The organism is Nocardiopsis yanglingensis (genome assembly GCF_045809185.1).
Taxonomy (GTDB): domain Bacteria; phylum Pseudomonadota; class Gammaproteobacteria; order Xanthomonadales; family Xanthomonadaceae; genus Stenotrophomonas; species Stenotrophomonas yanglingensis.
The window spans coordinates 1-55,843 of the sequence record NZ_JBJNRH010000017.1 but is presented as its reverse complement, the minus strand read 5'-3'; the positions used below and the strand labels follow the sequence as shown (position 1 = coordinate 55,843).

Below are 55,843 nucleotides of genomic sequence, written 5' to 3'. Positions count from 1 at the left end.
GCAGGATCTCTTCGGCCGCGTCCATGCTACCCTTGCGGCGCGCGTGGATCGGGTAGTCCTGGCCGGTCTCGAAGCGGCTGTAGTACCAGTAGCCGCGCTCACGCGCCGGCACGCTGGAATCGTCCTGCTTGATGCGGCCGACGATCTCCTTGTACAGGGTGTCTTCCAGCGGCTTCAGCGGTGCCAGCAGCTGGTCGGCGTAGGCATTCTCGGCCTGCAGGTAGGCCAGCATGTCCTTGTTCTCGCGCTTGTCGTCGCGCAGCCAGTAGTAGTCATCGTTACGGGTCGCGCCGAACGGCGCCTTGACCACATGCGGGTGCTTGGCGGCATCCGGCGGAACAGGCGGCGTGGCGGCGGTAGCGGTCGTGGTCATCAGGCTCGCAAGCAACAGGCAGAGAGTGGATTTCATGAGATAAGGCTCCAGGCGCATCAATGCAATGGTCTTCGGCGGGGTCAGATCCCTTTTCCCGACAAGGGATCTGACCCCAATCCCGGCAATGCGGCAACCCTGCGGATCGTCATGGGTCGTGCCGGCCGGCGTACCATGGGCACATGAGTACCCTGCCCCACACGCCGGGCTACAGCCGGCGCAGCCATGAAATTGCCCCGTTCCACGTGATGTCCCTGCTGGCCCGTGCGCAGGCGCTGGAGCAGGCCGGCCACGATGTGATCCATCTGGAGATCGGTGAGCCGGACTTCACCACGGCCGAACCGGTCGTGCGTGCCGGCCAGGCTGCATTGGCCGCCGGCCATACCCGCTACACTGCCGCACGTGGCCTGCCGGCCCTGCGCCAGGCGATCAGCGGGTTCTATCGCAGCCACTACGGGCTGGACATCGACCCCGAACGCATCCTGGTCACCCCCGGCGGCTCCGGCGCGCTGCTGCTGGCCAGCAGCCTGCTGGTCGATCCCGGTCGCCACTGGCTGCTGGCCGACCCCGGTTATCCATGCAACCGCCATTTCCTGCGCCTGGTGGAAGGCGGCGCACAGCTGGTGCCGGTCGGGCCGGACACTGCCTATCAATTGACCCCGTCGCTGGTGGAACAGCACTGGAATGCCGACAGCGTGGGCGCACTGGTTGCATCGCCGGCCAACCCGACCGGTACCGTGCTCTCCGCCGACGAGCTGGCCGCCCTGTCGCAGACCCTGCACGCGCGCGGCGGCCACCTGGTGGTGGACGAGATCTACCACGGACTGACCTACGGCCTGGATGCACCCAGCGTGCTGCAGGTGGATGACAGCGCGTTCGTGCTGAACAGCTTCTCCAAATACTTCGGCATGACCGGTTGGCGGCTGGGCTGGCTGGTGGCACCGCCAGCAGCCGTGCCGGACCTGGAGAAGCTGGCCCAGAACCTGTACATCAGCGCGTCGAGCATCGCCCAGCATGCCGCACTGGCCTGTTTCAGCGAGGAGTCGATGGCAATCTTCGAGCAGCGTCGAGAAGCCTTCCGGCAGCGCCGCGACTTCCTGTTGCCGGCATTGCGTGAACTGGGCTTCCGCATCGAAGTCGAGCCGCAGGGCGCCTTCTACCTGTACGCCGATGTCAGCGCATTCACCGATGACGCGCAGGCGTTCTGCACCCACTTCCTGGAAACCGAGCACGTGGCGTTCACCCCGGGGCTGGATTTCGGTTTCCATCGCGCCAACCAGCATGTGCGCCTGGCCTATACCCAGGAAGTGCCGCGGCTGCAGGAGGCGGTGGCGCGGATCGCGCGCGGGTTGAAAAGCTGGGGCGCCTGACCGCCCGCGCGAACAGCATCCACGCATGGCGTGGATCTACTGGTCCGGCGCACGGTACATGGGTAGATCCACGCCATGCGTGGATGCGTGGACCCAACGAAAAACGCCGCCCGAGGGCGGCGTTTTTCATTCCATCACTTGCCGCCCAACCGCTCCCACAGGAAGCTGTAGGCCAGCGCCGACATGTGCGCGGCCTGCGCGTTGTTGGCTGCACCGCCGTGGCCACCTTCGATGTTCTCGTAGTAGGTCACGTCCTTGCCGGCGTCGATCATCTTCGCCGCCATCTTGCGGGCATGGCCCGGGTGCACGCGGTCATCGCGGGTGGAGGTGGTGAACAGCACCGGCGGGTAGTTCTTCTTCGCGTCGAACAGGTGGTACGGCGAGAAGGTCTTGATGAAGTCCCAGTCGCTGGTGTCCGGGTTGCCGTACTCGGCCATCCACGAAGCACCGGCCAGCAGATGGCTGTAGCGCTTCATGTCCAGCAGCGGCACCTGCACGACCACTGCACCGAACAGTTCCGGGTACTGGGTCAGCATGTTGCCGGTCAGCAGGCCACCGTTGCTGCCGCCCTGCACGCCCAGGTGCTTGGCGGTGGTGATCTTGCGCTTGACCAGATCGCGCGCCACCGCGGCCATGTCTTCATAGGCCTTGTGGCGGTTCTGCTTCAGCGCGGCCTGGTGCCAGCGCGGACCGTACTCGCCGCCGCCACGGATGTTGGCGACCACGTACACGCCGCCCTTCTCCAGCCAGGCGCGACCCATGCCACCGGAATAGTTCGGGGTCAGCGAGATCTCGAAGCCACCATAGCCGTACAGCAGGGTCGGGTTGGAGCCGTCCAGCTTCATTGCCTTGTCGTGCACCACGAAGTACGGCACGCGGGTGCCGTCCTTGCTGGTGGCGAAGTGCTGCTCGATCACCTTGCCCTTGGCATCGAAGAAGGCCGGCATGGTCTTCAGCGTTTCCGGCGCCTGGCCGATCTCGGCCAGTGCCAGCGTGGTCGGGGTCAGGTAGTCGGTGGCGGTCAGCCACACTGCGTCGCTGTCGTTGCTGTCCACCGCAGCCACCCCCAGCGTGCCGAAGGCCGGCGCGCCGACGAAGCGACTGGTCTGCCAGCCATCGGCGCCCGGGGTCAGCACCGACAGGCGGTTCTTGACGTCGTCCAGCACGTTCAGCACCAGATGGCTCTTGGTCCAGGTGGCGCTGGCCAGCGAGGTGGTCGCGGTCGGGGTGAACAGCACCTCGAAGTCGCGCTTGCCGGCCAGGAAGTCATCCAGCTTGGTGGCCAGCAGCGAACCGGAGGCATAGGTCTTGCCGCCCACGGTCCACGGGTCGCGCAGTTCCAGGGTCAGCCACTGCTTGTGCAGGCCCTTCTCGGCCGAGTTCGGCGCATCGATCTTGGTCAGCGTGCCGTCGTCGCCGCGCAGGTAGATCTCGTTGTTGTAGAAAGCCAGGGTGCGGCTGACCAGGTTGCGCTCGAAGCCCGGGGTGTCATCGTGCATCGCCGCGATGTACATGTCTTCCGGCTTGCCTTCATACACCACGGTGGCCGAGGCCATCGGCGTGCCGCGCTTCCACAGCTTGGCCACGCGCGGGTAGCCCGACGTGGTCATCGTGCCGGCACCGAAGTCGGTGTAGACGAACACGGTGTCGCGATCGATCCAGTTGAGGCCACCCTTCGACTCGGGACGGAAGAAGCCGTCCTTGATCCAGGTCTTGTTGGACAGATCGAATTCGCGGGTGACGTCGGCATCCGCACCGCCACGCGACAGCGCGATCAGGCAGCGGCTGTAGTCCGGGCGCAGGCAGTCGGCACCGTGCCAGACCCAGTTCTCACCCTCGGCCTTGTTCAGCGCATCCAGATCGAGCACGGTCTCCCACTGCGGCGAGGCCTTGCGGTATTCGGCCAGCGTGGTGCGGCGCCACAGGCCGCGCTCATGCTGCTGGTCCTTCCAGAAGTTGTAGTAGTAGTCGCCGATCTTCTGCACGGCGGGAATCTTTGCATCGGAGTCGAGCACCTCGCGGATGCTGGCCTCCATCTGCTTGAAGGCCGGGCTCTGCGCCAGGCGCGCCTCGGACTTGGCGTTCTGTTCCTTGACCCAGGTCAGCGGCTTGTCGCCGGTGACGTCTTCGAGCCAGGCGTAACGGTCGGTGTCTTCAGCGGCCACGGCGGTCCCCACCGAGGCAGCGGTCATCATGCCAGCCAGCAGGCAGGCGGAAGCGAGTCGTGACATTGCAGCTCCAGGCAGTCATAAGCCGTGGAACGCTAGCACGGAATGTCGCGGCCGCCCCCGTGTCGAAGGTCAGGCCGTGGCCGCGGGGCTGCGCCGGCTACGGGTCGTGCCGCCGGCGCGACGACGGGCCTGTCCACCGGTACGCCGGGCCAGCCGCAGCCACGACAGTCCAGGCAGCGGGAAGCGCAGCAGCGCCCACCAGGCCACCAGTGGCATGCCGACCAGCCACATCGGCAGCCAGCCCAGCCAGGCGTTGCTGCCCCGCGCAGCTGGCCAGACCAGCACCAATGCCACACCGGCCAGCGCCACCTGTCGCACGCTGCGCAGCAGGCGTGGATCGGCGCGTTCAATGATGACGCGTTCAGTTGCAGGGCGGCGGACGGAACGTGCGTTCATGGGGCTTCTCCGGTGGACAATGCAACACAGCTTGGGCAAGGCCCTTCTCACAGGGTGCGACACCATTGACGGATCGCGTGCACACAGTCGACCATGCGCGTGCAAGCCCACTGGAGCCCGCTCCCGCATGACTTCGATCCGCCCGCTCTGCGCCGTGCTGCTGGCTCTGTCCCTGGCGGGCCCCGCCGTGGCCGCCAGTGAGCCGCCGTCGCCCCGTGCCAGCGCTCCGCGCGCCGCCGACCCGGATGCGCCGATCGACCTGAAGCGTTTCATGGGCACCTGGTACGTGATCGGCCGCGTGCCGAACTTCATCGAACGGGGCCATGTGGCCAGCGTCAACGAGTATGAGCTCCGCGACGCGCACAAGGTCGGCATCACCTACCGCTACCGCGATGGCTTCGGCGAACCGCTGCAGGAAGTCCGCGCGCGCGCCAGCGTCGATCCGGACAGCGGCAACCACGGCTGGCGCACCTGGTTCTACCGCGTGGTGCCCACCCATTCGCGGGTACTGGAAGTGGCCCCGGACTATTCGTGGGCGCTGATCGGCTATCCCGGCCGTGAAATGGCCTGGATCTTCTCGCGTACGCCGGACATGGACAAAGCCCTGTACAAGGAGCTCGCAGAGCGACTGCGCGACGAGTACGGCGTGAACACCGACAAGCTCAAGCGCGTGCCGCAGCACCCGGAGCAGGTCGGCAAGCTGGGCTACGAAGTACCGAACGTGCGTTGACTGGATTGTGGCCGCGGACCTCGGTCCGTGCGCCCCGAATTCACGCTGCCCGCGGCTGCACCCGTCGCTCGATCTCGCTGCGCGTTGGCAATGTCTTGAGGTCGTAGGCCGCCTGCATCGCAAGCCAGGACGCGGCATCCCCACCAAAATGTCGCGCCAGCCGTGCCGCGGTATCGGCCGAAATACTGCGCTCCCCGTGCACGATGGCGTGCAGCCGTGTTGCGGGAACATCCAAGGCCCTTGCCAGCGCGTTCACGCTCAACGCCAGAGGCATCAGGAACTCTTCGCGCAGGATCTCGCCAGGATGGATGGCGCGCATGCCGTTGTGGGGACGCTTCATGGCGGGCACCTCAGTGATAGTCAACAATTTCCACGGCATCGGCGCCGTTGTCGGTCCAGGTAAAGCACAGCCGCCACTGGTCATTGATACGCAAGCTGTACTGCCCTCTCCGATCACCTGACAGCGCCTCGAGTCGGTTCCCGGGCGGGCTGCGCAGGAATGCCAACGTCTGTGCCGAGTCGAGCAGTTGGAGTTTGCGCTCGGCAGCCTGCCGGATCGAAAGCCAGGCACGTGGACAGGTTCCTTCAAACAGGGCACGGGTCTGCTTGCAGCGGAATGAACGGATCATTCCGTAAAACGTATTACGTTGAACGGAACATACCAAGGAACGGGGTGTGCTGCCAGTCCCAGTCTGGCGATATTGATTCCTGATGGGTGTGGCGGCTTCCAGAGCCTGGCGCTATGACAGGCACACTGTCGAAGTTCTGCAGGCTCTGCCGGCCAGCGGCCGGCACTACCGTTTCCAGGCGATGAGGTAGAACCGGCCGCTGGCCGGCTACCACGATCATGCCGGGCATGGCACGGCGGACGAACCGATTATTTGCGGCTGTAATGCGCGACCAGGCGGTCGCCGAGCATCTGCAGCAGCTGCACAAGGACCAGCAGCAGGACCACGGTGACCAGGGCCACGTCGGTGTGCGAGCGCTGGTAGCCGTCGCGGAAGGCCAGGTCGCCGAGGCCACCGGAACCGATCGCACCGCCCATCGCGGTGAAGCCGATCAGCGCCACGGTAGTGACCGTTGCGCCAGCGATCAGCCCCGGACGCGCCTCCGGCAGCAGCACGCGGGTGACGAGCTGCCAGGTGGTGGCACCCATCGACTGGGTCGCTTCGATCACGCCACGGTCCACTTCGCGCAGCGCGGTCTCGACCAGGCGCGCGTAGAACGGCGCGGCACCGATCACCAACGGCACGATCGCACCGCGTACACCCAGCGACGTCCCCATCAGGAACAGCGTGACCGGGATCAGCACGATCATCAGGATGATGAAAGGCACCGAGCGCAGCAGGTTCACCACCAGCGCCAGCACGCCGTAGGCGAACGGCCGGCGCTTCATCTGCGGCGCGCCGAACAGGTACAGCAGCACGCCCAGGGGCAGGCCGATGGCCAGGGTCAGCGGCAGCGAACCGAGCAGCATCAGCAGGGTGTCGATGGTGGCCTGGCCGATGTCGGCCCACTTGCCCGCATCCAGGTGGCGGAAGAAGCCGCCGGCAGTGGCGATGATCATCGACGCAGTTCCTCAACGTGCACGCCGGCGGCCACGAACGCGGCCTGCGCGGCGGACTGGTCACCGCCCACCAGGGCGACCACCAGCTGGCCATACGGGGTGTCCTTGATCCGGTCGATACGGCCGGACAGGATGTTGTAATCGACACCGGTCTCCCGCGCGACACTGCCGAGCAGGGGTTCGTAGGTATCTCCGCCAAGGAAGGTCAGCCGCACGATGCGGCCACCGACGGCATCGAAATCGCGGTGCAACGCCCCTTCGTCCACGTGCTCCGATTCGCTGACGAACCGGCGCGTGGTCGGGTGCTGCGGATGCAGGAACACCCGGGTAACCGGTCCGGTCTCGACCATCTGCCCGGCATCGAGCACAGCAACGCGGTCGCAGACACGGCGGATCACGTCCATCTCGTGGGTGATCAACACGATGGTCAGGCCCAGCTCGCGGTTGATCTTCGACAGCAGCGACAGCACCGAGGCCGTGGTCTGCGGATCCAGCGCACTGGTGGCCTCGTCGCACAGCAGGATCTGCGGGCGGGTCGCCAGCGCGCGGGCGATGCCGACGCGCTGCTTCTGGCCACCGGACAGCTGCGCCGGATACTTCTGCGCATGCGCTTCCAGGCCCACGGTCTGCAGCAGCTCGGCCACGCGCGCGTCGATCTCCGCCTTCGGCGTGCCAGCCAACTCCAGCGGGAAGGCGACATTGCCAGCCACCGTGCGTGACGACAGCAGGTTGAAGTGCTGGAAGATCATGCCGATGCGCCGACGCAGCGTGCGCAGGCCATCCGCGTCCAACGCGGTGACATCCTCGCCACCGATCAGCAAACGGCCACCGCTGGGTTCTTCCAGGCGGTTGATCATGCGGATCAGGGTCGATTTGCCGGCACCGGAATGGCCGATGATGCCGAATACTTCACCGGCCTCGATGGTCAGGTCCAGCGGTTGCAGCGCGCTGACTGCGCGGCCGGCAACGGCATAGGATTTGTGCAGGCGCTGGAACTCGATCACGGGCGTGGCTCACCGGCTGGGTGACGGAAGGGGGCGTGCAGCCTACCAGCGCAGGCGGTCGCGCGCCCGCGCCATGGGCCAGAATGTTATTCCTTTTGGTTCTAAGGCGCCCACGCCGGCGCGTTGGCTGGGGTCAGAGCCCCGCAGGGGCTCTGACCCCATTCCCCGGCCCAACCGACTCAGGGATGGTCCAGCGGCTTCGGCGGTTCCTGCCGGTTCACCCGCTCACGGTGCAGCAGGTACAGGCCCGAGGCGACGATGATTGCCGCACCCACCCAGGTATAGCTGTCCGGCAGCTCGCCCCAGAAGGCCAGATCCCAGCCGATCACCCAGACCAGGCCGCTGTACTCCAGCGGCGCGATCATCGAGGCCTCGCCCAGCTGGAAGGCCTTGGTCAGGGCGATCTGACCGAGCGCCCCGGCCAGACCCATGCCGGCGATAAGCGGTGCGTGTGCCAGCTGCAGCGGTACCCAGCCGGGCATGGCCAGCAGGCCGGCGCCGATGGCCATGATCACCAGGAACCAGACCACCATCGACTGCGAGGTATCGGTGCGGGTCAGCAGGCTGACCGTGATCGCCGCCACGGCATAGGCCGTTGCCGCCGCCAGCACCATCAGGCCGGGCACCGAAATGAAGCCGTCCACACCCGGCCGCAGCACCACCAGCACGCCCACCAGGCCGATGCCGATGGCGACCCAGCGCCGCGGCCCGACGCGCTCGCCCAGCAACGGCACCGACAGCGCGGCGATCAGCAGCGGGGCAACGAAATAGATGGTGTAGGCGGTGGACAGCGGCAGGTCGCGCAGGGCGAACACGAAGCAGCCGATCATCGCCATGCCCAGCCCGCCACGCAGCAGGTGCAGGCCCCAGCGGCGCGGGATCAGCGAGCGCGGGCCGGCGCTGACCAGCACCCAGACCAGCACGAACGGCAACGAGGCCGCGCCACGCAGGAAAGTCACTTCCAGCGTGGGATAGCTGGCCGACAGCTGCTTCATGCCGGCGTCCATCAGCGAGAAACAGGCCACCGCAGCGACCATCCAGGCCACCGCGCGCGAAGGGGAGCGTTGCAGGTTCATGGCTCATTATCGCCGACCGCACCGGATTGTAGAGTCCAGCCATGCTCGACTGCTCTTCACAAAGCAGCCGAGCATGGCTCGACTCTACAGAACGCGGGCATGCGGGCCGGCGCGATAGAATGAGCGCCACTGAATTCTGCGGAGCACCGCCCATGCCTTCCTTCGACGTCGTGTCCGAAGTCGACACCCACGAGCTGACCAACGCCATCGACCAGGCCAACCGCGAACTGGCCACCCGCTTCGACTTCAAGGGCGTGGACGCCAAGTTCGAGCGAGATGGCGATGTCATCAACCAGACGGCGCCGACCGAGTTCCAGCTCAAGCAGATGAACGACATCCTGCGTGCCCGCCTGGCCGCGCGCGGCATCGACGTGCTCAGCCTGGAGTTCGGCGACATCGAGACCAACCTGGCCCAGGCCCGGCAGAAGATCACCGTCAAGCAGGGCATCGAGCAGAAGATTGCCAAGAAGATCGCGGCGGCACTGAAGGACGCCAAGCTGAAGGTGGAAAGCCAGATCAACGGCGACAAGCTGCGCGTGCAGGGCAAGAAGCGCGACGACCTGCAGGACGCCATTGCCGTACTCAAGGCCGGCAAGTTCGAGCTGCCGCTGCAGTTCAACAACTTCCGCGACTGAGGCATCCGCCGGGCCATGCCCGGTGGACTACGCGGTCAATCGCGCAGCAGCTTGTACAGCGTGGTGCGCGAGATTCCCAACTGGCGTGCGGCCAGGCTGAGGTTGCCGTCAGCGGCCTGTGCCGCACGGCGTGCCGCCTCGCGCTGCTGTTCACGCAGCTGCGGCGCACCCGGGTTTATCGGCGCAATCTGCTGCGCGCCGCGCCGCAATGCACCTCGCGGTGCCTGCAGATGCTGCAGGTAGACCGCGCTGCCCTCGCCCAGCCGGACCCGATGCGCTGCGCCCGGTTGCAGCAGGCGACGCCGTTGCGCCGCACTGGCGCCAGCAAACAGCGCCTCAAGATCCAGCAGCGGCAATGGCCCCCGCCGTGGCAGGCCCAGCAGGCGCCGTGCAACACGGTTGGCTGCACGCAGCTGGCCATCCTCCTGCACCGCCAGCAGTCCCTGCAGCGGTGACGCCAGCCAGCGCGGATCATGTTGCACGGCGAGCAGGTGCACGTCGGTGAGGCTGTGGAACAAGCGATTTTCGCTGGCCAGCGCAGCCTGCCGGAAATAGCCCTGCAGCAGGACGGGATCGCGCTCGCCAAGACCGGTGATATCGATCACCCCGCAGACCCGACCGTCGAGGTCGTGCAGTGGCTCGCTCAGGCAGAACACCGGCGCGAACCGCTGCAGGTAATGTTCATTGCCGCGCACCAGTGCCGGCACATCGTCGGCCAGACTGACCGCTGGCGCGGTGGTGCCGATCTCCGTCTCGCCCAGCTGTCGCCCGACCTGGATCGGCCGCAGCAAGGGAGCATCTTCCAGGCCATGGGCCTGCTGCGCGATCACCATGCCGTCGCGGTTGGCGCAGAACATCGTCCAGCCACGCCCACCGAACGCCGCCCAGAGCTGTTCCAGCTCCGGCTTCACGCAGCGCGCCAGGCGTCGGTCATCGGGATGGGACAGATGGCGGCCATCGCCCAGCAGCGGCCGATAGTCCGGCTCCTGCCCCGGCTGCAGGCCCGCCGCGCGCGAACGCAGCCATGACTGCTGCAGCGGCAGCGGCAACACGCCCAATGAGCGCGCATCGCCCTCGGCGAAAGCGGCACGTGCCGCCACCAGTTGTTGCTGCCCGACTGTCGTGGCCATCATGGACGCAGCGTACACCCGTCGGCGGCAACGCCCCGTTACGTTCCGACAACGGAATGTTCCCGCCAGCGGTTCAAACAAGCGGTCAGAGCCGTTTTACTTTGGAGAACGGCTCCGACCCCGTGCCGACCAACGGTCGGCACCCACCAACAGCAACCGGACCCACCCCGCCAAGCTCAGGAATCCAGCTTCTGCTGTTGCTCTGGCGGTTGCCATTGCTTCGGCGGGTGCAGGGCGCAGCCCTGCAAACCCACCCCACCCTTACGCCGCGATCCGCAGGACCGGCTTGAGCGTGATTCCCTTCGTGCTGTCTTCGGCCGCCTGGTTGATCTGTTCCAACGGATAGAACTTCACCAGCTTGTCGAACGGAAAGCGCCCCTGCTGGAACAGGGTCACCAGCTGCGGAATGAACACCTGCGGCACGCTGTCACCCTCGACGATGCCGCGGATGCTGCGACCACCCAGCAGCAGGTTGTTCACATCGAAACTGGCGGTGGTGCCCAGCTTCGGCGCACCGACCACGCCCATCATGCCCAGCCCACCCAGCGCCTCGATGCCGGCGGACAACACGTCCGGACGGCCGGTCGATTCCAGCGCGAAGTCAGCACCACCACCGGTGATCGCGCGCACCGCCTCGATCACATCAGTCTCCCGGCTGTTGACCACGTGGGTGGCTCCCAGCTCCAGCGCAAGCTGCAGGCGCGAAGGCACCACGTCGATGGCGATGATGGTGGTGGCGCCGGCCACCTTGGCCGCCATCACTGCACTCAGGCCCACCGCACCGGCACCATAGCTTGCAAAGCTGCTGCCGGACCGCACCTGCAGCGAGTTGAGCACCGCACCGGCACCGGTCTGGATGCCGCACCCCAGCGGGCCCAGCAATTCCAGTGGTGCGTCATCAGGCACCTTGATCGCATTGATCTCGCGGGCCAGCGCGTAGGTGGCAAACGAGGACTGGGCGAAGAAGTGATCGTGCAGCGGCTGGCCCTGCGCATCGGTGATGGCGGTATGGCCGTGGCCATCGTCGCCGCCGAAGTTGAGCCCGAAGAAATCCCTGCAATAGGCACCGTGTCCGCCCCGGCAGGGATTGCAGTGACCACAGGCGCCATAGGTCAGTACCACGTGATCCCCCGCCTTGAGGTCGCGCACGTTCGGGCCAACCGCTTCGACGATGCCGGCACCCTCATGGCCGAGCACCGCCGGCAGCGGCACTGGATAGTACTGATCGCGCACGATCAGGTCGGTGTGGCACAGGCCGGTGGCCACCACCTTCACCAGCACCTCGTCGTCCTGCGGGCCGCGCAGCGTCGCCTGCTCGATGACGAAGGGCTGCTCCTTGCCGCGTACCACGGCGGCGGTGATCTCACGCGTTGCGTTGTTGTCGTTCATCGTGATGGCTCCTTCGATCAGATCGGGTAAGCGGGCGCTTCGCCCTTGACGGTCAACCACTGCCACTGGGTGAACTCCTCGCCGTTGGCGGGGCCACCGATGCTGGTGCCGTTGCCGGATGCACCGACGCCGCCGAAGGGATTGATCACTTCGTCGTTCACCGTCTGGTCGTTGATGTGCAGCAGGCCGGTGCGCAGGCGCTCGCCGATCTTCAGCGCGCGGCCGACATTGCTGGACACGATCGCCATCGACAGCCCGTACTCGCTGTCGTTGGCCAGACGCACGGCTTCGTCGTCATCATCGAACGGCACCACCACCGCCACCGGCGCGAATATCTCCTCGCTGAAGGCCGGATTGTCGGCCGCAACATTGCCGAGCACGGTGGGTGCGAAGAACAGGTCCCGATGCGTGCCTCCCGCTTCCAGCGTGGCACCGGCCTGCACGGCCTGCTCGACCAGGCGTGCGGCATGGTCGCGCTGGCCGGCATTGATCAGCGGGCCGATCGCCACATCCTCACGTGCCGGGTCGCCCACCTTCAGCGCGTTGGCCTTGGCCACCAGTTTCTGCAGGAACGTGTCGTGGATCTTCCGGTGCACCAGCACGCGGCCGGTCGCCATGCAGATCTGGCCCTGGTGCAGGTAGACGCCCCACGCGGTGTTGGCCACCGCCAGGTCCAGGTCTGCATCATCCAGGATGATCAACGAATTCTTGCCGCCCAGTTCCAGCGAGACCTTCTTCAGATGCCTGCCGGCCGCCTCGCCGACCTTGCGCCCGGCCGCCGTGGAGCCAGTGAACTGGATCATCGCCACGTGCGAATCACTGGTCAGTGCGGCCCCGGCCGCGCCATCGCCGGGCAGCATGTGCAGCACGCCTGCCGGCAGGCCCGCCTGCTCGAACAAGCGTGCGATCACCGCGCCGCCACATACCGCCGTACGCGGGTCCGGCTTGAGGACCACGGCGTTGCCCAGCGCAATCGCCGGGGCCACCGCGCGCATCGCCAGGTAGAGCGGGAAATTGAACGGCGAGATGACCCCGACCACGCCCAGCGGGCGGCGCCGCGCCAGGTTCAGCTTGCCCGGTTCGGATGGCAGAATCTCACCCGTGCTGCGCGACGGCAACGCCGCAGCTTCATGCAGTGCCTTGATGGTCACCTTGGCTTCGAAGCCGGCCTTCAGGCGGGTCGAACCGCTTTCGCGCACCAGCCACTCGACCAGGGTGTCGATGTTTTCTTCGGCCAGACGCGCAGCCTTGCGCAGCACGTCGGCACGCTGTTCATAGGGCGCCGCCGCCCACGCCTGCTGGGCCTGCGCGGCGGCGGCGGACGAACGCGCGACCTGCGCCGGGTCGGCCAGGCCGATCTCGCCGAGCTGCTGGCCGGTGGCCGGTTCAATCACCGGGTGCCGTTGTGGGGCAGCCTGCCAGTGGCCATCAAAGAAGGCGCCGGCCCAGAGGGCGTCCGGCAGCCACGGGGAAGATGCAGTCATGGGTGTCCTCCTGTGTCGTGCATCCATTCCACGCCCGTCGCCCCGGGCTGGCAATCGGCCATCCATCGGTAGCGCGCAACGGATTGAATCATCAGGGATTTCCCGCTTCGCCACTGTCCAGTTCCTGCACAGTGGACAGCGCAGCACCGGCACACTGCCTACAATGGCGGCCCCGCCAGCCGACGTGCCCGCCATGACCGATTCCCACCTGCCCACCGATGACCCGATCGCCGCCACCCGCCTGTGGCTGGAGCGCATCGTCATCGGCCTGAACCTGTGCCCGTTCGCCAAGGCGGTGTACGTGAAGGACCAGGTCCGCATCGTGCTCAGCGATGCGACCACGCCGGAAGCGCTGGTTGAACAGCTGGCCGAGGAGCTGGTGCTGCTGCGCGATACGCCGGCCGAGCAGATCGACACCACGCTGATCGTGCATCCGCAGGTGCTGACCGATTTCCTCGACTACAACGATTTCCTCGACAACGCCGACGCGGCCATCGAAGCGCTGGACCTGCAGGGCATCCTGCAGGTGGCCAGCTTCCACCCGGACTACCAGTTCGATGGCGTGGCCGCAGACGATGCCAGCAACTACACCAATCGCGCGCCCTTCCCCACCCTGCACCTGCTGCGCGAAGACAGCGTGGCGCGCGCGGTGGATGTCTATCCGGACCCGGACGTGATCGTCGAGCGCAACATCCAGACCCTGGACCGCATCGGTGTGGACGGCTGGCACCGTCGCCTGCGCGGCGAAGACCTGACGTGAGCACGGTGCCGCCGATTGCCGCATGGCCGGCCGCGCCGCTGTCGGGCAAGGTCGTGCTGGTCACCGGCGGTGCCAACGGCATCGGCCGCGGTATTGCCCAGGCCGTACTTGGTGCCGGTGGACGCGTGCTGATCGGCGATCTGGACGTCGAAGCCGGCCAGGCCTGTCTGGACGAATGGCAGCGCAGTGAGGATGCCGCGTTCCAGCGGCTGGACATCATCGAGGAAGCCAGCGTACGCGACTTCATCAGCACGGCCCAGCAGCGTTTCGGCCGCATCGACGGGCTGGTCAACAACGCGGGGATCGCCGGCCCGCACGGCACGCTGCTGCAGGACATGGACTGGGACGAGTGGCAGCGCCGGCTGTCCTCGCTGCACGGCGCCTTCCTGTGCAGCAAGCACGCGCTGCCAGCGCTGACCGCCAGCACTGCGGGCGCGATCATCAACATCGCCTCCACCCGCGCCTGGCAATCCGAAGCGCACAGCGAGGCCTATGCAGCGGCCAAGGGTGGGCTGGTGGCCTTCACCCATGCGCTGGCGATCAGCAGCGGCCCGGCGGTGCGGGTGAACAGCATCAGTCCCGGCTGGATCGGCACCACTGCGTGGCAGGCACCCTCACGGCGCCATGAGCCGGAATACTCGACCATCGACCACGCACAGCATCCGGTCGGCCGGGTCGGCCGCCCCGAAGACATCGGTGCACTGGCGGTGTACCTGCTGTCGTCGCTGTCCGGTTTCACCACCGGCCAGGATTTCATCGTGGACGGCGGCATGGCCCGGAAGATGATCTACGTCGAATGACCCGTCTTCGGTAGTGCCGGCCGCTGGCCGGCATGTGCGTGGATGGCGGCGACGTGCCAACCAAGGTTGGCACCTACCAGGGCATGTTCCGGTAGATCCACGCCATGCGTGGATGGCGGTGAAGTGCCAACCAAGGTTGGCACCTACCAAACACCTTACGCCATGCCCGAGTGGCGCAGCAGCGCATCGATCTGCGGTGCGCGCCCGCGGAAGGCCCTGAAGTTCTCCGCCGCCGGACGGCTGCCACCACGCGACAGGATCTCATCACGGAAGCGTGCACCGGTTTCAGCCAGTGCCTGCGGTGCTTCCTCGAAGGCGGCGTAGGCATCGGCGCTCAGCACCTCGGCCCACTTGTAGCTGTAGTAGCCGGCCGCGTAACCGCCGGCGAAGATGTGGCTGAACTGGTGCGGGAAGCGGTTCCAGACCGGCGGGTGGTTCACCGCCACTTCCGCGCGCACGCGATCGAGCAGTGCCAGAACGCTGTCCTGCGCCGGCTCGAACTGGCTGTGCAGCAGCATGTCGAACAGACCGAACTCCAGCTGGCGAACGGTGGCCATGCCGCTATGGAAGTTGCGTGCGGCCAGCATGCGCTCGTACAGCGCGCGCGGCAGCGGCTCACCCGTTTCCACATGCGCGGTCATGCCCTGCAAGTGGTCCCATTCCCAGCAGAAGTTCTCCATGAACTGGCTGGGCAGCTCCACCGCGTCCCATTCGACGCCGTTGATGCCGGCCACGCCCAGTTCGCCGATGCGGGTCAGCAGCTGATGCAGGCCGTGGCCCATTTCATGGAACAGGGTGGTCACTTCATTGTGGCTGAAGGTCGCCGGCTTGCCATTGGCACCACGACCGAAGTTGCACACCAGGTAGACCAGCGGCGTCTGCACGCTGCCGTCGGCACGTTCGCGACGGTTGCGGCAATCATCCATCCACGCGCCACCGCGCTTGCCTTCGCGCGCATACAGATCGAGGTAGAACTGGCCAACCAGCGCGCCCTGCGCATCGACCAGCCGGAAGAAGCGCACGTCCTCGTGCCAGACCGGAGCGCTGTCCTCCTGCACGCGCAGGCCGTACAGCTGCTCGATCACCGAGAACAGACCGCCCAGCACCTTCGGTTCGGTGAAGTACTGCTTCACCTCCTGCTCGGAGTAGCTGTAGCGCACCTGCTTGAGGCGGTCGGCGGCGAATGCCAGGTCCCAGGCCTGCAGGCTGTCGATGCCGAGCTGTTCGCGTGCGAACTGCTCCAGCTCGGCGCGATCCTTGGCGGCGAACGGCTTGGCGCGCGCGGCCAGGTCACGCAGGAAACCGAGCACTTCGCCCGGGTCCTGCGCCATCTTGGTCGCCACCGAGTAATCACCATACGAACCGAAGCCGAGCAGCGCGGCCAGTTCGGCGCGCAGGGCCAGGATGCGGTCGATGTTGCCGCTGTTGTCCAGCGCGTCGTCGCCAAACTCGGACGCACGCTGTGCACTGGCGCGATACAGGATCTCGCGCAGATCGCGGTCCTCGCCCCAGGTCTGCACCGGCAGGTAGCACGGCATCTGCAGGGTCAGTTTCCAGCCGGCCTTGCCGTCCTTCTGTGCTGCGACATGCGCAGCGGCCTTCACATCCTCCGGCAGGCCCTTCAGTCGCGCTTCGTCCTCGATGATCAGCGACCACGCGTCGGTGGCATCGAGCACGTTCTGCGAGAACTTCGCCGACAGCGCCGACAGTTCTTCCTTGATCACAGCAAAGCGCTGCTGCGACTCTGGCGCCAGCTCGGCACCCCCCAGGCGGAAATCGCGCAGGGTGTTGTCCAGCACCTTGCGCCGGGCCTCGTCGAAGCGTGCCGCCTCGGCGCTTGTGGCCAGTGCCTGGTACTGCCGGTACAACGCCAGGTTCTGGCTGAGCGCGCTAGCGAAGCGGGTCACCCGCGGCAGGTTGCTGTTGTAGGCCTCACGCAGTTCCGGGGTGTTGACCACGCCCTGCAGGTGGCCGACCAGGCCCCAGGCGCGCCACAGCCGCTCGGTGGCATCGTCCAGCGGGGCAACGAAGGTCTCCCAGCGCACCGGCTGCACCTGCTCGGCCGCGCTGACGGCGGCTTCGGCCTCGGCCAGCAGCACGTCCAACGCCGGTGCCACGTGCTCGGGGCGGATCGCCTCGAAGCGCGGCAGGCCGGAAAAATCGAGCAGGGGGTTGGCAACGGTCACGGCAGATCTCCAGGGAACGGGCCCGGCGGGCGGGCAGCCCAGTAGATATGGCGCTGGCAGGCGGGGCTGACAAGGGGGCGCGGCCCGGCATTCACGTCGGCCTTACGGTCGCGGTTCGAAGCTCTGCCTGCGGGGGAGTCCGCAGCGGTACGCACCGAACGAGGCCCTACATGGAAGGTCTGGCTGCAGTTGCATCCGCCTCACCGGCCCGGTCACTGGCATTGTCCGCCAGTCCGGCCGAACTGACCTGGATCGCCGCATTGTGCGATGCCGGCGACGACGCCCCGCGCCACCTGCAGCAACTGCAGGCCGTGCTTCAGCAGGGCGGCACCTTCAACGATGCCCAGGAGTGGTACCCGTTCGAGGTGATCGAACGCGGCGCCAGCCAGCTGCGGCTGGGCCATGAGCGCGAGTTCGTGATCTGTGTGCTGCTGTGGCTGCAGGCACTGGCCCAGGGACGCGCCAGCATCCTGGACCCGAGCCTGCATCTGGATGATCGCGCGATGGATATCGAGGCATTGCCCGATGCGCTGCGCGATGCGGTGCTGGACGCGTTCACCGCAGCGGGATACTGAATCTGCGGCGTCGAGCATGGCTCGACGCTACAAGAGCGTTACAGCGCTTCCAGGCTGCACCACGGCAGTTCCGGCAGCCCCTGCCCGGCCACTGCCGCCGCCAGCTGCGCATCGGCGCCGTCGACATCGATGCCCTGGCGCGCATACCACGCCGGGTCGTAATAGCTCTGCGCGTAGCGTTCGCCGCTGTCGCACAGGATGCTGACGATGCTGCCCTGGTGGCCGGCCTCGCGCATCCACTGCGCGGCCTGCAGCACGCCGATGAAATTGGTGCCGGTGGAGCCACCGACACGACGGCCGAGCTGGCGGCTGACATGGCGCATCGCGGCCAGGCTCAGCGCGTCGGGCACCTTCACCATCGCATCGACGCTGGTCGGGATGAAACTCGGCTCCACCCGCGGCCGGCCGATGCCTTCCACGCGCGAACCGCCGCTGCAGGTCAGGCCACGCCAGTCGGGCTCACCCGCCACCGCGGCCCGGTAGCCGTCGAAGAACACCGACACTTCCGGGTCCGCGCAGAGAATGCGGGTGTCATGCCGGCGGTAGCTGACATAACGGCCCAGCGTGGCCGCCGTACCGCCGGTGCCGGGGCTGCACACGATCCATTCCGGGATCGGGCTCGGCTCTTCGGCCATCTGCTTGAAGATGGATTCGGCGATGTTGTTGTTGGCGCGCCAGTCGGTCGCGCGCTCAGCGTAGGTGAACTGGTCCATGAAGTGGCCGCCGGTTTCGCGGGCCAGCTTTTCCGAGTCGCAGTTGAGGTCGCAGGCGCGCTCGACCAGGTGGCAGCGGCCCCCGTGGAACTCGATGGCGGCGATCTTCTCCGGCGAGGTCGTGGCCGGGATCACCGCGATGAACGGCAGACCGAGCAGGCGCGCGAAGTAAGCTTCGGACACCGCGGTCGAGCCACTGGACGCCTCGATCACCGGCCGCCCCTCGCGCAACCAGCCGTTGGTCAACGCATACAGGAACAGCGAGCGCGCCAGCCGGTGCTTTAGGCTGCCGGTGGGATGGCTCGATTCATCCTTCAGGTACACATCGATGCCCTCGAACCCGGGCAGTGCCATCGGGATCAGGTGGGTATCGGCGGAACGGTTGAAATCGGCTTCGATCTTGCGGATGGCGGCGGCCACCCATTCACGCTGCGACATGGCGGGCAATGCTCAGAACGGAACGGTGCGATCCGTCCATTGTACGTCGCGGTGCCGTCAGGTGACGGCCGGTAGAATGGCCCCATCCGGCCGGCAACGGCCCTGTCTGAAGGACCTCCCCCATGACCATTCCCGCCCTGCGCGACGTCCCCGGCGTCGCCGCCCAGGCTCCGGCCGAAACCACCGGCTTCGTGTTCAACCACACCATGCTGCGGGTGAAGGACATCACCGCCTCGCTGGACTTCTACACCCGCGTGCTCGGCTACCAGCTGATCGACAAGCGCGACTTCCCGGACGCCCAGTTCAGCCTGTACTTCCTGGCCTACGTACCGGCCAGCGCGGTGGTGCCGGAAGACGACTCCCAGCGCCGCGTGTGGATGGCTGGCCTGCCGGGCGTGCTGGAACTGACCCACAACCACGGCACCGAAAACCAGGACGGCGCGGTCTACCACGACGGCAACAGCGACCCGCGCGGCTTCGGCCACATCTGCGTGTCGGTGCCGGACATCGAGGCGGCCTGCCAGCGCTTCGAGGATCTGGGCGTGACCTTCCAGAAGCGCCTGACCGACGGCCGCATGAAGAACCTGGCCTTCATCAAGGACCCGGACGGCTACTGGGTCGAGATCATCTCCAACGTCTGACCCAGAAAGGGGCACATTCCCGGGGGCGCCGGGCCATGCCCGGCGGCCTTGAGCAGGCCGCGCTGCGCGCACGCCGGGCACGGCCCGGCGCTACCGACTCCGTCCCCTTTTTTGCGAGGTTCGTATGGAAACGATGGAACTGCACCGTGGCCGCCTGATCGACCACCTGCAGCTGGTGGTGCGTGACCTGGCCGCCAGCCGCCGCTTCTATCAGGCGGTGTTCGACACCATCGGCATCCCGATCGCCGGCGAAGGCGATGATTACTTCTGGGCAGATGAGCTGTTCATTTCCAGCGCCAGCAGCGAGGCCGCCGCCGGCCAGCTGACCGGCCGCCACCACCTGGCGTTCCAGGCGCGCGACAGCGCCACCGTCGATGCCTTCCACACTGCAGCCATCGCCGCCGGCGGTACCGACAACGGTGCACCGGGCGAACGCCCCTACCATCCGGGCTACTACGGCGCCTTCGTGCTCGATCCGGATGGCAACAACATCGAAGTGGTCTATCACGGCCCGGCGAGCTACAGCGCCGATTCGGTGAAGGTCACTTTCTGATATCACCGAAGCCGTGAACGAAGAAGCCGGGCAATGCCCGGCTTCTCTGCGTCCAATGGTCCAGCCCTCAGTGGGCGGCCATGTAGATGTCCTGCAGCACGGCCTTTTCCAGTTCCAGCTCGCCCAGCAGGTTCTTCACGATATCGCCCAGGCTGAGGATGCCGACCAGGCGGGCGCCTTCGGTGACCATCAGATGACGGCGCCGCGAGTACGTCATCAACGACATGGCCTGCTTCAGGGTCGCTTCCGGCGCAATGCCTTCCAGACCGGTGGACGGCAGGCTGGAGATCACCCGGCGGCCGGCCTGCGGGCCGTCGTCGGCCAGGGTACGCACGATGTCCTTCTCGGAAATGATGCCGACCGGGGCATCGTCCTTCATCACCACCAGCGCAGCGATCTTGTTCGCGCTCATCTTGTGGGCGGCGGCACCGATGGTGTCTTCGGCGTCGATGGTGATGACAGCTTCTTTCTTGGATTGCAGGAGTTCGCGGACGTTCATTCTTGTTTCCTGGTGCAGGTCACTGAAGTCAAAAAAGTGTGCTCTTCCGATACGCCCCCTCCCCGGGAACAGACCTTTCAGTGCACGTCTGGCGCACCCGGCGGCCGCTTGGAATGGATCGGCAGACGATGTGCTGCAACGCGAACGAGGTGGGCTCAACCGCTCAACCCGGGCCTCGGTCAAATCGATTCTACGACTGCGACCATCGGTCACTACCGGCATCGATAGGACAGTTCGTCGTGGGAACCAACTGACGATCCAGAGAATGGCACCGTGGCTGAAACCGCCGCTGAATACAGGCGATGTCGCGCATTAAAGATTGATTGCCGGCTGCCGACAGCGGACAGAACACCCGACAGCTGTCCCACTTGCCACGGCCACCGGCGCAAACGAAAGGGGCCCACTTGGGGCCCCTTCGCATGCAGCATCCAATGGATCCGCCGGGCTTACTCCACCGTCACGCTCTTGGCCAGGTTGCGCGGCTTGTCCACGTCGGTGCCGCGCGCCAGCGCGGTGTGGTACGCCAGCAGCTGCACCGGGATCGTGTGCACGATCGGGCTGAGCACGCCCGCATGGCGCGGCGTACGGATCACGTGCACACCCTCGGACTCGTTGAAGTTGCTGTCCTGGTCGGCGAACACGAACAGCTCGCCGCCACGGGCGCGCACTTCCTGCATGTTCGACTTCACCTTCTCCAGCAGGCTGTCGTTGGGGGCGATCACCACCACCGGCATGTCCTCGTCCACCAGCGCCAGCGGGCCGTGCTTCAGCTCGCCTGCCGGATAGGCCTCAGCGTGGATGTAGGAGATTTCCTTGAGCTTGAGCGCGCCTTCCAGCGCGATCGGGTAATGCAGACCGCGGCCGAGGAACAGCGCGCTGCTCTTGCGCGCGAAACGCTCGGCCCAGGCGGCGATCTGCGGTTCCATGTTCAGCGCGTGCTGCACGCTGCCCGGCAGGAAGCGCAGCTGCTCCAGGTAGTCCGCTTCCTGTGCCGCATCGATGCGGCCATGCAGCTTGCCCAGCACCACGGTCAGCTGGAACAGTGCGGCCAGCTGGGTGGTGAAGGCCTTGGTCGACGCCACGCCGATCTCGGCGCCGGCGCGGGTGTAGCAGACCAGTTCGCTGGCGCGCGGGATCGCGCTTTCCGGCACGTTGCAGATCGACAGCGTGTGCTTGTGGCCCAGCGACTTGGCGTACTTCAGCGCCTCCATCGTATCCAGCGTTTCGCCGGACTGGGAAATGGTGACGATCAGGTGCTTCGGGTTCGCATAGGCGGCGCGGTAGCGGTACTCGCTGGCAATCTCCACGCTGCACGGCAGGCCGGCGATGGCTTCGATCCAGTAACGCGCGGTCAGGCCCGAGTAGTAGCTGGTGCCGCAGGCGATGATCTGCACGCCTTCAATGCCCGACAGCACGGCTTCGGCATTCTTGCCGAACAGCTCGGCCGGGAAACCACCGGCATCGATCGCCGCCTCGATGGTGTCGCCCAGCGCGCGCGGCTGCTCGTGGATTTCCTTCTGCATGAAGTGGCGGTACGGACCCAGCTCCAGCGACGCCAGCGACACATCGGACAGATGCACGTCGCGCTCGATCGGCTGGTCATGCTCGTCGAAGATGCGCACACCATCGCGACGGATCTCGGCAGTGTCGCCTTCTTCCAGGAAGATCACCTTGCGGGTGGCCGAGATCACCGCCGAGACGTCGGAGGCGACGAAGTTCTCACCCTCGCCCAGGCCGATCAGCAGCGGGCAGCCCATGCGCGCGCAGACGAAGCGCTCCGGCTCGGCGCGGCTGACCACGGCCAGCGCATAGGCTCCGGTCAGCTCTTTCACCGTGTGCTGCAACGCCACCAGCAGGTCGTCGCCGCCCTTGAGGTGATGGTGGATCAGGTGCGCGATGACTTCGGTATCGGTCTGGGACTCGAACGTGTAGCCCATCGCGCGCAGCTTCTCGCGCTGCTCTTCGTGGTTCTCGATGATGCCGTTGTGCACCAGCGCCACGCCCTGGCTGATGTGCGGATGCGCGTTGGCCTCGGTGACGCCCCCATGGGTGGCCCAGCGGGTGTGGCCGATGCCCAGCACTGCATTGAAGCCTTCGGCTTCGGCTGCCGTCGCCATTTCCGACACGCGGCCGGTACGACGGACGCGACGTACTTCGGGGCGCTCGGCATGATCGATCACCGCAATGCCCGAGGAGTCGTATCCACGGTACTCAAGCCGCTTCAGGCCTTCGATCAGCACCGGCACCACGTCGCGATCGGCGATTGCACCCACGATTCCACACATGTCACGCGTTTCCTTGAAGACGATCGGCGCATTCTAGCCCGCGTGTCCGGCTTCCCCCTCCTGTCCGCTTAATGAAAGTGTCCGGAAAGGTGTCCGCGGACACCCGGACACTCCAGCAGCCCGCCCAACCTGTTGACCTGAAAGGAAATAAAGTTGGCACGCTACGTGCTTGGTATTGGCTACCACCGTCAGGCACGCACCCGATGATCCGCGACACTTCCGCACAGGACCAGATCGTTTCCTCCGCTCCGGCCGGCGCCACCCGCGCCAACTGGCAGCGTTACCGCTGGCCGGCAGTGGGCGCCATCGTGCTGCTCGCCGGCATTGGCTGGGCCGTGCACGCCTGGTCCAACGCCAGCCGCTCCTTCGACAGCAGCCGCGTGCGCATCGCCGAAGTGAAGCGCGGCGACCTGGTCCGCGACATCGCCGCCGACGGCCGCGTGATCGCCGCCAACAGCCCGATCCTGTACGCCATCTCGGCCGGCACCGTGGACCTGAAAGTGGTCGCCGGCGACGTGGTCAAGAAGGACCAGCAGCTGGCGGTCATCGACAGCCCGGAACTGCGCAGCAAGCTGGCCCAGGAGCAGGCCACCCTGGCCGGTCTGGAAGCCGAGGCCAGCCGTGCCGCGCTGGACGCTACCCTGGCCCGCGCCAAATCGCGCAAGGAAACCGACCAGGCCACCATCGAGCGCCAGGCCGCGGACCGCGACCTGCAGCGCTACCAGCGCGGCTACGACGGCGGCGCAGTGCCACAGATCGACCTGGCCAAGGCCAAGGACTCGCTGAAGAAGGCTGACATCACCCTTGCCAACGCCACCACCGATGCCCGCCTGCAGAGCCAGGGCGCCGACCTGGACGCCCGCAACAAGCGTCTGCTGGCCGACCGCCAGAAGGCCGTGGTGGCTGAAGTGCAGCGCCAGGTCGATGCGCTGACCCTGCGTGCACCGTTCGATGGCCAGGTCGGCCAGGTGCAGGCCGTCCAGTCCACCAACCTGGCCGCCAATGCCCCGGTGCTGGGCGTGGTCGACCTGTCCAAGTTCGAGGTCGAGATCAAGGTGCCGGAAAGCTTCGCCCGCGATCTGGCGATCGGCATGCCCGCACAGCTGACCGGTGGCAACGGCCAGCCGTTCCCGGGCGAGATCAGCGCGGTGTCGCCGGAAGTGGTCAACGGCGAGGTCAATGCCCGCGTGCGCTTCGCCAGCGCGCAGCCGGAAGGCCTGCGCCAGAGCCAGCGGATGTCGGTGCGCGTGCTGCTCGATACCCGCAAGGACGTGCTGAAGGTCGAGCGTGGTCCGTTCGTCGAACAGGGCAACGGCATGGCCTACGTGATGGATGGCCGTACCGCGGTGCGGCGTCCGGTGGAACTGGGCGTCAGCAGCCTGGGCGAAGTGGAAATCAAGTCGGGTGTGCAGCCTGGCGACCGCATCGTGGTCTCCGGCAGCGACCTGTTCAAGGACGCCGAACGCGTCTCCGTCAACTGATACCTGATACCTGAATCCTGGAGAGAGGACATCCCATGTACATGCTCGAAATGCGTTCGGTCGCCAAAGTCTTCCGCACCGAACAGGTGGAAACCCACGCACTGCGCTCGCTGGAACTGCAGGTCAAGGAAGGTGAGTTCGTCGCCGTCACCGGCCCGTCCGGCTCCGGCAAGACCACCTTCCTCAACATCGCCGGCCTGCTGGAAACCTTCACCAGCGGCACCTACATGCTGGACGGCCAGGATGTGAGCACGCTGGGCGATGACGCCCGCAGCCGCCTGCGCAACCAGAAGATCGGCTTCATCTTCCAGGGCTTCAACCTGATCCCGGACCTGAACCTGTTCGACAACGTGGACGTGCCGCTGCGCTATCGGAAGATGAGCGCCAACGAGCGCCGCGAACGCATCGAGAAGGCGCTGACCCAGGTCGGCCTGGGCTCGCGCATGAAGCACTACCCGAATGAACTGTCCGGTGGCCAGCAGCAGCGCGCGGCGATCGCGCGTGCCCTGGCCGGCAGCCCGCGCCTGCTGCTGGCCGACGAACCGACCGGCAACCTGGACACGCAGATGGCCCGCGGCGTGATGGAACTGCTGGAGGAGATCAATGCCGCCGGCACCACCATCGTGATGGTCACCCACGACCCGGAACTGGCCGCACGCGCGCAGCGCAACGTGCACATCGTCGATGGCCAGGTGACCGACCTGGTGCGCGAGCCGGTGCTGGCCACCCCGCCGCGCCACATCGTCGCCGTCAACGAGTGAGGGCACTCTCATGTTCGCCTACTACGCCCGATTGGCGGTACGCAGCTTCCGCCGCAACAAGATCCTGACCGCGCTGATGGTGGTCGCCATCGCGCTCGGCATCGGTGCCTCGATGACCACGCTGACCGTATTCCACGTGCTGTCCGGTGACCCGATTCCCGGCAAGAGCCACCGCCTGTTCTATGTGCAGCTCGACGCCGCGACCGGTGCCTATGTCGCCGGCGAAGAGCCGGAAACCCAGTTGACCCGCTTCGACGGTGAAGCGCTGCTGCGCGAAGCCAAGGGCGAGCGCCAGGCGCTGATGAGCGGTGGCGGCGGCACCATCGAGCCGGACAACAGCACCCTCAAGCCCTTCAGCATCGACACCCGCTGGACCTCGGCCGACTTCTTCCCGATGTTCGAGGTGCCCATGCAGTACGGACGCCCGTGGACGCGAGAGGACGATGAAGGCCGTGCACGCGTGGTGGTCATCTCCAAGGCCCTCAACGACAAGCTGTACCAGGGCGCCAACAGCGTCGGCCGCGACCTGCGCATGGAAGGCCAGAGCTACCGCATCGTCGGCGTGATGAAGGAATGGAGCCCCGAACCTCACTTCTATGACCTCACCACCGGCAGCTACGGCAAGAACGAAGACCTGCTGCTGCCGATCTCCACCTCGTTCGACCTGAAGCTCGGCAACAACGGCAACATGAACTGCTTCGGCGAAAATCCCGACGGCAACAGCTACTCGCTCAATGCACCGTGCGCGTGGCTGCAGTACTGGGTGGAATTGGACCCGGCCAAAGCCGCCGACTACCGCCGCTACCTGGAAAACTATTCGACCCAGCAGCGTGAGGCCGGCCGCTTCAAGCATCCGCCGAACGTGCGCCTGCGCACCGTGATGGAATGGCTGGACTTCAACGGCGCAGTACCCAGCGATGTGCGCCTGCAGCTGTGGCTGGCGCTGGGCTTCCTCGGTGTCTGCCTGGTCAATACGGTGGGCCTGCTGCTGGCCAAGTTCCTGCGCCGCAGCGGTGAAATCGGCGTGCGCCGTGCCCTCGGTGCCAGCCGCGGCCAGATCTTCCTGCAGTGCCTGGTGGAAGCCGGCGCGGTCGGCGTGGTCGGTGGCGTGCTGGGCATCGGCCTGGCCCTGCTCGGCCTGTTCGCGGTGCGCCAGCAACCGGTGGAGTACGCCAAGCTCGCCCACCTGGACGGCAACATGCTGCTGCTCGCACTGGGCCTGACCCTGTTCGCCAGCCTCGCCGCCGGTTTCCTGCCCGCCTGGCGCGCCATGCAGGTCACCCCGGCCATCCAGCTCAAGTCGCAGTAAGCATCCGAACGAGGACTCCCATGGACATCCGCCCCATCCTCAGCACGCTGCGCCGGCACAAGACTGCCGCTGCCCTGATCGTGCTGGAAGTCGCACTGACCTGCGCCATCGTCTGCAACGCGCTGTTCCTGGTCAGCCAGCGCGTGGAGAAGATCAGCATGCCCAGCGGCATCGCCGAGAACGAACTGGTGATGCTGCGCGTCAGTGGCATCGGCAAGCAGACCGACGCCCTGGCCCGTACCCGCGAGGACCTGGCATCGCTGCGCGCCATCCCCGGCGTCAGCAACGTCACCATCATCAACCAGGTCCCCTTCCGCAACGGCTCCTCCAGCAGCAGCATCTCGCGCGTGATCGACCAGGAACGGCCGACCACCAACGCCTCGATGTACACCCTGTCCGAGAATGGGCTGGCGACGATGGGCATCAACCTGATCGCAGGCCGCGATTTCCTGCCCGACGAGTACCAGAACTTCGAAGACGTCAGCAAGGGTGGCGCCAAGGAGAAGGCCATCCCGGTCATCTTCACCCAGTCCACTGCCGCCAAGATGGAGCCCAACGGCAGCGCACTGGGCAAGACCTACTACATGGGCAAGCAGTCGCTGCATGTGGTCGGCATCGTCGACACCCTCAGCACGCCCAATGGCTGGAGTGACAACTGGACCAACTCGATGCTGCTGCCGATCCGCACCACCTTCGACAAGGGTGGCACGTATGTGCTGCGGACCTCGCCGGAGCGCCGCCAGGACGTGCTCGACGCCGGTGCCGCTGCGCTGGAGCGCAACGACCCCAACCGCCTGATGCGCGACAAGCTCACCTATGAAGACCAGCGCAAGGACTTCTTCAAGAATGATCGTGCGATGGTCGGCCTGCTGATCACCGTCAGCATCTCGCTGCTGGTGGTCACCGCGCTGGGCATCATTGGCCTGGCCAGCTTCTGGGTGCAGCAGCGCAGCAAGCAGATCGGCATCCGCCGTGCGCTGGGCGCCACCCGCGGGCAGATCCTGCGCTACTTCCAGACCGAGAACTTCCTGTTGGCCACGCTGGGCATCGTGCTGGGCATGCTGGCGGCCTACGCGATCAACCTGGCACTGATGAACCTGTACGAGCTGCCGCGCATGCCCCTTCACTACCTGCCATTGGGTGCGCTGCTGCTGTGGCTGCTTGGCCAGATCGCCGTGTTCGGACCGGCGCGGCGTGCGGCGGCGGTACCGCCTGCGGTTGCCACGCGGGGCGCGTGAGATGCGCGCCTGCGCGATGTGCCTGAGCCTGCTGTTGCTGCCACTGCCGGCGCTGGCCGGCGGTGGCAGCGCGCAGACACTGGAATGGCGCCAGGATGGGGCGCGGTTGTCGCTGCGTTCGACGGAGGGCCTGGTGCGCGTGGAAGCCGCCAGCCCGGAAGTGCGCTTCGGCGTGCGCAGTGGCGATCGCATCCTCCGCGTGGACGACACGGCGGTGCGCCGGGTCGAACATCTGGCCGAGGCCCTGCACCATTCCTACGCGGCCACCGCCTATCTGTTGCTGCGCCGCGACAAGCGCGAACTGACGGTGGCGGTCGACGCCGCAGCCTGGCGCCAGGCGCTGAAGGTGCCGCCGCCACCTGCGCCGCCACCGCCGCCGGCGCCTCCCCGGCGCTGAGCAAGGTCCGCTCCTGCACAGCCACCGGTTTGGCTATGCTTGATGGGTGGCGCCGGGCTCTCCCGGCGTATGGACACGAACACGGCTCCATCGGCGCCGCCCATCCCTTTCTGCAGAACCGCTTGATGCCTTCGATCCTGATCATCGACGACAACGCCAGTGTCGGCACCGCACTGGACGTGCTGTTCTCCCTGCACGACATCGACACCCTGCAGGCGCAGAGCCCGGCCGAGGGGCTGGCATTGCTCGAGTCGCAGCCGGTCGACCTGGTGATCCAGGACATGAATTTCAGCGAGGACACCACCTCCGGCGAGGAAGGCGAAGACCTGTTCGCGCAGATCCGCGCGCGCCATCCGGACCTGCCGGTGATCCTGCTGACGGCCTGGACCCACCTCAGCAGCGCGGTGGACCTGGTCAAGGCCGGCGCCGCCGACTACCTGGCCAAGCCGTGGGACGACCGCAAGCTGCTGACCACGGTCAACAACCTGCTGGAGTTGTCCGAGGCGCGCCGCGAACTGGACCGGCGCCGCAGCCGTGAACTGCGCCAGCGCAACGCGCTGGAAGAGAAGTACGACCTGTGCGGCGCCGTGTTCGCCGATCCAGCCAGCGAGCGCGTCATCGCCCTGGCCTGCCAGGTCGCGCGCTCCGAGCTGCCGGTACTGATCACCGGCCCCAATGGTGCCGGCAAGGAAAAAATCGCGCAGATCATCCAGGCCAACTCGCTGGTGGCCAAGGGCCCGTTCATCACGGTCAACTGCGGTGCACTGCCGTCGGAGCTGATCGAAGCCGAACTGTTCGGTGCCGATGCCGGCGCCTACACCGGTGCCAACAAGGCACGCGAAGGCAAGTTCGAAGCCGCCGATGGCGGCACCCTGTTCCTGGATGAGATCGGCAACCTGTCGCTGGGCGGCCAGATGAAACTGCTGCGTGTACTGGAAACCGGGCGCTTCGAACGCCTGGGTTCCAACCGCGAACGCCAGGTCAAGGTGCGCGTGGTCAGCGCCACCAACGCTGACCTGCCGGCCATGATCCGCGACGGTACCTTCCGCGAAGACCTCTATTACCGGCTGAACACCGTGGAGCTGGTGCTGCCGCCGCTGGCCGAACGCCCCGCCGACATCGTGCCACTGGCCGAGCGTTTCCTGACTGCCGGCAAGCCGTTGGCCACTGCGGCCGCCGCTGCCCTGCAGCGGCATCCGTGGCCGGGCAACGTGCGTGAACTGCGCAACGTGATCCAGCGCGCCGAGCTGCTGGCCACCGGCAACCGCATCGAAGTGGCCGATCTCAACCTGCCGCGTGCTGCCCCCGCACCACGCCCGGCGGCCAGTGCCGGCAATGATCCCGACCGTGCGCGCATCGAGGATGTGCTGGCGCGCAACCACGGCGTCATCGCCCAGGCCGCCGCCGAACTCGGTCTGAGCCGCCAGGCGCTTTACCGGCGCATGGACCGCCACGGCATCCCACGCGAATGAAGCGTCGTTCGTTCACCTTCCGCCTGTTCCTGCGCCTGCTGCCGGTCCTGGCGCTGGCTGCGGCATTGCCGTGGCTGCTGGCTTACTGGATGAACCACGGCTGGGTGGTGACCCTGGTGTCGGCCCTGGTTCTGCTGTCGCTGATGTGGTGGACCCTGCGCCGGGCTACCGCACCGGTGCGTTCACTGATGCGTGCGCTGTCGGGGACCACCAGCAGCTACCGCGACGGTGAATACAACTTCGGCGTGCACTGGCCCGGCAACGACGAACTGGGCGACCTGGTGCAGGCGCACCGCGAGCTGGGTGACGTGCTGCGTGCGCAGCGCCAGGGCCTGGTGCAGCGCGAGCTGCTGCTGGACACCATGGTGCAGAACACGCCGGTGGCGATGCTGCTGATCGCATCCGGCGGCGACGGTATCTCCCGCGTGGTGTTCTCCAACCTGGCCGCGCGCAAGCTGCTGCATGGCGGCTGGAAGCTGGAAGGCCAGCGTCTGGAAGAGGTGCTGGAGCAGGTGCCGGTAGAGCTGCGCGATGCCATCGCCCGTGGCGGCGACAGCCTGTTCGCGGTGCATGCGGCAGGCGAAGACGGCGATGAGGATGACGAGCAGGTCTACCACCTGTCGCGCCGTGCTTTCCAGCTCAATGGCCGACCGCACGACCTGCTGCTGGTGCGCCTGCTGACCGCCGAACTGCGCCGCCAGGAAGTGCAGACGTGGAAGAAGGTGATCCGGGTGATCAGCCACGAGCTCAACAATTCACTGGCACCGATCGCGTCGCTGGCGCATTCCGGTGGCGTGCTGGTGCAGCGCGAGCGCTTCGACCGGCTGCCGGAAATCTTCACCACCATCGAAGACCGCGCCCGCCATCTGGAAGGCTTCATCCGGGGCTACGCACGCTTTGCCAAGCTGCCGCAGCCGCAGTTGCAGACCGTGCACTGGGCGCCGTTCCTGTCCAGCCTGCGCCAGCAGATCCCGTTCACCATGGATCGCGAACCGGACGAGGAGCTGAGCAGCCGCATCGACATCGCGCAGTTCGGGCAGGCGTTGTTGAATCTTTTGAAGAACGCGCATGAAGCCTGCGCCGAAGCTGATCCGCCCAACGATGACGTACAGGTGCAACTCACGCGGCTGCCGCAGTGGCTGCGCCTGGATGTACTGGACCGCGGCAAGGGCATGAACGAGCAGGTGCTGCAGAACGCGTTGATGCCGTTCTATTCGACCAAGCGCAACGGCACTGGATTGGGTTTGGCGCTCACCCGCGAGATCGTGGAAGCACACGGTGGGCGGGTGTCGTTGCAGAACCGCGGTGATGGTGGGTTGTGCGTGTCGATCCTGTTGCCGGTGGGTTGATCGGGCCAACGGGGTTGCCGGTAGTGTGTATATGCCGACCAAGGTCGGCACCTGCCAAAGCTGCGGCATCGGCATCCTGCGCTCCAGGGGAACGGGAGCATCAAGAGCAAACGCAACGAGATCAACGCGTAGTTTGAATCGACTGGGTGCGGCTGTGGCTCTGGATGTTGGTTCCGCCTTGAGCGAGCCGAGCATCGCAGGGGAATCTGGGGCGCAGAGGCGCCGATGTCTGAGCGCAGCGAGTTCGGCGCCGTCCCCTGATTCACCGAGAAGCGCAGGGCACCGATGCGCAGCATCGGCTCGCGACCGGCGGAGCGTTTCTTTTGGTTACTTTTCTTTGCGCACAAAGAAAAGTAACGCCCATGAGCGGTGGCCGACCTTCAGCCATCCAGCGAAGAGATGGATCGCTGCATCGCCACCCGCAGGTGCATCGGAAACCCGAGCGCGGCCTCTTCGGCCATGACTGCGCGCAGGCCGTCGTTCCACTCTGCCTCAGGCACTACGTCGAACCCTTCGCTGGCATAGAAGGCTGCATTCCACGGCACATCGCTCAAGGTGGTCAGCACTGCTGCAGCAAAGCCGGCGGCCCTGGCCTGCGCCAAGGCATGGCGCAGCAATGCACGGCCGTGGCCACGACGTGCATGCGCCGGGTCCACATCCATCTGCAGGACATGGAACTCGCCACTCAGCTCGCCGCCCAGCAGGTAACCCGCAATACCGCCCTCAGCGGCATCGACCACCCACAGCTGACCACGCTGAAGGCCGTCCTGCAGTGTCGGCAGATCCAGGCCGTGGCCGGCAAACACCGGATAGGCTTCGTGGCCCTTCAGCAGTTCGCCGGCACGTTGTTCAATTGCCGGCAGCACGCCGAGCTCGTCGGCGCGCGGGAGACGGGGCTCAGGACTTCTTGACCGGGCGCTTCCAGCCATCGATGGTTTCCTGTCGTGCACGTGCCAGTGTCAACTTGCCGTCCGGTGCGGTGCGGGTGATGACCGAGCCGGCGGCGATGGTGGCGCCCTCGCCGATCGTCAGCGGCGCCACCAGCGAGCTGTTGGAGCCGATGAACGCGTTGTCGCCGATGGTGGTGGTCGACTTGTTCACGCCGTCGTAGTTGCAGGTAATGGTGCCGGCACCGATGTTCACCTTGCTGCCGATCACCGCATCACCCAGATAGGTGAGGTGATTGGCCTTGCTGCCGACACCGAGGGTGACCTTCTTGGTCTCGACGAAGTTACCGACATGCACGCCATCGGCGAGCACGGTACCCGGGCGCAGGCGCGCGAACGGGCCGACCAGTGCCGCGCCTTCGGTGACCACGCCTTCCAGATCGCAGTGTGCGCGCACTTCGGTGCCAGGACCAAGATTGACGTCCTTCAGGCGGTTGAATGGGCCTACGGTGACGCCGTCGCCGAGCACGATGTTGCCTTCCAGCACCACGTCGACATCGATCAGCACGTCGCTGCCCACGGTGACGGTGCCACGGATATCCAGTCGTGCCGGGTCACGCACGCGCGCGCCCTGTGCGCACAACGCACGCACCGCGCGCCGCTGCCAGGCGCGCTCCAGCTGCGACAGCTGCCACGGATCATTCGCTCCCTCGGCCTCCTGTGCATCGGCGACCAGCGCCATTTCGGCCGGGGTGTACTCATGGGCGGCGAACGCGAACACGTCGGTCAGGTAGTACTCGCCCTGCGCGTTGCTGTTGGACAGCTGCGACAGCCAGCGGCGCAGCGCGGTCGACTCGGCGGCAATGATGCCGGTGTTGATCGTGCGCACGCGCAGCTGGTCGTCGGTAGCGTCCTTCTGTTCGACAATCGAACCGACCCTGCCTTCCGCATCGCGCAGCACGCGGCCATAACCGGTCGGGTCCTCGACGTCGGCCACCAGCACCGCCAGCCGTCCCGGCTGTGCCAGCAGATCGCGCAGGGTCTGCGCGCGGATCAGCGGCACATCGCCGTACAGCACCAGCACCTGTGCCGCATCAGGCACCTGCGGCATCGCCTGCGCGACGGCGTGCCCGGTACCGAGCTGCTGTGCCTGCTCGGCCCATTGCAGATCGGGCTGGTCGGCGAAGTGCTGACGCACCGCCTCGCCACCATGGCCATAGACCACGTGGATAGCGGCCGGCTGCAGCTCGCGGGCGGCATCGATCACGTGCGCCAGCATCGGTTGGCCGGCGATCGGCTGCAGCACCTTCGGCAGCACCGACTTCATGCGCTTGCCGGCGCCGGCGGCGAGGATGATGACGTGCAGGGCTTGGGTCATGGGAGCAGCAGTCCGTGGTTCGTTGCCGGTGATTCTAGAGCGTGGGCCGTTAACATGGGCATCCCTCCTCCTTCACCATGCCGATGAGCCTCGTCCGCCAGGGAAGCGCCTACCTCGTGATCGGGCTCGTGCAGCTGCTGGTCGATTGGCTGGTGTTCGTGGTCGCCACCGCGCTGGGCATGCCGGTAGCGCCGGCCAACATCGCCGGCCGCTTGGCCGGCATGCTGCTGGGCTTCTGGCTCAACGGCCGCTATACCTTTGCCGAGGCCGGCACCCGCAAGCTGGGATGGAAGCGCTTTGCACGCTTCTTCGCGCTGTGGCTGCTGCTGACGGCGGCGAGCACGCTGCTGGTCAGCCTGGTCGACCACGCGCTGGGCCTGCAGTACACGTGGCTGGCCAAGCCGCTGGTGGAAGGCGGGCTGGCGTGCGTGTCGTTCCTGTTGATGCGCTACGTGGTGTACCGCTGACACGAGGCGAGGTTTGTGACCGGGATCGGGATCGGGATCGGGATCGGGATCGGGATCGGTAGAGTCGACTGTTAGTCGACTGCTCTTCCATGAGGACGCGGAAATGCCGCGCTGCGCGCGGTAGTCGACTGACAGTCGACTCTACCCAGCCAGCCAAACAAAAACGCCGGCACAGGGCCGGCGTTCTCGTGGGTGCAGCGCGAACCTCAGTGCTTGAGATTCTTGCGCAGGCGCTCCAGCGCCTGCAGCTGGACGACGGCTTCGGCCAGCTTCTGCTGGGCTTCGGCCACTTCCATCGCTTCGCCGCGGTTGGCCAGGATGCGCTCGGCTTCTTCCTTGGCCTTGCGGACCGAGGCTTCGTCGATGTCCTGTGCGCGGATCGCGGTGTCGGCCAGCACGGTCACCACCTGCGGCTGCACTTCCAGGATGCCGCCGGAAATGGCGAAATCCAGCTGCTCGCCGTTCGGCGTGGTCACCACCACCTTGCCCGGCTTCAGGCGGGTGATCAGCGGCGCGTGCTTGGGCGCGATGCCCAGTTCGCCCAGCTCACCGGTGGCCACGACCAGGGTCGCTTCGCCACGGAAGATTTCCTGCTCGGCGCTGACGATGTCGCAACGGATCGTGCTCATGCAAATCTCTTCGCTGTTCGCGGCGGCGCAATGCCACCGTGGGAGTCCACCGGCGCGGGCGATTGCCCGGCGCCGGCGTCAGGTCGGGCAGGATCGCTCCCGCCCGTCCCGGATCAGGCCTTCTCGGCCATCTTCTTGGCCTTCTCGACCGCTTCTTCGATGCCGCCGACCATGTAGAACGCCTGCTCCGGCAGGTGGTCGTACTCGCCATCGACGATGGCCTTGAAGCCACGGATGGTGTCCTTCAGCGGCACGTACTTGCCCGGCGAACCGGTGAACACTTCGGCCACGTGGAACGGCTGGCTGAAGAAGCGCTCGATCTTACGGGCGCGCGACACGGCCTGCTTGTCCTCTTCGGACAGCTCGTCCATGCCCAGGATCGCGATGATGTCCTTCAGTTCCTTGTACTTCTGCAGGGTCTGCTGGACGCGCTGGGCGGTGTCGTAGTGCTCGTGGCCGATGACCAGCGGGTCCATCTGGCGGCTGGTGGAGTCCAGCGGATCGACGGCCGGGTAGATACCCAGCGAGGCGATCGAACGCGACAGGGTGACGGTCGAGTCCAGGTGGGCGAAGGTGGTCGCCGGCGACGGGTCGGTCAGGTCGTCCGCGGGAACGTAGACGGCCTGGATCGAGGTGATCGAACCGTTCTTGGTCGAGGTGATGCGCTCCTGCAGGACGCCCATTTCCTCGGCCAGGGTCGGCTGGTAACCCACGGCGGACGGCATACGGCCCAGCAGTGCCGACACTTCGGTACCGGCCAGGGTGTAGCGGTAGATGTTGTCGACGAACAGCAGGACGTCCTTACCCTTGCCGTTTTCGTCCTTCTCGTCGCGGAAGTACTCGGCCATGGTCAGGCCGGTCAGGGCGACGCGCAGACGGTTGCCCGGCGGCTCGTTCATCTGGCCGTACACCATCGCCACCTTGTCGAGGACGTTGGAGTCCTTCATTTCGTGGTAGAAGTCGTTGCCCTCACGGGTACGCTCACCCACGCCGGCGAACACGGACAGACCGCTGTGCGCCTTGGCGATGTTGTTGATCAGTTCCATCATGTTGACGGTCTTGCCGACGCCGGCGCCGCCGAACAGGCCGACCTTGCCGCCCTTGGCGAACGGGCACATCAGGTCGATGACCTTGATGCCGGTTTCCAGCAGTTCGGTGGCCGGGGACTGGTCTTCGTACGACGGGGCCGCACGGTGGATTTCCCAGCTGTCGCTGGCGGCCACCGGGCCGGCTTCGTCGATCGGACGGCCCAGCACGTCCATGATGCGGCCCAGGGTGCCAGCACCGACCGGCACGGAGATGCCGCGGTTGGTGTTGGTGGCAACCAGGTTGCGCTTCAGGCCGTCGGTGGAACCGAGGGCGATGGTACGCACCACGCCGTCGCCCAGCTGCTGCTGGACTTCGAGGGTGATTTCGGTGTTGTCGACCTTCAGTGCGTCGTACACCTTCGGCACCGACTCACGCGGGAATTCGACGTCGACGACCGCGCCGATGATCTGAACGATCTTGCCCTGACTCATTGCTGCATCCTCTAAATGTGTGCTTTGAACGAACGCGGTCAGACTGCTGCCGCGCCGCCGACGATTTCGGAGATTTCCTGGGTGATCGCTGCCTGGCGCGCCTTGTTGTAGACGAGCTGCAGTTCGCCGATCAGCTTGTTGGCGTTGTCGCTCGCCGCCTTCATCGCGACCATGCGTGCGGCATGTTCGGAGGCGACGTTTTCCAGCAGTGCCTGGTACACCAGCGACTCGATGTAACGCGTCATCACGTGCTCGAGCACGGTCGCGGCATCGGGTTCGTACAGGTAATCCCAGTCGTGGTGAGCGACCTGCTTCTCAGCCGGCGGCAGCGGCAGCAGCTGATCGAAGCTGGCCTTCTGCGTCATGGTGTTCACGAAGCGGTTGTAGACCAGGTACACGCGGTCGACCTTGCCTTCGGTGAAGGCGTCGAGCATGACCTTGATCACACCGATCAGCGATTCCAGCTTCGGCACGTCGCCGATGTGGGTCACGCTGCCGACCATGTTGACCTTCACGCGGCGGAAGAAGGTTGATGCCTTCTGGCCGATGGTCACCAGGTCCACTTCGGCACCCTTGTCCTGCCATGCCTTGGCTTCGCCCAGCATCTTGCGGAACAGGTTGTTGTTCAGGCCGCCGGCCAGGCCGCGATCGGAGGAGATCACGATGAAACCGACCCGCTTGACCTGCTCACGCTCGACCAGGAACGGATGCTGGTAGTCGGTGCTGGCCTGGGCCAGGTGACCGATCACCTGCTTCATCGCCTGCGCGTACGGACGCGAGGTCTTCATCCGATCCTGCGCCTTGCGGATCTTGGAGGCCGAGACCATTTCCAGGGCGCGCGTCACCTTGCGGGTGTTCTGCACGCTCTTGATCTTGGTTTTGATTTCGCGTCCGCTTGCCATCTCTTGTTTCCCGTGGCGCGGGGCTGATGCCCCGCGTTGTTCAACCGTTTGTCATCTGGTCCAGCGGAGCCGGTGGCTCCGCTCTACAGGACCGCGATTACCAGCTGCCGGTGGTCTTGAACTCGGCGATGCCCTTCTTGAAGGCACCTTCGATGTCGTTGTCCCAACCGCCAGTGGCGTTGACCTTGCTGATCAGCTCGCCCTGGGTGTTGGCGAAGTGGGCGTGCAGGCCTTCTTCGAACGCCAGCAGCTTGTTGACCGGCACGTCGTCGAGGTAACCCTCGTTGACGGCGTAGATCGACAGCGCCTGGTTGGCGATCGACATCGGCGCGTACTGCTTCTGCTTCATCAGCTCGGTGACGCGCTGACCACGCTCCAGCTGCTTGCGGGTCGCTTCGTCCAGGTCCGAGGCGAACTGCGCGAACGCAGCCAGCTCGCGGTACTGGGCCAGCGAGATACGGATGCCGCCCGACAGCTTCTTGATGATCTTGGTCTGGGCCGAGCCACCGACGCGCGACACCGAGATACCGGCGTTCACGGCCGGGCGGATGCCGGCGTTGAACAGGTCGGTTTCCAGGAAGATCTGGCCGTCGGTGATCGAGATCACGTTGGTCGGAACGAAGGCGGACACGTCGCCGGCCTGGGTTTCGATGATCGGCAGCGCGGTCAGCGAACCGGTCTTGCCGGTGACCTTGCCTTCGGTGAACTTCTCGACGTATTCCTCGGACACGCGGGCAGCGCGCTCGAGCAGACGGGAGTGCAGGTAGAACACGTCACCCGGGTAGGCTTCACGGCCCGGCGGGCGCTTCAGCAGCAGCGAGATCTGGCGGTAGGCGACGGCCTGCTTGGACAGATCGTCGTACACGATCAGCGCGTCTTCGCCGCGGTCCATGAAGTACTCACCCATGGTGCAGCCCGAGTAGGCGCTGATGTACTGCATGGCAGCCGATTCGGAAGCGGTCGCGGCCACCACGATGGTGTGGGCCAGCGCGCCGTTCTCTTCCAGCTTGCGCACGATGTTGGCGATGGTCGAAGCCTTCTGGCCGATCGCAACGTACACGCACTTGATGCCGGTGCCCTTCTGGTTGATCACCGCATCGATGGCCATGGCGGTCTTGCCGGTCTGGCGGTCACCGATGATCAGCTCGCGCTGGCCACGGCCGATCGGGATCATCGAGTCGACCGACTTGTAACCGGTCTGCACCGGCTGGTCGACCGACTTGCGCCAGATCACGCCCGGAGCAACGCGCTCCACCGGAGCGGTCAGGTCGGTGCCCAGCGGGCCCTTGCCGTCGATCGGCTCGCCCAGCGCGTTCACGACGCGGCCCAGCAGTTCCGGACCGACCGGCACTTCCAGGATGCGGCCGGTGGTCTTGGCGACGTCGCCTTCGCGCAGGTTTTCGTAGTCACCCAGGACCACGGCGCCGACCGAGTCGCGCTCCAGGTTCAGGGCCAGGGCGAAGGTGTTGTTCGGCAGTTCGATCATTTCGCCCTGCATCACGTCGGCCAGACCGAAGATGCGCACGATGCCGTCGGACACGCTGGTCACGGTGCCTTCGTTGCGCGATTCCGCGGCCAGCTTGACCTTCTCGATGCGGTTCTTGATCAGTTCGCTGATTTCGGAGGGGTTGAGCGTGGTTGCCATCGTCAAGTCCTAGTGCCGGCAGCGGGGCCGGACGTTAAATGAATTCAGTTAGCGAGCGCGGTCTGCAGACGGGCCAGCTTGCCCTTCAGCGAACCATCGATGACCACGTCGCCGGCGTCGATCACGGCGCCGCCGATCAGCGAAGCATCGACCGCGGTGGTCACGTCGACCTCGCGGTTGAAGCGCTTGCGCAGCGCAACCTTGATCGCGTCCAGCTCTCCGGCCGAAAGCTCGGAAGCCGAGGTCACCGTGGCCTTGACCACGTGCTCGGCTTCGGCGCGCAGCGCGTCGAACATGCCGGAGATTTCCGGCAGCAGCGGCAGACGATGCGATTCGGCCAGGATGGCCAGGAAGCGCGAGTAGGTCTCGCCGTGGGACACCGGCGCCAGCAGGGCGACGGCGTCGTCACGACCCAGCTCCGGGTTGGCGAGCAGGGCCGCCACGCGCGGATCGGCGGCGACGTGGGCGGAGAACGCCAGGGCGTCCGACCACGGCGCGAACGCGCCTTCGTCGCGCGCGGTCGCGAACGCGGCGCGGGCGTACGGGCGGGCAAGCGTGAGGGCCTGGCTCATCCTTAGATCTCCGAGGCCAGCTCGTCGAGCAGCGCCTTGTGGGCGTTGGCGTCGATTTCGCGCTTGAGCAGCTTTTCGGCACCGGTCACGGCCAGCGCGGACACCTGCTTGCGCAGATCTTCACGGGCACGGTTGGCGGCGGCGTCGATTTCAGCCTGGGCCAGTTCCTTCTGACGGGTGGCTTCGGTGATCGCTTCGTTACGGGCAGCATCAACGATCTGGTTGGCACGTGCGTGGGCCTGATCGATGATCTCGTTGGCCTTGGTGCGTGCTTCCTTCAGCGCTTCGTTGACCTTCTCCTGCGCCTGGGCCAGATCTTTCTGGCTGCGGTCGGCAGCAGCGAGGCCTTCAGCAATCTTCTGCTGGCGCTCTTCGATCGCGTTCATCAGCGGCGGCCAGATCTTGGTCGCGATGATCCAGATCAGACCAGCGAAGGCGAGCGCCTGCGCAAGAAGGGTGAAATTGATATTCATGGTTAGCTCGATCGCTGGTTTCGGGGTGGACGTGCCGCCGAAGCGGCACATCCGGCCTTCATCCGAAACCGGGTGCATCAGCACCCGGTCGTCTCAAACCGCTGTATCAGCCGGCCAGAGCCTTGGTGACGGCGCCAGCAAAGGCAGCCGACAGCGGGTTGGCGAAGGCCAGCAGCAGGCCGACGGCGACCGAGATGATGAACGCGGCGTCGATCAGGCCGGCGGTGATGAACATGCGGACCTGCAGGACCGGGATCAGTTCCGGCTGGCGGGCGGCCGACTCCAGGAACTTACCAGCCATGATGGCCAGACCCAGACCGGCGCCCAGCGCGGCCAGGCCGATCATGATGCCGACGGCAAGGGCGGTGGAGCTCTGAATCTGCGCGAAGTTGGTCAGGACGGCGAAGTACATGGTTATCTCCAGGAACTTAAGTTGCTAAGGGTGATGAAACGGATGAAGGTTGAAACGCGTTGAAGCTTGAAACTCAGTGAGCGTCTTCCGACAGGCTCAGGTACACGATCGACAGCATCATGAAGATGAAGGCCTGCAGCGGGATCACCAGCAGGTGGAACAGCATCCAGCCGAGGCCGAACACACCACCGGCAATGGCACCGAAGAAACCGGCACCACCCAGCACCCAGATCAGCAGGAACACGATTTCGCCGCCGAACATGTTGCCGAACAGTCGCATCGCCAGCGAGATCGGCTTGCTCAGCCACTCGACGATGTTGAGGATCAGGTTGAACGGCATCATCCACTTGCCGAACGGCGCCGTCAGGAATTCCTTGATGAAGCCGCCCAGGCCCTTGGACTTGAGCGCGAAGAACAGCATCAGGAAGAACACGCTGATGGCCATGCCCAGGGTGGCATTGACGTCAGCGGTCGGGACCGGCTTCCAGTAGTGCACGCCCACCCATTCCAGCGGCTTGGCGATGAAATCGGCCGGGATCATCTTCAGCAGATTCATCAACAGAATCCAGAAGAAGATCGTGATGGCGATCGGCGTGACCAGCTTGCTCTTGCCGTGGTAGGTGTCCTTGGCCTGGCGGTCGACGAACTCCAGGCAGATTTCCACGAAGGCCTGCCACTTGCCCGGCACGCCGGCGGTGGCCTTGCGGGTACCCAGCCAGAATGCGACCACGATCACCAGGCCCATCAGGACCGCGGTGAGGAAGGTATCGACGTGGATATGCCAGAACATACCCTCGCCCTTGCCGACCGGAGCGGTCAGGTTCTGCAAGTGATGCTGGATGTAGCTGGTAGGGGTTAGAGCCTCGCCCGCCATGTGTCCGGAACCTTAGTTAATTGAATTCTGTCAACGCCTGGCCATCGCCAGGACCTGGAACATCAAGCCGACGGCGATTCCGGCCAACAGCGCCAACGCAGGCAGCTTGAAGACCAGGAACCCCAACAGCAGGACGCCGAAAACCACGACCCACTTGGCCACGATCGCAATGATCAGGCGAGCCATCGCCGATCCTGCGGCCAGTGCCCCACCGCCCAGTGCCATCCGCGCCGCGACCCAGCCACCGGCCGAAATGGCCACACCGGACGCCAGCGCGCCGAGGGCATATTTCGGACCTACCAGCAGGAAGGCCAGGGCCAGGACAGCCACTGCGGCCAGCGGGTAGACCGCGGCGCGCAGCATCAGTCGCCGACCCGCATCAACGGAGTTCAGCACAGGACGTCCCGCGTGGTTGCATGTGGAGGGCTGAGGCGGCTACAGCAGGGGGGCCTCATCGAGCCGCCAAATTATAGCAATGGGACAATTTGCGAGACAACCGCTCCCTGTTCATCCCGGGAAGCCGCAAGTTGCGGTAACGGTTACATTTTTGCGTGCCGCCCAGGGGACAATGACGTCCGCGTGATGCTGCACCGCAGTATTGAACTTTGGTCGCAGGCTGCGGAACTTTCACCGAATGCGCCGGTCCGATCTTTCGACCTGCCTGCAGCAACCTCGTCGACGCTCCGCCCCGCAGGTCCCACGATGGCCCCGAAGCCCGGCTCCGGGGCCATCTTTTTGCATCGTCGCGACAGCACTGAACCGTACACATGCCATGGACCATACGTTCACGGATGGTGGACGGGCCTGTCCGGCACAGTGGTCTTCATTCTGATGAACCACTGCAAGGACTCTTCGATGCGCTCCGTACCCACCCTGCTCGCCCTCTCCCTGCTCGCCGCCGGCGCCTCGTTCGCCACTGCCGCCCACGCCGCTGAAGGCGACGACCGCTTCGCCCTGCGCCTGGGTGCGATGAACATCGACTCGGACAACACCCTTCGCGGCAAGACCAACGTCGCCGGCCAGGACATCGGCTTCTCCGAGGACTTCAAGCTGGGTGGCAAGGAGTGGGAACCGCGCATCGACGGCATGTTCCGCATCAGCAACCGCCAGCGCCTGCTGTTCAACTACTTCAAGTACGACAAGGACCGCCGCGAGACCCTTGGCCAGGACATCTCCTTCGGTGACGTCAACGTGCCGTCCGGCAGCTTCGTCAAGGGCGAACTGAAGTACCAGGTCGCCAGCCTGGTCTATGACTACTCGGTGGTGGACACCGATACCTTCGACCTCGGTCTGCAGCTGGGTGCCGAGTACGCCAAGGTCAGCACCAAGGCCTACGCCGATCTGGGCACCGTCTACGAAGGCCAGTTCCTCAATGAGAAGACCGACGGCGTGGCGCCGGTGGTCGGTGCGCGCCTGAGCTTCACGCCGTCGGAAAAGTGGATGATCACGCTGCAGGGCCAGTACCTCAACACGCGCTGGGGCAGCTTCGATGACTACAAGGGCGACCTGAGCCGCGCCAACGCCATCGTCGATTACCGCTTCACGAAGAACTTCGGTGTGTTCGCCGGGTACGACTGGTTCAAGCTCGACGCGGACAAGAAGGGCAGCGACGGCACCATCGGCCTGAAGCAGGAATTCAAGGGCCCGGTGGCCGGCGTCAGCTTCGTCTTCTGATCCCCCGCCCCTTCCACGGCACTCTCTCTCCTGGCGCGGCCTCCGGAACATCGGGGCCGCGCTTTTTTGTGGGCTCCTGACAGGACAGCAGAAGCGGGTTGGTCGAGCGCTGGAGGGAGCGGGGGCTGCGTGCGAATGTCCCCCGGCGCCGGCCTGCGGCCGTCACCTCCTCCTTTACTTCGCACGCAACCCCCGCTCCCTCCGCGCGTCAGGCATCACGGCGACCGCAGTGGAGCTCTGCTGCAGTTGCTACGTCCGTAAGCCGAGCCGCTGCGCGGGTGGCAGGCATTTCGACAAAGTAAAGGAGGAGGCGACCGCCGCAGGCGGGCGACGGGGGACATTTGTCGAAATGCCTGCCACCCGCGCAGTGGCCCGGACCCTCGCGATGACAACAGCCGAAGACATCCCCGCAGCCAACAAAAAAACCCCGGCAGAGGCCGGGGCTTTTTGTTCGGAACGACGTGGACGCCTTACTTCTTCTTCGGCATGTACAGATCGGTGATCGTGCCGTCGTAGATTTCCGAGGCCATCGCCACCGATTCGCTCAGCGTCGGGTGAGCGTGGATGGTGTGGCCGATGTCCTCGGCTTCCGCGCCCATTTCGATCGCCAGGCCGATCTCGGCCAGCAGGTCACCGGCATGCACGCCAACGATCGCACCACCGATGATGCGGTGGGTTTCTTCGTCGAAGATCAGCTTGGTGAAGCCCTCGGTGCGGCCGATGCCGATCGCGCGGCCACTGGCGGCCCACGGGAACTTGGCCACGCCGACCTTCAGGCCCTTGGCCTTGGCTTCGGTCTCGGTCACGCCGACCCAGGCGATTTCCGGGTTGGTGTAGGCCACCGACGGGATCACGCGGGCCACCCATTCCTTCTTGTGGCCGGCAGCCACTTCGGCGGCCAGCTTGCCTTCGTGCGTGGCCTTGTGGGCCAGCATCGGGTTGCCGACGATGTCGCCGATGGCAAAGATGTGCGGCACGTTGGTGCGCATCTGGCGATCGACCGGGATGAAGCCGCGGTCGGTGACCTGCACGCCCGCCTTCTCGGCATCGATCTTCTTGCCGTTCGGCGAGCGGCCCACGGCCACCAGCACGCGGTCGAAGGTGCCCTGCGCCAGGGCCGGCGACTGGCCTTCCTCGGCGGCTTCGAAGGTGACGGTGATGCCCTTGGCATCGGCAGTGACGCCCGAGGCCTTGGTCTTCAGGTGCACTTCGATGCCCTGCTTCTTCAGGCGGTCGGCCAGCGGCTTGACCAGGTCCTTGTCGGCGCCCGGCATCAGCTGGTCCATGAACTCGACCACGGTGACCTTGCTGCCCAGCGCGCCATACACGGTGGCCATTTCCAGGCCGATGATGCCGCCGCCGACAACCAGCAGCGAGCCCGGCACTTCGGCCAGCTCCAGTGCGTCGGTGGAATCCATCACGCGCGTGTCGTCCCACGGGAAGTTGGGCAGCTTCACCGCCTGCGAACCGGCGGCGATGATGCACTTCTGGAAGCGCAGCAGCTGGGTGCTGCCGTCGGCAGCAGTGATTTCCAGCTCGTTGGCCGAGACGAACCTGCCGACGCCCTGCACGCTGCGGACCTTGCGCTGCTTGGCCATGCCGGCCAGGCCCTTGGTCAGCTGGTTGACGACCTTTTCCTTGTACTGGCGCAGCTTGTCCAGGGTGATGGTCGGCTTGCCGAACTCGACGCCGAAATCACCGGCGTGGGCCACTTCGTCGATGACCGCAGCGGCGTGCAGCAGTGCCTTGGACGGAATGCAGCCGACGTTGAGGCAGACGCCGCCGAGGCTGGCGTAACGCTCGACCAGCACGGTGTCCAGGCCGACGTCGGCGGCGCGGAAGGCGGCGGTGTAGCCGCCCGGGCCCGAGCCCAGCACGACCAGTTCGCATTCGATATCGGCCGGCTTGCCACTGGACAACGCCGGCTTCGGCGCAGCCGGTTCAGCCGGGGCGCGGTGCGACGGGGTCACCGGCGGCTTGCTGGCCGGGGCGGCCGTTGCCGGAGCTGGCGCAGCGGCCTTGGCCGGAGCTTCGGCGGCGCCTTCAGCGTCCAGCACCACGACCACGGCACCTTCGGACAGGGTGTCGCCCAGCTTGACCTTGATTTCCTTGACCACGCCGGCGGCCGAGGACGGCACTTCCAGGGTCGCCTTGTCCGATTCCAGGGTCACCAGACCCTGATCCTTCTTCACCGTGTCGCCGACGGCGACCAACACTTCGATCACCGGCACATCGCTGTAATCGCCGATGTCGGGAACCTTGACTTCAATCGTGGCCATGGTGGGTTTTCCTCGTGCCCGGCCGGCATGGCCGGCGGGCTGTCACTGCATCTGTTCACGCGGCCGCGCCAGGGGCTGCGGCCGCACGGTGGGGGCGAAGCGGTGCCTTACAGCAGCACGCGGCGCATGTCGGCCAGTACCTGCGACAGGTACGTGGTGAAGCGTGCGGCCAGAGCGCCGTCGATGACGCGGTGGTCGTAGCTCAGCGACAGCGGCAGCATCAGCTTCGGTGCGAACTCCTTGCCGTTCCAGACTGGCTGGATGGACGACTTGGAGACGCCGAGGATGGCCACTTCCGGTGCATTGACGATCGGGGTGAACGCGGTGCCGCCGATGCCGCCCAGCGAGCTGATCGAGAAGCAGCCGCCGCTCATGTCGGCCGGGCCCAGCTTGCCGTCACGTGCCTTCTTGGCCAGTTCGCCGGTTTCCTGCGCGATCTGCACCACGCCCTTCTTGTCCACGTCGCGGATGACCGGCACGACCAGGCCGTTCGGCGTGTCGGCGGCAAAGCCGATGTGGAAGTACTTCTTCAGGGTCAGGTTCTCACCGCTGGCATCGAGCGAGGCGTTGAATTCCGGGAACTTCTTCAGCGCCGCGGCGCTGGCCTTGATCAGGAAGGCGAGCATGGTCAGCTTGATGCCGGCCTTCTCGTTTTCCTTGTTCAATGCCACGCGCAGGCCTTCCAGGTCGGTGATGTCAGCCTGCTCGAACTGGGTGACGTGCGGAATCATCGCCCAGTTGCGGGCCAGGTTCGCACCCGAGATCTTCTTGATGCGCGACAGCGGCTGGACTTCGGTCTCGCCGAACTTGCTGAAGTCGACCTTCGGCCACGGCAGCAGGTTCAGGCCACCACCGGCAGCAACAGCAGCACCGCCGGCAGCCGGCACGCCACCGCTGAGTGCGGCCTTGACGAACTTCTGCACGTCACCCTTGGTGATGCGGCCACCCTTCTCGGTGCCGTTGATCTGCAGCAGGTCCACGCCCAGCTCGCGGGCGAACACACGCACCGCCGGGGTGGCATACGGCACCTTGGTCGGCAGCACGCCATCGGCGTTGAACTGCACCGGCGGGCTGCTCGGGGTACCGGCCGAGGCGATCTCGCGGGCCGCCAGCTTGTCCGGCTGCGCCGGCACAGCGACCGGCTCGACCTTGGTGGCAGTCTCGGCGGCAGCCGGGGCGGCAGCAGCGGCAGCCTTGGTCGGCGCAGGCGCAGCAGCGCCCTCGGCTTCGATGATGGCGACCACATTGCCCTGCGACAGAGTGTCGCCAACCTTGACCTTCAGCTCCTTGACCACGCCAGCCACCGAAGACGGCACTTCCATGGTGGCCTTGTCGCTTTCCAGCGTCACCAGGCCCTGGTCCTTCTTGACCGTGTCGCCCACGGCGACCAGCACTTCGATGACCGGAATGCCGGAGTAGTCGCCGATATCCGGCACCAGCGCTTCAACCGCACCACCGCTGGCGGCCGGAGCGGCCGGCGCAGCTGCGGCCGGGGCCGGCGCGCTCTGGGTGGCAGCAGCCGGGGCAGCGGCCTTGGCCGGTGCCGGCGCAGCCGGCTTGGCGGCTTCGCCTTCGGCCACTTCGATCAGGGCCACGACCTTGCCTTCGGACAGGCTGTCGCCGACCTTGACCTTGAGTTCCTTGACCACGCCAGCCACCGAGGACGGCACTTCCATGGTCGCCTTGTCGCTTTCCAGCGTCACCAGGCCCTGGTCCTTCTTGACCGTGTCGCCGACGGCGACAAGCACCTCGATTACCGGGATATCGCTGTAGTCACCGATATCGGGGACAAGTGCTTCCTTGATTTCGGCCATGGGGATAACTCCGGCAATCTGGTGTAGGGAAACGTCTATTGTGCGGCCAGCGGGGGCCAGCGCCAACCGTTACAGGTGTTTTCAGTACGCACGCAGCCGGGACACGCTGTTGCTCATGGGTTGCGGCCGCGACCAGTCGGTAGCGTATTGTCCGGACGATGTCCGCTTGATGTCGCCAGTACGTCGGCCACCGGCTGCCAGGCCAAGCGCAGGCGCGGCAGCGACCAGGCCGCATTGGCCGGGCTGGTGGACGGCAGTGCCAACAGCCTTGGCGGGGTCTCCAGGCAGGGCAGCACCCAGCGCTGGAAGGCCTGCAGCGACGCGCCACCGTTACAACCGATCAGCTCCAGCTCAGGAAGCGAAGCGATCAGTGCCGGCAGCGCATTGGGCACTTCCGTGCCGCGCACGATGTCCGCATCCAGGCTGCCGCGCCGCTCGCACTGGCCGATCACATCCCACAGGCCGACACCTGCCGCCTGTAGTGCCTGCAGTCGCTGCGCATAGGGCAGACCCGCGTCGAATCCGCAGATATCCGCCAGCAGCGGCCAGAAACGATTACGCGGATGCGCGTAGTAACGCTGCTCCTGCAGCGATGCCACGCCCGGCATCGAGCCCAGCAGCAGCACCCTGCAATCCGCGTTCACCTGCGCTTGCAGGCCGATGCACATCGTTGCCGCGCTCACATCTTCTCCAACTGAATGAATGTCACCGATGACCGGAAACCCCATGAATACAGGCTTTTCGCGCTGATCGCTGAACAAGGAAAACTATTTTTTAACGCGCGTCGGATTCGATTCATGTTGAGGCGACTACGGTGTGCTCGCCCCGCAACCGGGGGCCCAAAACAAGAAACATTAGGAGATACCCCCATGCGCTCCATCCGTATCCTGAGTCTCGCCCTGCTGACCTCCGCCGCGTTCGCGCCGGCCGCTTTCGCCCAGGACAGCAGCAGCACCGACACCGCGTCGGGCAAGCATTTTGCCGTTGTTGGCGGCATCTCGCTGCTGGAACCGAAGAACGACCCGATCACCGGCGTGAAGAAGACCGATGGTGGCCCGGCGCCGACCGTCAGCTTCAGCTACTACATCAACGACAACTGGGCCGTTGAGCTGTGGGGCGCCGCCGACAAGTTCGACAACAAGTTCAAGGGCCCGAACAATGCCCGCCTGGGCTCGGTCGAGCAGCAGCCGGTCGCCCTGAGCGGCCAGTACCACTTCGGCCAGGCCGACAACGTGTTCCGCCCGTTCGTGGGCGTGGGCTACTACCAGTCGAGCTTCAGCAACGAGAAGCTGGGCAACGGCGCTGACACCGACATCCGCTTCAAGGATGCCAAGGGCGTGATCGGCACCGTCGGTGTGGACATGAACATCAACTCCACCTGGTTCGCCCGTGCCGACGCCCGCTACATGCGCGCCCGCCCGGACGTGAAGGTTGGCGGCGAGAAGATCGGCGAAGCCAAGATGGATCCGTGGACCGTCGGCTTCGGCATCGGTGCCCGCTTCTGATCCAGGCTGCACCTGCTTCACTGATGTAACGCGACGGGCCCTTCGGGGCCCGTCGTCGTTTCCGTCACCTGCGTTCTGTAGAGTCGACGGTCAGTCGACTGCTCTTGTAGAGCCGAGCCCATGCTCGGCTATCGAAAAAGCAGTCGACTGACAGTCGGCTCTACACACAAACAGGATGCGGAGGCGCGATGCATGACGTCGACCTGCTGGTGATCGGTGGCGGCATCAACGGTGCCGGCATCGCCCGTGATGCCAGCGGTCGTGGCCTGCGCGTGCTGTTGTGCGAGCAGCACGACCTGGCCGCGCATACCTCCAGTGCCAGCAGCAAACTAATCCACGGCGGCCTGCGCTACCTGGAACAGGGCGAGCTGGGCCTGGTGCGCAAGGCACTGGGCGAACGCAAGGTGGTACGCCGGCAGGCGCCCCATCTGGTCCATCCGTTGCGCTTCGTACTGCCGTGGGAGCCCCACCTGCGTCCGCGCTGGATGCTGCGCGTGGGACTGTGGCTGTACGACCACCTGGGCCGGCGCAGCCCGGCGTTTCCCGCATCGCGCGCCCTGGATCTGCAGCAGGATCCGCTCGGCCCCTGGCTCTCCCCGGATCTGCGGCAGGCCTTCAGCTACGCCGACGCGCAGGTCGATGACGCGCGCCTGGTGCTGCTCAACGCCCTGGACGCTGCCCAGCGTGGCGCGCAGGTACAGGTACGCAGCCGCTGCATCGAACTGCGACCTGTGCAGGGCCGTTGGCAGGCCGTACTGGAATGCGCCGATGGCCAGCAGCATGTAACCGCGCACGCTGTCGCCAATGCGGCCGGCCCATGGGCCGGTGGCCTGCTGGAACAGATGGAGGCACGTAGCGGCGGCCCCGCGCTACGGCTGGTGCAGGGCAGCCACATCGTGCTGCGCCGTCCCTGGCCCGATGACAGTGCCTGCCTGCTGCAGCAGCCCGATGGCCGCGTGGTGTTCCTGCTGCCGTTCGCCCACGATCATCTGCTGGTAGGCACCACCGACACCGACTACCGCGGCGATCCGGCACGCTGCAGCGTGCTGCCCTCCGAGGTCGCCTACCTGTGCGAAGCGGCCAATCGCTACCTGCGCGAACCGATCAGTGCAGATGATGTGGTCTGGCAGTTCGCCGGTGTACGTCCGCTGCTGGCCGATCCGGACCCGCACGCGGCGAAACTGAGCCGCGACTACCGGCTGCAACTGCAGTCCGACCCGGCACCGGCGCTGCATGTGCTCGGCGGCAAGCTGACCACCTACCGGGTGCTCGCCGAGGAAGCTCTGGAGCTGCTGCGGCCAGTCCTGCCGCAGATGGGCCCGGCCTGGACAGCACGCGGAGACCCGCTGCCGGGCAGCGACTGGGGTGACGCCGCACAGGCGCGCTCCCGCCTGCAGGTGCTGGCACCGTGGTTGCCCGCTGAGATTGCACGCCGCTGGGCCAGCGCCTACGGCAGCCGCAGCGCGGAGCTGCTGCATGGCCTGCAGGGTGTGAACGATCTTGGCGAGGACTTTGGCGGCGGCCTGCATGCACGCGAAGTGGACTTCCTGCGCGAACGCGAGTGGGCGTGCGACACCGACGATATCCTGTGGCGCCGAAGCAAGCTGGGGTTGCGGCTGGATGCTGCGCAGGTGGCACGGCTGCAGGCGTGGATGCGGGGTCGGGTCCCTTTCCCACGGAAAGGGCTCTGACCCCGGTGTTTCCACGTGTGCCAACCAAGGTTGGCAGCTACCAGGGCGGCCGCGCGCGACGCGATCGATGCATTAGGATTTCCCCAACGCTACCGGAGACGCTGCATGACGCCCCGCTACGTGCTGGCCATCGACCAGGGCACCACCAGTTCGCGCGCGATCCTGTTCGACCGTGCCGGCGACATCGTCGGCAGCGCGCAGCGCGAGTTCGCGCAGATCTTCCCGCAGCCCGGCTGGGTCGAGCATGACCCACGCGAAATCCTCACCAGCGTCTATGCCACGCTGACGGAAGTGCTCAGCCGCGGGCAGATCGACCCGCGCCATATTGCGGCACTGGGCATCACCAACCAGCGCGAAACCACCGTGGTCTGGGACCGTGCCACCGGCCAGCCGATCCACAATGCCATCGTCTGGCAGTCGCGGCAGAGCCATGCCATCTGCGAGCGGCTGAAATCCGAAGGGCACGAGGCGCTGATCCGCGAGCGCACCGGTCTACTGATCGACGCCTATTTCTCCGCCACCAAGGTGCGTTGGATTCTTGACCACGTGGAGGGTGCACAGCAACGCGCCGAGCGCGGCGAACTGCTGTTCGGCACCATCGACAGCTGGCTGGTGTGGAACCTCAGTGGTGGCCAGGCGCACGTGACCGACTACAGCAACGCCGCGCGCACCCTGCTGTTCAACATCCACACGCTGGACTGGGATGACGACCTGCTGGCGCTGCTGGACATCCCGCGCGCGATGCTGCCGCAGGTGCGCGACTCCAGCGCGGTGTACGCACACACCCGGCCGCAGTTCTTCTTCGATCATCCGATCCCGATCGCCGGCATCGCCGGCGACCAGCAGGCGGCGCTGTTCGGCCAGGCCTGCTTCCAGCCGGGCATGGTCAAGAACACCTATGGCACCGGCTGCTTCATGCTGATGCACACCGGCACACAGGCGGTGCGTTCACGCAACGGACTGCTGACCACCGTCGCCTGGGGCCTGGACGGGCGCGTGGAATATGCGCTGGAAGGCTCGATCTTCATTGCCGGCTCGGTCGTGCAGTGGCTGCGCGATGGGCTGCGGATGATCGAACGCGCCAGCGACAGCCAGGCACTGGCCGCGCAGGTGCCCGACAGCGGCGGCGCTTACCTGGTGCCGGCGTTCGTCGGCCTCGGTGCGCCCTATTGGCGCAGCGATGTGCGCGGTGCGATGTTCGGCCTGACCCGTGGCACGCGCAAGGCGCACTTCGTGCGCGCGGCGCTGGAGGCGATGGCCTACCAGACCCGCGACGTGCTTGATGCGATGCAGTCCGATGCCGGTATTGCACTGACCGAGCTGCGCGCCGATGGCGGTGCGATCGGCAACGATTTCCTGGCCGGGTTCCAGGCCGACATCCTCGGCGTGCCGCTGCTGCGGCCACGACTGACCGAGACCACCGCGCTGGGTGCGGCCTATCTGGCCGGGCTGGCCGTGGGCTTCTGGTCAAGCCGCGAGCAGATCGCCGCGCAGTGGGGCCTGGACCGGCGCTTCGAGCCACAGATGGAGGTGGCGCGGCGCGAGAAACTGTACGCAGGATGGCAGCAGGCGGTTGCCGCTACCCTCGCCTTCCACGTCGATTGAAGGTAGTGCCGGCCGCTGGCCGGCAACCCCATGATCTCTGGCGGCGTTTGCAGATTGCCGGCCAGCGGCCGGCACTACCGCATGGCCAGAACGTCCGTAGCGCCGGTCAGAACGCCGGCAGCACCGCGCCCTTGTACTTGGTCTCGATGAAGGCCTTCACCTGCGGGCTGGTCAGGGCCTTGGCCAGCTTCTGCACGCGGGCGTCGTCCTTGTTGTCCGGGCGTGCGACCAGGAAGTTCACGTACGGCGAGTCCTTGCTCTCGATCGCCAGTGCGTCCTTGGTCGGGTTGAGGCCGGCGTCCAGTGCATAGTTGGTGTTGATCAGGGCCAGGTCGACCTGGTCCAGCACGCGCGGCAGCATCGCCGAGTCCAGCTCGCGGAACTTCAGGTTCTTCGGATTGGCGGTGATGTCGCGCTGGGTCGACAGCGCATTGGTCGGATCCTTCAGCTCGATCACGCCGGCCTTGTGCAGCAGGATCAGCGCGCGGCTGTTGTTGCTGGGGTCGTTCGGGATCACCACGTCGGCACCTTCGCGCAGCTCGGCCAGCGACTTGATCTTGCGCGAGTACGCACCGAACGGCTCGATGTGCACGCCGATCACCTTCACCAGGTCGGTCTTGCGGTCGCGGTTGTAGGCATCCAGGTACGGCTCGGTCTGGAAGTAGTTGGCGTCCACCTGCTTCTGCACCAGCTGGTCGTTGGGCTGCACGTAGTCGTTGAACACGCGCACGTCCAGGTCCACGCCTTCCTGCTTGAGGATCGGCTTGACCACCTCGAGGATCTCGGCATGCGGCACGGCCGTGGCGGCCACCACCAGCTTCTGCGAGGGCTCGCCGGACTTGCCGCAGGCGGTCAGGGCCAGCGCAGCGGCGAGCAGGGGCAGCAACAGGGTCTTTTTCATGGGCGGAAGGGTTCTCGGGGGAGTGTCAGGAGTTGTCGTAGTTGCTCAGGGCGAGCTCGAGCAGCGCCTTGGCCTGCTCACGCAGCATCACCGGTTCGACGATCTCGGCATCCGAGCCGTAGTGCAGCACGTCCATCAGCAGCTCGCGCGAGACGCTGTACGGCACCTTCAGTTCATAGCGGCCATCGGCCAGGAAGCGGCCCTGCTGCTTGGAATGCCAGTGCTCGTCGGCCACCCAGCGCGCGGCCTTGGCGCTGAACAGAATGGTCGCCCAGCCCTTCGGCGCGCCGGAGAAGATGCCGTAGCTGGCCCCCAGCTGCTCGTCCAGCTCGCTGTCGGCCACATCGCGGGCGGTGCTGTCGATCACCCGCGCCTTGTGGATGCGATCCACGGCAAAACTGCGCAGCGCCTCGCGGTCATGGTCCCAGGCATCCAGGTACCAGTTGTCGCGGTAGTGGGTCAGGCGCTGTGGCGAAACGGTGCGCTTGGTCGGCTCGTCGGTGGAGCGGGCGCGGTACTCGAACGCCAGCTGGCGGCGCTCCAGCACGGCCGAAGCCACGCTGCGGAAGCTGCCTTCATCGAACTTGCGACCGCGGTGCGGAATCACCCGCACGCGGTCGACCGGCCAGCTGGACACGCCGGCCTGGGCCGCCAGCAGGCTCTCGATGCGCTGCTGCAGCGGTGCCAGCACCGAGGACAGCACGCCGCCGCCGGTCCGCGCCAGCAGGTGCTGCGAGGCCAGCAGGGCATGCAGTTCCTCCGAGCTGAGCCACAGGCCGGGCAGCTCGAAACGGTCGCTCTCGTCAGCCTGGTAGCGGAAGCCCGCCTCGCCGTCGCCCTCGATCGGTGCCATCAGCGCATCGCGCAGGAAGGCCAGATCGCGGTAGACGGTGGCACGGGAGCAACCGAGCTTGTCCTGCAGGGTCGCCACCGTCACCGGATAGCGTGCGGACTTGAGCAGACGATGCAGGGCGGTGATGCGTTCGTATCGGTCCATACCCCCGATTATGTCCGAGTCGCGGGTCTTGTGTGGGACGTTTGGGCTATCGTGGTCGCCCCCCCCTCTGGAACACCCGATGCGCCGGTTGCCTGCCCTGTCCCTGCTGGCCTGCCTGCTGCTGGTCGCCTGTGATCGCGCGCCCGCGCCGGCCAGCACCGGAGCGCCCGTGCCTGCGGCGGATCCGGCGCAGGCCGTGCTGGGCGCCAGCCAGCGCTTCTCGGCCCTGCGCAGCTTCCACGCCGAACTGGAGGTGCTGGGTGCGCCGCAGCCGGTGCGCAGCGCCATGGACTTCGTCGCCCCCGACCGTTTCCGGGTGCAGACCCCTGCCGGGCCGCAGACCATCATCGGCGACACCATGTTCCTGCAGGCCGAGGGTGCGGTCCGCCAGGTGCCAACCCCGCCGGGCCTGCTCGAGCAGTGGCGCAATCCGCTGCCGGCCGATGCCCTGCCCGCCGACCTGCAGGCCGAAGACCTGGGCAGCCAGTCGCTGGATGGCGTCGAAACCCGTCACTACCGGTTGCGCGGCGCCCAACCCGGCGAACGCCTGGAGTACTGGGTGGATGCCCAGGGCCTGCCACGACAGATCGTGCGCAGCGGCAGCAGCAATGGCCGCAGCTTCCAGCTGCGCCTGCGCTATTCGCGCTTCAACGACCCGGCATTGCGCGTCGATCTGCCCTGAATAGGCGATCGCGGCAACGTTCGCTGAAGCGCGCATTGGATCGATTCGGACCGCCATCACGCTTCCAGTATCATCACCGGCTGTCAATCGCTTCGGAGAAGCCCCGATGTCCCTGCGCGTGTCCCTGCTGATCCCCCTGCTGCTGTGCGCACCGCTCGCGTATGCGCAGGATGCCTCCGAACTGGCGGCGATGTCCTCGCCGTGGAGCGGCAGTGGTGGCGAGCTCGGTTTCGCCTCGGCACGTGGCAACAGCAGCACCGAGAGCTTCAACGGCCGCCTGCGCCTGCGCTACACCGATGGCGACTGGGTGCACAGCATGGATCTGTTCGGCCTGCGCTCCAGCTCCAAGGTGACCGAAACCAACGACGACGGCACCACCACCCGCCGCAACAACACCACCGCCAACCGCTACACCGGCAGTGCCGGCAGCGCGCTGCAGCTGGGCGAGCACCGCCAGCTGACCGCGACGGTGCGTACCGAACGCGACGACTTCGCCACCTACGACCGCCAGAGCTCGTTCGGTCTGGGTTACGGCACCCGCCTGTGGAACACCGAGCGCTTCTCGTTCGACGCGCAGATCGGCCCCGGTGTGCGCCGCACCCACAGCACCGAGGACGACCGCACCCGCACCGGCATGATCGGCCGCGGCCTGTTCGACATGAAGTACTCGCTGACCGACAACACCGACCTGGTCAACACCCTGCTGGTCGAATCGGGTTCCTACAACACCTTTGGCCAGAACGACTTCGGTGTTTCGGTGAGCATGAACGAACATCTGGCGCTGAAGGCCGGCTGGCAGGCGCGTTACAACAGTGACGTGGCCGAGGACAAGCGCAAGACCGATACGCTGACCACGATGAACGTGGTCTACAAGTTCAAATAAGAAACGGGCGCCAAAGGCGCCCGTTCTTCTTTCGGTAGTGCCGGCCGGTGGCCGGCAACTGCATTCAACTGGGGCACGAGATTGCCGGCCAGCGGCCGGCACTACCTGCGGTGGATCAGACGTTCAGCAGCTCGCCGGCACCGGCATCCAGCAGCATCTTCGCCACGCGCTGGCCCAGCGTTTCCGGATCACTGGCCGGACCCACCGCCTCGGCACGCACCGCGCGGCCGTCGCTGGCGCTGCCAACCAGCCCTTGCAGGTGCAGGTCATCGCCCTGCCACTGCGCGATGGCTGCCACCGGCACGTGGCAGCTGCCATGCAACGCACGGTTCATCGCCCGCTCGGCTTCCACGCAGGCACGGGTTTCCGCGTCATCCAGGCCGGCAAACAGCGCCATCAAGCGCGCGTTGCCACCATCGCACTCCACCGCCACCGCGCCCTGCGCCGGGGCCGGCAGCCACTGTGGCGGCTGCAGGCGCGCGACGATGCGCGCGCCCAGGCCCAGACGCTCCAGGCCCGCCACGGCCAGCACGATGGCGTCGTAGCCACCGTTGTCGAGCTTGGCCAAGCGGGTATTGACGTTGCCGCGCAGGTCCAGCAGCTCCAGGTCCGGGCGCAGCGCGCGCAGCTGTGCCTGACGACGCAGCGACGAGGTACCCACCCGCGCACCGATCGGCAGCGCATCCAGCGAGGCGTACAGGTTGGAGACGAAACCATCGGCCGGATCGTGGCGGGTCAGCATCGCCGGCAGCGCGAAGGGTTCGTCCAGTTCCATCGGCACATCCTTCAGCGAGTGCACGGCGCAGTCGGCCTCGCCACGCAGCATGGCCAGCTCGAGCTCCTTCAGGAACAGGCCCTTGCCACCGATGGCGGCCAGCGAACGGTCGAGCACCTCATCGCCGCGGGTGCTCATCGGCACCAGTTCCACATGCAGGCCGGGATGGGCCTGGCGCAGGCGATCGGCGACGTGTTCGCTCTGCCAGAGGGCGAGCGGGCTCTTGCGGGTGGCGATGCGGACGGTTTCCATCTGGTCATTATCGCGCCTTCGGCGTGGATACGGCCAACGGCGGAGCCCCTCGTGGCTGGCTGGGGGGCGTGAAAGCAACAGCCGTGCTTGGCCGGGCGGGATGGGCTGCGCAGGGGCCGCTGCAAGTACGTCCATGTAAGCTCGGTCGCCGCATCCATGCGGCTCACGCCCCTGCGCAGCCCATCCC

The 55,843-nt window shown here is 66.2% G+C and carries 54 protein-coding genes (1 of these 54 cut by a window edge); 22 read left to right on the top strand and 32 right to left on the bottom strand.

Annotated features, from left to right (window positions below; all coding sequences use genetic code 11):
- On the bottom strand, positions 1–409 hold the beginning of the coding sequence (locus tag ACJ7C5_RS18420; RefSeq protein ID WP_049421399.1) for a S9 family peptidase. It extends 1,703 nt beyond the left edge of the window; 409 of the gene's 2,112 nt are visible here — the first part of the coding sequence; its start codon is at positions 407–409; its stop codon lies off the left edge, out of view.
- A 143-nt stretch (positions 410–552) separates the two neighbouring features.
- Here ACJ7C5_RS18420 and ACJ7C5_RS18415 point away from each other — a divergent pair, with 143 nt between their 5' ends.
- A complete protein-coding gene (locus ACJ7C5_RS18415; RefSeq protein ID WP_412704728.1) occupies positions 553–1,740 on the top strand; it encodes a pyridoxal phosphate-dependent aminotransferase in 1,188 nt (395 codons plus the stop codon).
- Positions 1,741–1,874: 134 nt separating this feature from the next.
- On the opposite strand, the gene ACJ7C5_RS18410 is transcribed toward ACJ7C5_RS18415, so the two are convergent.
- On the bottom strand, positions 1,875–3,971 hold the full coding sequence (locus tag ACJ7C5_RS18410) for a prolyl oligopeptidase family serine peptidase (protein WP_094001034.1): 2,097 nt from the start codon (positions 3,969–3,971) through the stop codon (positions 1,875–1,877).
- Between the two features lie 69 nt (positions 3,972–4,040).
- Entirely contained in the window at positions 4,041–4,367 is a 327-nt protein-coding gene (locus ACJ7C5_RS18405; protein ID WP_094001035.1) for a hypothetical protein, read from the bottom strand.
- A 127-nt stretch (positions 4,368–4,494) separates the two neighbouring features.
- On the opposite strand from ACJ7C5_RS18405, the gene ACJ7C5_RS18400 reads away from it, so the two are divergent.
- A complete protein-coding gene (locus ACJ7C5_RS18400; RefSeq protein WP_094001036.1) occupies positions 4,495–5,097 on the top strand; it encodes a lipocalin family protein in 603 nt (200 codons plus the stop codon).
- Between the two features lie 40 nt (positions 5,098–5,137).
- Here ACJ7C5_RS18400 and ACJ7C5_RS18395 read toward each other — a convergent pair whose 3' ends face one another.
- The 5 genes from ACJ7C5_RS18395 to ACJ7C5_RS18375 all read right to left on the bottom strand — a co-directional run bounded on the left by ACJ7C5_RS18395 (position 5,138) and on the right by ACJ7C5_RS18375 (position 8,744).
- Positions 5,138–5,437: a HigA family addiction module antitoxin gene (locus ACJ7C5_RS18395; protein WP_049463234.1), complete on the bottom strand. Its 300-nt coding sequence runs from the start codon at positions 5,435–5,437 to the stop codon at positions 5,138–5,140.
- A gap of 10 nt (positions 5,438–5,447) precedes the next feature.
- Positions 5,448–5,726, bottom strand: coding sequence for a type II toxin-antitoxin system RelE/ParE family toxin (locus tag ACJ7C5_RS18390; protein WP_097048850.1), 279 nt, complete (start codon positions 5,724–5,726; stop codon positions 5,448–5,450).
- Between the two features lie 248 nt (positions 5,727–5,974).
- The gene (locus ACJ7C5_RS18385) at positions 5,975–6,664 is read right to left on the bottom strand and encodes a methionine ABC transporter permease (RefSeq protein WP_032129021.1); all 690 of its coding nucleotides are present in this window, start codon (positions 6,662–6,664) and stop codon (positions 5,975–5,977) included.
- Positions 6,661–7,668: a methionine ABC transporter ATP-binding protein gene (locus tag ACJ7C5_RS18380; protein ID WP_097048848.1), complete on the bottom strand. Its 1,008-nt coding sequence runs from the start codon at positions 7,666–7,668 to the stop codon at positions 6,661–6,663. The genes ACJ7C5_RS18385 and ACJ7C5_RS18380 overlap by 4 nt, the downstream gene beginning before the upstream one ends.
- Positions 7,669–7,847: 179 nt before the next feature.
- Positions 7,848–8,744 carry a DMT family transporter gene (locus ACJ7C5_RS18375; RefSeq protein ID WP_412704727.1) on the bottom strand — a complete coding sequence of 299 codons (897 nt, stop codon included), beginning with the start codon at positions 8,742–8,744 and terminating at the stop codon, positions 7,848–7,850.
- Between the two features lie 152 nt (positions 8,745–8,896).
- Between ACJ7C5_RS18375 and ACJ7C5_RS18370 the strand changes: the two genes are divergently transcribed.
- Positions 8,897–9,379, top strand: coding sequence for a YajQ family cyclic di-GMP-binding protein (locus ACJ7C5_RS18370; RefSeq protein WP_006471121.1), 483 nt, complete (start codon positions 8,897–8,899; stop codon positions 9,377–9,379).
- A 35-nt stretch (positions 9,380–9,414) separates the two neighbouring features.
- Here ACJ7C5_RS18370 and ACJ7C5_RS18365 read toward each other — a convergent pair whose 3' ends face one another.
- From ACJ7C5_RS18365 to ACJ7C5_RS18355, 3 genes are all read right to left on the bottom strand, one after another.
- Positions 9,415–10,509 (bottom strand): helix-turn-helix domain-containing protein, encoded by a 1,095-nt coding sequence (locus tag ACJ7C5_RS18365; RefSeq protein WP_412704726.1) that lies wholly within the window; start codon positions 10,507–10,509, stop codon positions 9,415–9,417.
- Positions 10,510–10,770: 261 nt separating this feature from the next.
- The gene (locus ACJ7C5_RS18360) at positions 10,771–11,898 is read right to left on the bottom strand and encodes an NAD(P)-dependent alcohol dehydrogenase (protein WP_094001040.1); all 1,128 of its coding nucleotides are present in this window, start codon (positions 11,896–11,898) and stop codon (positions 10,771–10,773) included.
- Positions 11,899–11,915: 17 nt separating this feature from the next.
- Entirely contained in the window at positions 11,916–13,382 is a 1,467-nt protein-coding gene (locus tag ACJ7C5_RS18355; RefSeq protein ID WP_412704725.1) for a benzaldehyde dehydrogenase, read from the bottom strand.
- A gap of 193 nt (positions 13,383–13,575) precedes the next feature.
- On the opposite strand from ACJ7C5_RS18355, the gene ACJ7C5_RS18350 reads away from it, so the two are divergent.
- Both ACJ7C5_RS18350 and ACJ7C5_RS18345 read left to right on the top strand, forming a co-directional pair.
- Positions 13,576–14,142, top strand: a complete 567-nt coding sequence (locus ACJ7C5_RS18350; protein ID WP_032129027.1) for a DUF1415 domain-containing protein — start codon at positions 13,576–13,578, stop codon at positions 14,140–14,142.
- Positions 14,139–14,942 (top strand): SDR family oxidoreductase, encoded by an 804-nt coding sequence (locus ACJ7C5_RS18345; protein WP_412704724.1) that lies wholly within the window; start codon positions 14,139–14,141, stop codon positions 14,940–14,942. The genes ACJ7C5_RS18350 and ACJ7C5_RS18345 overlap by 4 nt, the downstream gene beginning before the upstream one ends.
- 155 nt (positions 14,943–15,097) lie before the next feature.
- On the opposite strand, the gene ACJ7C5_RS18340 is transcribed toward ACJ7C5_RS18345, so the two are convergent.
- Positions 15,098–17,128, bottom strand: a complete 2,031-nt coding sequence (locus ACJ7C5_RS18340) for a M3 family metallopeptidase (RefSeq protein ID WP_412704723.1) — start codon at positions 17,126–17,128, stop codon at positions 15,098–15,100.
- A 221-nt stretch (positions 17,129–17,349) separates the two neighbouring features.
- On the opposite strand from ACJ7C5_RS18340, the gene ACJ7C5_RS18335 reads away from it, so the two are divergent.
- A complete protein-coding gene (locus ACJ7C5_RS18335) occupies positions 17,350–17,703 on the top strand; it encodes a hypothetical protein (protein WP_229297663.1) in 354 nt (117 codons plus the stop codon).
- Between the two features lie 38 nt (positions 17,704–17,741).
- Here ACJ7C5_RS18335 and ACJ7C5_RS18330 read toward each other — a convergent pair whose 3' ends face one another.
- A complete protein-coding gene (locus ACJ7C5_RS18330; RefSeq protein ID WP_412704722.1) occupies positions 17,742–18,854 on the bottom strand; it encodes a PLP-dependent cysteine synthase family protein in 1,113 nt (370 codons plus the stop codon).
- A 122-nt stretch (positions 18,855–18,976) separates the two neighbouring features.
- On the opposite strand from ACJ7C5_RS18330, the gene gloA reads away from it, so the two are divergent.
- Together gloA and ACJ7C5_RS18320 are read left to right on the top strand one after the other, a co-directional pair.
- Positions 18,977–19,495 (top strand): lactoylglutathione lyase, encoded by a 519-nt coding sequence (gene gloA / locus ACJ7C5_RS18325; protein WP_412704721.1) that lies wholly within the window; start codon positions 18,977–18,979, stop codon positions 19,493–19,495.
- Positions 19,496–19,628: 133 nt separating this feature from the next.
- Complete coding sequence (locus tag ACJ7C5_RS18320) at positions 19,629–20,048, top strand: VOC family protein (protein ID WP_412704720.1); 420 nt, start codon at positions 19,629–19,631, stop codon at positions 20,046–20,048.
- 67 nt (positions 20,049–20,115) lie between these two features.
- Here ACJ7C5_RS18320 and ACJ7C5_RS18315 read toward each other — a convergent pair whose 3' ends face one another.
- Both ACJ7C5_RS18315 and glmS read right to left on the bottom strand, forming a co-directional pair.
- A complete protein-coding gene (locus ACJ7C5_RS18315) occupies positions 20,116–20,547 on the bottom strand; it encodes a CBS domain-containing protein (RefSeq protein ID WP_049421412.1) in 432 nt (143 codons plus the stop codon).
- Between the two features lie 446 nt (positions 20,548–20,993).
- Complete coding sequence (gene glmS / locus ACJ7C5_RS18310; RefSeq protein WP_088027262.1) at positions 20,994–22,832, bottom strand: glutamine--fructose-6-phosphate transaminase (isomerizing); 1,839 nt, start codon at positions 22,830–22,832, stop codon at positions 20,994–20,996.
- A gap of 203 nt (positions 22,833–23,035) precedes the next feature.
- Between glmS and ACJ7C5_RS18305 the strand changes: the two genes are divergently transcribed.
- The 7 genes from ACJ7C5_RS18305 (at position 23,036) to ACJ7C5_RS18275 (ending at position 30,839) form a co-directional block, all read left to right on the top strand.
- Positions 23,036–24,313, top strand: coding sequence for an efflux RND transporter periplasmic adaptor subunit (locus tag ACJ7C5_RS18305; RefSeq protein WP_094001049.1), 1,278 nt, complete (start codon positions 23,036–23,038; stop codon positions 24,311–24,313).
- Positions 24,314–24,348: 35 nt separating this feature from the next.
- A complete protein-coding gene (locus ACJ7C5_RS18300) occupies positions 24,349–25,074 on the top strand; it encodes an ABC transporter ATP-binding protein (protein WP_014038558.1) in 726 nt (241 codons plus the stop codon).
- Between the two features lie 10 nt (positions 25,075–25,084).
- The gene (locus ACJ7C5_RS18295; protein WP_412704719.1) at positions 25,085–26,383 is read left to right on the top strand and encodes an ABC transporter permease; all 1,299 of its coding nucleotides are present in this window, start codon (positions 25,085–25,087) and stop codon (positions 26,381–26,383) included.
- Between the two features lie 20 nt (positions 26,384–26,403).
- Complete coding sequence (locus tag ACJ7C5_RS18290; protein ID WP_412704718.1) at positions 26,404–27,621, top strand: ABC transporter permease; 1,218 nt, start codon at positions 26,404–26,406, stop codon at positions 27,619–27,621.
- Between the two features lies 1 nt (position 27,622).
- Complete coding sequence (locus ACJ7C5_RS18285; protein WP_088027270.1) at positions 27,623–28,018, top strand: PDZ domain-containing protein; 396 nt, start codon at positions 27,623–27,625, stop codon at positions 28,016–28,018.
- Between the two features lie 125 nt (positions 28,019–28,143).
- A complete protein-coding gene (locus ACJ7C5_RS18280; RefSeq protein WP_412704717.1) occupies positions 28,144–29,490 on the top strand; it encodes a sigma-54-dependent transcriptional regulator in 1,347 nt (448 codons plus the stop codon).
- On the top strand, positions 29,487–30,839 hold the full coding sequence (locus tag ACJ7C5_RS18275; RefSeq protein WP_412704716.1) for a sensor histidine kinase: 1,353 nt from the start codon (positions 29,487–29,489) through the stop codon (positions 30,837–30,839). The genes ACJ7C5_RS18280 and ACJ7C5_RS18275 overlap by 4 nt, the downstream gene beginning before the upstream one ends.
- A 380-nt stretch (positions 30,840–31,219) precedes the next feature.
- Here the strand turns inward: ACJ7C5_RS18275 and ACJ7C5_RS18270 are convergent, their stop codons facing one another.
- Together ACJ7C5_RS18270 and glmU are read right to left on the bottom strand one after the other, a co-directional pair.
- Positions 31,220–31,705, bottom strand: coding sequence for a GNAT family N-acetyltransferase (locus tag ACJ7C5_RS18270; RefSeq protein ID WP_412704715.1), 486 nt, complete (start codon positions 31,703–31,705; stop codon positions 31,220–31,222).
- 31 nt (positions 31,706–31,736) lie between these two features.
- Entirely contained in the window at positions 31,737–33,104 is a 1,368-nt protein-coding gene (glmU, locus tag ACJ7C5_RS18265) for a bifunctional UDP-N-acetylglucosamine diphosphorylase/glucosamine-1-phosphate N-acetyltransferase GlmU (RefSeq protein WP_097049638.1), read from the bottom strand.
- An 83-nt stretch (positions 33,105–33,187) separates the two neighbouring features.
- Between glmU and ACJ7C5_RS18260 the strand changes: the two genes are divergently transcribed.
- Complete coding sequence (locus tag ACJ7C5_RS18260; protein WP_094001055.1) at positions 33,188–33,571, top strand: GtrA family protein; 384 nt, start codon at positions 33,188–33,190, stop codon at positions 33,569–33,571.
- Positions 33,572–33,777: 206 nt separating this feature from the next.
- On the opposite strand, the gene ACJ7C5_RS18255 is transcribed toward ACJ7C5_RS18260, so the two are convergent.
- The 9 genes from ACJ7C5_RS18255 to ACJ7C5_RS18215 all read right to left on the bottom strand — a co-directional run bounded on the left by ACJ7C5_RS18255 (position 33,778) and on the right by ACJ7C5_RS18215 (position 40,961).
- Complete coding sequence (locus ACJ7C5_RS18255) at positions 33,778–34,200, bottom strand: F0F1 ATP synthase subunit epsilon (protein WP_005419509.1); 423 nt, start codon at positions 34,198–34,200, stop codon at positions 33,778–33,780.
- A gap of 113 nt (positions 34,201–34,313) precedes the next feature.
- Positions 34,314–35,762, bottom strand: a complete 1,449-nt coding sequence (gene atpD / locus ACJ7C5_RS18250; protein ID WP_485873434.1) for a F0F1 ATP synthase subunit beta — start codon at positions 35,760–35,762, stop codon at positions 34,314–34,316.
- Positions 35,759–36,622, bottom strand: coding sequence for a F0F1 ATP synthase subunit gamma (atpG, locus tag ACJ7C5_RS18245; protein ID WP_049435859.1), 864 nt, complete (start codon positions 36,620–36,622; stop codon positions 35,759–35,761). The genes atpD and atpG overlap by 4 nt, the downstream gene beginning before the upstream one ends.
- A 97-nt stretch (positions 36,623–36,719) precedes the next feature.
- Positions 36,720–38,267, bottom strand: a complete 1,548-nt coding sequence (gene atpA, locus ACJ7C5_RS18240) for a F0F1 ATP synthase subunit alpha (RefSeq protein ID WP_014038567.1) — start codon at positions 38,265–38,267, stop codon at positions 36,720–36,722.
- A gap of 44 nt (positions 38,268–38,311) precedes the next feature.
- Positions 38,312–38,839, bottom strand: a complete 528-nt coding sequence (locus ACJ7C5_RS18235; RefSeq protein WP_032129048.1) for a F0F1 ATP synthase subunit delta — start codon at positions 38,837–38,839, stop codon at positions 38,312–38,314.
- Positions 38,840–38,841: 2 nt separating this feature from the next.
- A complete protein-coding gene (locus ACJ7C5_RS18230; protein WP_005419512.1) occupies positions 38,842–39,312 on the bottom strand; it encodes a F0F1 ATP synthase subunit B in 471 nt (156 codons plus the stop codon).
- Positions 39,313–39,418: 106 nt separating this feature from the next.
- The gene (gene atpE / locus ACJ7C5_RS18225) at positions 39,419–39,724 is read right to left on the bottom strand and encodes a F0F1 ATP synthase subunit C (RefSeq protein ID WP_005411133.1); all 306 of its coding nucleotides are present in this window, start codon (positions 39,722–39,724) and stop codon (positions 39,419–39,421) included.
- A 73-nt stretch (positions 39,725–39,797) separates the two neighbouring features.
- Entirely contained in the window at positions 39,798–40,598 is an 801-nt protein-coding gene (gene atpB, locus ACJ7C5_RS18220; RefSeq protein WP_019338861.1) for a F0F1 ATP synthase subunit A, read from the bottom strand.
- Between the two features lie 30 nt (positions 40,599–40,628).
- Positions 40,629–40,961, bottom strand: a complete 333-nt coding sequence (locus tag ACJ7C5_RS18215; protein ID WP_412704714.1) for a hypothetical protein — start codon at positions 40,959–40,961, stop codon at positions 40,629–40,631.
- A 492-nt stretch (positions 40,962–41,453) separates the two neighbouring features.
- Between ACJ7C5_RS18215 and ACJ7C5_RS18210 the strand changes: the two genes are divergently transcribed.
- Positions 41,454–42,272, top strand: a complete 819-nt coding sequence (locus ACJ7C5_RS18210; RefSeq protein ID WP_049429263.1) for a hypothetical protein — start codon at positions 41,454–41,456, stop codon at positions 42,270–42,272.
- 470 nt (positions 42,273–42,742) lie between these two features.
- Here ACJ7C5_RS18210 and lpdA read toward each other — a convergent pair whose 3' ends face one another.
- The 3 genes from lpdA to ACJ7C5_RS18195 form a co-directional block, all read right to left on the bottom strand.
- A complete protein-coding gene (lpdA, locus tag ACJ7C5_RS18205; RefSeq protein ID WP_412704713.1) occupies positions 42,743–44,551 on the bottom strand; it encodes a dihydrolipoyl dehydrogenase in 1,809 nt (602 codons plus the stop codon).
- Between the two features lie 107 nt (positions 44,552–44,658).
- A complete protein-coding gene (gene aceF / locus ACJ7C5_RS18200; protein ID WP_412704712.1) occupies positions 44,659–46,365 on the bottom strand; it encodes a dihydrolipoyllysine-residue acetyltransferase in 1,707 nt (568 codons plus the stop codon).
- A gap of 113 nt (positions 46,366–46,478) precedes the next feature.
- Complete coding sequence (locus ACJ7C5_RS18195; protein ID WP_412704711.1) at positions 46,479–47,048, bottom strand: DNA-deoxyinosine glycosylase; 570 nt, start codon at positions 47,046–47,048, stop codon at positions 46,479–46,481.
- A 186-nt stretch (positions 47,049–47,234) separates the two neighbouring features.
- Here ACJ7C5_RS18195 and ACJ7C5_RS18190 point away from each other — a divergent pair, with 186 nt between their 5' ends.
- From ACJ7C5_RS18190 to glpK, 3 genes are all read left to right on the top strand, one after another.
- Complete coding sequence (locus ACJ7C5_RS18190; protein ID WP_088027288.1) at positions 47,235–47,870, top strand: OmpW/AlkL family protein; 636 nt, start codon at positions 47,235–47,237, stop codon at positions 47,868–47,870.
- A 188-nt stretch (positions 47,871–48,058) separates the two neighbouring features.
- Positions 48,059–49,561, top strand: a complete 1,503-nt coding sequence (gene glpD / locus ACJ7C5_RS18185; protein ID WP_412704710.1) for a glycerol-3-phosphate dehydrogenase — start codon at positions 48,059–48,061, stop codon at positions 49,559–49,561.
- 105 nt (positions 49,562–49,666) lie between these two features.
- Positions 49,667–51,166, top strand: a complete 1,500-nt coding sequence (gene glpK, locus ACJ7C5_RS18180; protein ID WP_412704709.1) for a glycerol kinase GlpK — start codon at positions 49,667–49,669, stop codon at positions 51,164–51,166.
- A gap of 106 nt (positions 51,167–51,272) precedes the next feature.
- Here the strand turns inward: glpK and ACJ7C5_RS18175 are convergent, their stop codons facing one another.
- Together ACJ7C5_RS18175 and ACJ7C5_RS18170 are read right to left on the bottom strand one after the other, a co-directional pair.
- Positions 51,273–52,067 carry a MetQ/NlpA family ABC transporter substrate-binding protein gene (locus ACJ7C5_RS18175; protein WP_032129055.1) on the bottom strand — a complete coding sequence of 265 codons (795 nt, stop codon included), beginning with the start codon at positions 52,065–52,067 and terminating at the stop codon, positions 51,273–51,275.
- A gap of 25 nt (positions 52,068–52,092) precedes the next feature.
- Entirely contained in the window at positions 52,093–53,064 is a 972-nt protein-coding gene (locus tag ACJ7C5_RS18170) for a helix-turn-helix transcriptional regulator (RefSeq protein WP_010481302.1), read from the bottom strand.
- Positions 53,065–53,143: 79 nt separating this feature from the next.
- Between ACJ7C5_RS18170 and ACJ7C5_RS18165 the strand changes: the two genes are divergently transcribed.
- Positions 53,144–53,746, top strand: coding sequence for a LolA-like protein (locus tag ACJ7C5_RS18165; protein WP_094001062.1), 603 nt, complete (start codon positions 53,144–53,146; stop codon positions 53,744–53,746).
- Positions 53,747–53,852: 106 nt separating this feature from the next.
- Positions 53,853–54,629, top strand: a complete 777-nt coding sequence (locus tag ACJ7C5_RS18160) for a DUF481 domain-containing protein (RefSeq protein ID WP_049448000.1) — start codon at positions 53,853–53,855, stop codon at positions 54,627–54,629.
- Between the two features lie 115 nt (positions 54,630–54,744).
- Here ACJ7C5_RS18160 and hemC read toward each other — a convergent pair whose 3' ends face one another.
- The gene (gene hemC / locus ACJ7C5_RS18155) at positions 54,745–55,656 is read right to left on the bottom strand and encodes a hydroxymethylbilane synthase (RefSeq protein ID WP_088027298.1); all 912 of its coding nucleotides are present in this window, start codon (positions 55,654–55,656) and stop codon (positions 54,745–54,747) included.
- Positions 55,657–55,843 lie beyond the last annotated feature (187 nt).

Bases quoted from the DNA above. Each gene is read 5' to 3' on its own strand.
- ACJ7C5_RS18415 (WP_412704728.1), top strand. From the start codon at position 553: ATGAGTACCCTGCCCCACACGCCGGGCTACAGCCGGCGCAGCCATGAA.
- ACJ7C5_RS18410 (WP_094001034.1), bottom strand. From the start codon at position 3,971: ATGTCACGACTCGCTTCCGCCTGCCTGCTGGCTGGCATGATGACCGCT.
- ACJ7C5_RS18405 (WP_094001035.1), bottom strand. From the start codon at position 4,367: ATGAACGCACGTTCCGTCCGCCGCCCTGCAACTGAACGCGTCATCATT.
- ACJ7C5_RS18400 (WP_094001036.1), top strand. From the start codon at position 4,495: ATGACTTCGATCCGCCCGCTCTGCGCCGTGCTGCTGGCTCTGTCCCTG.
- ACJ7C5_RS18395 (WP_049463234.1), bottom strand. From the start codon at position 5,437: ATGAAGCGTCCCCACAACGGCATGCGCGCCATCCATCCTGGCGAGATC.
- ACJ7C5_RS18390 (WP_097048850.1), bottom strand. From the start codon at position 5,726: ATGATCCGTTCATTCCGCTGCAAGCAGACCCGTGCCCTGTTTGAAGGA.
- ACJ7C5_RS18385 (WP_032129021.1), bottom strand. From the start codon at position 6,664: ATGATCATCGCCACTGCCGGCGGCTTCTTCCGCCACCTGGATGCGGGC.
- ACJ7C5_RS18375 (WP_412704727.1), bottom strand. From the start codon at position 8,744: ATGAACCTGCAACGCTCCCCTTCGCGCGCGGTGGCCTGGATGGTCGCT.
- ACJ7C5_RS18370 (WP_006471121.1), top strand. From the start codon at position 8,897: ATGCCTTCCTTCGACGTCGTGTCCGAAGTCGACACCCACGAGCTGACC.
- ACJ7C5_RS18365 (WP_412704726.1), bottom strand. From the start codon at position 10,509: ATGGCCACGACAGTCGGGCAGCAACAACTGGTGGCGGCACGTGCCGCT.
- ACJ7C5_RS18360 (WP_094001040.1), bottom strand. From the start codon at position 11,898: ATGAACGACAACAACGCAACGCGTGAGATCACCGCCGCCGTGGTACGC.
- ACJ7C5_RS18355 (WP_412704725.1), bottom strand. From the start codon at position 13,382: ATGACTGCATCTTCCCCGTGGCTGCCGGACGCCCTCTGGGCCGGCGCC.
- ACJ7C5_RS18350 (WP_032129027.1), top strand. From the start codon at position 13,576: ATGACCGATTCCCACCTGCCCACCGATGACCCGATCGCCGCCACCCGC.
- ACJ7C5_RS18330 (WP_412704722.1), bottom strand. From the start codon at position 18,854: ATGTCGCAGCGTGAATGGGTGGCCGCCGCCATCCGCAAGATCGAAGCC.
- gloA (WP_412704721.1), top strand. From the start codon at position 18,977: ATGACCATTCCCGCCCTGCGCGACGTCCCCGGCGTCGCCGCCCAGGCT.
- ACJ7C5_RS18320 (WP_412704720.1), top strand. From the start codon at position 19,629: ATGGAACTGCACCGTGGCCGCCTGATCGACCACCTGCAGCTGGTGGTG.
- ACJ7C5_RS18315 (WP_049421412.1), bottom strand. From the start codon at position 20,547: ATGAACGTCCGCGAACTCCTGCAATCCAAGAAAGAAGCTGTCATCACC.
- glmS (WP_088027262.1), bottom strand. From the start codon at position 22,832: ATGTGTGGAATCGTGGGTGCAATCGCCGATCGCGACGTGGTGCCGGTG.
- ACJ7C5_RS18305 (WP_094001049.1), top strand. From the start codon at position 23,036: ATGATCCGCGACACTTCCGCACAGGACCAGATCGTTTCCTCCGCTCCG.
- ACJ7C5_RS18300 (WP_014038558.1), top strand. From the start codon at position 24,349: ATGTACATGCTCGAAATGCGTTCGGTCGCCAAAGTCTTCCGCACCGAA.
- ACJ7C5_RS18295 (WP_412704719.1), top strand. From the start codon at position 25,085: ATGTTCGCCTACTACGCCCGATTGGCGGTACGCAGCTTCCGCCGCAAC.
- ACJ7C5_RS18290 (WP_412704718.1), top strand. From the start codon at position 26,404: ATGGACATCCGCCCCATCCTCAGCACGCTGCGCCGGCACAAGACTGCC.
- ACJ7C5_RS18285 (WP_088027270.1), top strand. From the start codon at position 27,623: ATGCGCGCCTGCGCGATGTGCCTGAGCCTGCTGTTGCTGCCACTGCCG.
- ACJ7C5_RS18280 (WP_412704717.1), top strand. From the start codon at position 28,144: ATGCCTTCGATCCTGATCATCGACGACAACGCCAGTGTCGGCACCGCA.
- ACJ7C5_RS18275 (WP_412704716.1), top strand. From the start codon at position 29,487: ATGAAGCGTCGTTCGTTCACCTTCCGCCTGTTCCTGCGCCTGCTGCCG.
- glmU (WP_097049638.1), bottom strand. From the start codon at position 33,104: ATGACCCAAGCCCTGCACGTCATCATCCTCGCCGCCGGCGCCGGCAAG.
- ACJ7C5_RS18260 (WP_094001055.1), top strand. From the start codon at position 33,188: ATGAGCCTCGTCCGCCAGGGAAGCGCCTACCTCGTGATCGGGCTCGTG.
- ACJ7C5_RS18255 (WP_005419509.1), bottom strand. From the start codon at position 34,200: ATGAGCACGATCCGTTGCGACATCGTCAGCGCCGAGCAGGAAATCTTC.
- atpG (WP_049435859.1), bottom strand. From the start codon at position 36,622: ATGGCAAGCGGACGCGAAATCAAAACCAAGATCAAGAGCGTGCAGAAC.
- atpA (WP_014038567.1), bottom strand. From the start codon at position 38,267: ATGGCAACCACGCTCAACCCCTCCGAAATCAGCGAACTGATCAAGAAC.
- ACJ7C5_RS18235 (WP_032129048.1), bottom strand. From the start codon at position 38,839: ATGAGCCAGGCCCTCACGCTTGCCCGCCCGTACGCCCGCGCCGCGTTC.
- ACJ7C5_RS18230 (WP_005419512.1), bottom strand. From the start codon at position 39,312: ATGAATATCAATTTCACCCTTCTTGCGCAGGCGCTCGCCTTCGCTGGT.
- atpE (WP_005411133.1), bottom strand. From the start codon at position 39,724: ATGTACTTCGCCGTCCTGACCAACTTCGCGCAGATTCAGAGCTCCACC.
- atpB (WP_019338861.1), bottom strand. From the start codon at position 40,598: ATGGCGGGCGAGGCTCTAACCCCTACCAGCTACATCCAGCATCACTTG.
- ACJ7C5_RS18215 (WP_412704714.1), bottom strand. From the start codon at position 40,961: ATGCTGCGCGCCGCGGTCTACCCGCTGGCCGCAGTGGCTGTCCTGGCC.
- ACJ7C5_RS18210 (WP_049429263.1), top strand. From the start codon at position 41,454: ATGCGCTCCGTACCCACCCTGCTCGCCCTCTCCCTGCTCGCCGCCGGC.
- lpdA (WP_412704713.1), bottom strand. From the start codon at position 44,551: ATGGCCACGATTGAAGTCAAGGTTCCCGACATCGGCGATTACAGCGAT.
- aceF (WP_412704712.1), bottom strand. From the start codon at position 46,365: ATGGCCGAAATCAAGGAAGCACTTGTCCCCGATATCGGTGACTACAGC.
- ACJ7C5_RS18190 (WP_088027288.1), top strand. From the start codon at position 47,235: ATGCGCTCCATCCGTATCCTGAGTCTCGCCCTGCTGACCTCCGCCGCG.
- glpD (WP_412704710.1), top strand. From the start codon at position 48,059: ATGCATGACGTCGACCTGCTGGTGATCGGTGGCGGCATCAACGGTGCC.
- glpK (WP_412704709.1), top strand. From the start codon at position 49,667: ATGACGCCCCGCTACGTGCTGGCCATCGACCAGGGCACCACCAGTTCG.
- ACJ7C5_RS18175 (WP_032129055.1), bottom strand. From the start codon at position 52,067: ATGAAAAAGACCCTGTTGCTGCCCCTGCTCGCCGCTGCGCTGGCCCTG.
- ACJ7C5_RS18170 (WP_010481302.1), bottom strand. From the start codon at position 53,064: ATGGACCGATACGAACGCATCACCGCCCTGCATCGTCTGCTCAAGTCC.
- ACJ7C5_RS18165 (WP_094001062.1), top strand. From the start codon at position 53,144: ATGCGCCGGTTGCCTGCCCTGTCCCTGCTGGCCTGCCTGCTGCTGGTC.
- ACJ7C5_RS18160 (WP_049448000.1), top strand. From the start codon at position 53,853: ATGTCCCTGCGCGTGTCCCTGCTGATCCCCCTGCTGCTGTGCGCACCG.
- hemC (WP_088027298.1), bottom strand. From the start codon at position 55,656: ATGGAAACCGTCCGCATCGCCACCCGCAAGAGCCCGCTCGCCCTCTGG.